This window comes from Clostridium sp. (assembly GCF_047718555.1).
Lineage (GTDB): Bacteria > Bacillota > Clostridia > Clostridiales > Clostridiaceae > Clostridium_I.
The window spans coordinates 1-56,624 of sequence record NZ_JBDNRK010000015.1 but is presented as its reverse complement, the minus strand read 5'-3'; the positions used below and the strand labels follow the sequence as shown (position 1 = coordinate 56,624).

Below are 56,624 nucleotides of genomic sequence, written 5' to 3'. Positions count from 1 at the left end.
AGTTAGTACAGGAAATGACGGTACTGTAACAGCACAGAGTGTCAATGTGAAAAAGGTCTCTGAGAAAACTATGCCGGGAATTGTTACTATAGATACTCCGCAATATGTACAAACTAATGTTGGACAACTAAATGTAGGTGGTTGGTCACTTGATTTATATGGAGTAAAACAGGTTCAAGTAGCTTTGGACAATGGAACTGTTAAAGATGCCACGATAGGACAATCAAGACCTGATGTTGCTAAGAAATTTTCAGGATACGCAAACGAGAATTCCAGTGGATTTAATTGTAATTTAGATATTTCATCTTTAGCTCCAGGAGTTCATACTATAAAAGTTACAAGTGTAGGGGTAAATGGGGCAGAGGCCACAAACACTACGCAAATATATGTATTGAAAAATGACCAAGATCCTTTGATAAGTAAAGTATGTATTGACACTCCCAAAAATAATTCTGGTATAAAAGCGCAGAATTATTTAGTTGATGTAAATGGATGGTCATTAAATGCATTTGGTGTACAAAAGGTTCAGATATATGTTGATAATCAGAACTATGGAGATGCACAATTGGGAATATCAAGACCTGATGTAAATAATATATATCCTGGATACCTGGGAGGAGCTCAAAGCGGATATAAATACACTTTGAATATATCTTCTCTATCTTATGGTGAACATATTATAACTGTGAAAGGTATAGGTAATGATAATTCTGTTACATCCCAAGATGTAGTTATCTATAAAGTACCTAATGATACAGAAGCTGCAGCTAAACTTGTATCTTTTCTATCTACGGGAAATAATGTGCAGCAGACTGAGATTAAAGCAGTAAATCTTCATGATGGAGATCAACACAATAATTGTGTTTATTTTTCAAGCACAGCGTTGAGATCAATTGGTATAAATATACCAATATGGATGGAAAATACTAAGCATTATGTTCCTTATATAACTTCATTAGGATGGACAAGAACCTCTGATGTTAATCAATTATATCCAGGTAATATTGTCTTTACCGTCCCTGATTCCACAGGATATCCAAGTCATACTTATGTATTTATGGGTTGGGTAGATCCTAACGATCATACAAAAGCATATGTTGCTGATAATCAAGATGATACTATTCATATTCGCAGTATGATTGATGCTCCAGGAATAGACGCATACAATTTTAGCTTTTTTAATTAAGAATTTAATTGTATATTAATTAAAAAAATGATTCGTAAATATCCCAGTGTAGAATACTACCACTGGGATATTTTTATAATATTAAACTTTATATTTAAATGGTAGACTTTTGTTTTTCATTGTTAGAACTTATATTATCAGACAACCTTTTTTCAATTATGTATTTAGGTCTAGCTTTAACTTCATTATAAATTTTTCCTATGTATTCACCAATAACCCCTAAACATAGCAGCTGTATTCCTCCAATCATCCAAATGGAACAGACAATACTAGTCCAACCAACAACAGTTTTCCCTAGAAATTTCATTATTAATGAGTATATGAAAAATAAGGTGCTGATAATAAAAATTATGCCACCTATAGTTGTAATTATTCTAATTGGTTTAACACTGAAGGATGTGATTCCTTCAAAAGCAAAATTCAACATTTTTTTTAATGGGTATTTTGATTCTCCTGCAAATCTTTCATTTCTTTCATATACTACAATAGAAGATTTAAATCCTATAAGAGGAATAATGCCTCTTAAAAAAAGATTAACTTCTTTAAATTGTTCCAGTGCTTCCAATGCTCGTTTGCTCATTAATCTATAGTCAGCATGATTAAAAACAATATCTACCCCTAAAGCTTTCATAAATTTGTAAAATGATTCTGCCGTAAATCGTTTAAAAAAAGTATCCTTTTCTCTCTTAGAGCGCACACCATAAACTATGTCACTTCCAGCATAGTATTCTTCTACAAAGCTGTCTATTACATTTATATCATCTTGTAGATCTGCATCTAAGGATATAACCATGTCTGCACAATTTTTGGAATCCATTAAACCTGCCAGAAGAGCATTCTGATGACCTTTATTCCTTGATAATTTTAAGCCTATAAATATAGGGTCATTTCTATTTAAATCTTCAATTATATTCCATGTACTGTCTTTTGAACCATCATTTACAAACATTATTTTACTATTTTTGGAAATATAATTTTTAAGAATCATTGTTTTCATCTTTTCGTTTAATTGTTTGGCAGTTTCTCTTAATACACTCTCTTCATTATAACAGGGAATTACTAAATACAATGTCTTATTTTCCATGTTTTTCTCCTTTCCATGTCTATATAGTAGTATAATATTGAGAATACTAAATACATAGATTATAATTTTATTATACTTTAAATATTTTATTGTGTAAAATTAGAGTTTTATAGATTGTAATCTCTAATATATAGTTTATAGGTTGAATATCCACAAATTTTCTATAAATATTCTTATTAATTAAACGACTATTTAAAATGTATTAATTAACATAAAGTTTTAAATCAATAAAGGAACTAAAATGAGAAATATATGAAAAGATAATTATTCAAAAATGGAGGAAGAAGAAATTGAAGGGGTTAAATAAAAAATTGATTTTAATTGTTACACTTACTGTATTTTTAATGTGTACACTTTTAATAGGATATAATTCAGATAAAAAGAAACAATTAAAAATTACAAAGTTAGACAAAGATACTAGAATTGTAGAGGGTAAAAAAGAGATATTATATAATATTGATTCAATAAGCCTTTCAAATGGCTTAGGTAATATAACGGGATGGGCAGTTATAAATGGTGTGAATTCTTATAATATTATGCCTACCTTAATTTTAAAGGGTGAAGATGGAGATTTATATAAAGTAAGGACAAGAATAATAAAGAGAACAGATATAACAAAATTGTTTAACGCTGAATCTACAGATGCCAATACTCATTTGACATGTGTAACTCCAAGCGGACTCGGTGTAACAAAAAATAAAAATGTTTATGATAATTCAGGAATAGATTCTGAATTTAAGATTGATGATTTAAAAAGAAATCAATCTTATAAAATTGGAATACAATTACAAGTTAATAAAATTAATTATTTCATTTGGACAAATAAAGAGCTAACTTTATAATATATAACTTGCAATTAAAATTATTCATTTATAAATAGAAGTTAGATAAAAGCTATTGGGAGGAAATAGATATTTTGTGATGAATATAATCTATTGCAACATCTATTGAAAATATTTAGCAATAATATGGGGGATTAATAATGAACTATCATATAGATAAAAAAAATGCATCGGGAAAAAATATAATATTAAATCTTTTAACATCTGAAAAATTACCTTTTTTTATACTTTTTATAACTATGCTTTATGTGCATATATTGCATAATATGCAGCCAGGTGATGATTTTTGGTTTCAGCATGCAACTAGAAGTTACTCCTTACTAGATTATTTACAGCTGAGATATATGAATTGGACTGGAAGGATGAGTGCAGAATTAGTATTATATTTTATTTTTAGAGATGGAGGAGTTGTATGGAAATTTATTAATCCATTATTTATAACTCTTATGGCATATAGTATTAGTAGAATTATTACAGTTAAAAAAAGCGATAAAAATAATTATATATTGAATTGGTACATATGTATAGGTTGGTTATTAATAAGCAAATCTGTAATTTTGGATTCAATAATGTGGATTACTGGTTCCATTGTTTATCTTTGGCCTATGTTAGCTGCTTTAGTAGCTGTTATTCCCTTTATAGATGCATTAAACAAAAATTATAATAAAAAATTCAGTATGTTATATATTTTTTGTGCAGTTTTTGCGTCTATGGGTGAAGAACAAATAGCGCTTGTACTTGTAGTTTTCATTACAATAATAAACCTTCATATTTACATTAGAGATAAAAAAAATTATAAATATCTAATAATAGAGAATATTGTAGTCATACTAGGGTCTATAATACTTCTTATTGCACCTGGAAATTTAGTTAGAAATCAGCAAGAGACTATTAATTGGCTTCCAAATTATTCTTTATATAGTAAATGGGAAATTATGTTTAATGGAGTGCGGTGGTTGTTACAAACATTATTAAATGACAGTAAAGTAATACTTTTTCTAGTGCTTTTAGTTTTGGGTATATTATTATATAAAAAAAATAGAGGATTAAAAAATAATTTATCTATAATAATACCAATAATGGGATGCATACTTATTTTTAGCGCAATTATCTTCTCATTGGATATAGTATTACCAAGTAAAATTGTACAGAAAATAACATTTCCACAGGAATATCATTATATATGGAATCATTTGAATATAGTATTTTTTAATTTTAATATACCAGATCCTTTTGCTATAAAAAAAATTTCTACAGTAAAATTTATTATATGGCCTGTAATAATAGCTACAGTCCCATATTTTATATGGCAGATTTATGATTTCGAAATTAAAGGACTTTATGTAGCTTTAATTTATGTAGCAGGTATATGTTCAGCTATTATAATGTTTATTTCAGCAACTATATACGCATCTGGAGCTAGAACATTTTTCGTTCTTGCAATAATGTTTTTTATGGTATTCATTAGTTTGCTGAAAAAATCTGAATTCTTATTGAAGAAAAGGTATCTATTTATTTTTGCTATTTTTGCAGTAACTAAGTACATATATATTTTTATATACACTGGATAATTAAATAAAAAAATGCTTAACTCTGGAATATATTAAATTCCTGTATACATATATCTCGATAAATTGACTATTACAAATCTAGATGTTAATATAAATTTATGCTAGAAGTATTGATACTAGCTAATGGAGTTTACTTAGTTAATCTTTTTAGTTACTGAGCTTAGCTAAGTTATTTAGAGTTAAGTAATTTTGATAGTATAATGTAAAACAAATTAGTGAATCGGGAGTAAACAATGATAGAATACGATTTAACCATAATTATAGTGAATTGGAATGCAAAGGAACTTTTAAAAAATTGTCTGGCTTCCATATATGAAAATACAAAGGATATAAAATTTGAGATAATAGTTGTAGATAATAATTCTTCTGATGAAAGCTGTGCTATGTTAAAGGAGGAATATAAAGATAAAAAGGATTTCAAATTAATAGAAAACAAAGATAATAAAGGCTTTGCTGGAGCAAATAATCAAGCTATAAGAATTGCAAAGGGAGAGGCTATCCTTTTATTAAATCCTGATACTATTATTAATGGGGACGTTATACATAAAACCTATGAATGTCTAATTATTGATATAAAATTAGGGGTAGCTGGATGTAAGGTGCTTAACCCTGATGGTACACTGCAGCTTGCCTGCAGAAGAATGGCTCCAAGGCCTAAAGATGCCTTTTTTAAGTTGTTTGGAATAAGCAAGTTGTTTAAAAACAATAAGAATCTCACCAGGTATAATTTAACTCATGTATCAGAGGATGAGTTTTTGGATGTGGATTCTGTGTCTGGATGCTTTCTCATGATAAAAAAAGAAGTTATTGATAAAATTGGACTTTTGGATGAGGCTTTTTTTATGTATGGAGAAGAAATGGATTGGTGCATGAGAGCAAAGAAAGCAGGTTATATAGTGAGATATTGTCCTGTGGGAACAATTATACATTTTAAAGGAGAAAGCAGTAAACAGTTAGGCACAAAGGCAACCTATGAATTTTATAGAGCTATGATTATATTTTATAATAAATACAATAAGGAAGATAATTTATTTATTTTTAATTGGATAGTATATGTTGGAATAGTGCTACTTGGAATGATTGCTATAGTTAAAAATATAGTAATCCCAAATGGAAGAGTTGGAACTAAGGGATAAGTAATCTAGTAATAAATAATTATAAAGATTACTTAAGGAATATAGGTTTATATATGAACTTTAAAAATTCTTAAATTTATCCGATGACTACCATTCGTAATACTACCAACGCACACAGTGAAAGCGATTCACACAAAATCGAAGATTTTGGTTCTCTGCTTTTCTATCAAAGTGGGAGATAACGGCTGCTACGTCCCTGGATAACGATTTACCCTAAAGGACAACGATTTCTAAGTATCGAAAATACCGATACTAAGAACTCTGTTAGTAAGTTTCAGCTGGAGAAAAAAACTCCACCTGAAACAAAGAACTCTGTTTATGATTAATGCGTAACAGTATTTGGAAAAAGTAATAATGGAAATCATATAGAGCGCTATAAGAAACAGCAGGAGGACGAAATGGTTGATGTTTCTATAATTATTGTAAATTATAATACTAGAGATTTATTAAAAGATTGCATAAAATCTATTTTAGAAAATACTATACATATAAATTATGAAATTATTGTAGTAGATAATGCATCTAAAGATGATAGTATTACTATGCTTAAAAATGAATTTAAGCAGGTAAAGCTTATTGAGAGTAAAATAAACGGGGGCTTTGCTTATGCTAATAATTTGGGTATAAAAGCAAGTGAGGGCAGATATGTTTTTTTGCTAAACAGTGACACTATTATACTTGAAGATGTAATAGAAAAAATGGTTACATATATGGATGAAAATAAGAAAATAGGACTTCTTGGACCTAAGCTTCTGAATGGAGACAGAACTCATCAAACTTCTATTTCAGCTTTTCCTACTTTTAAGCGAGAAGTATATCATATGTATAAGCTGAAAAATGTATTAAAAATACCTTTTATAAAAAGCTTTTTTGTGAAGTTTGCTGATAAAATAGGATCAAAGGATATAGAACAATATATGAAAAATTTCCAAAGTATTCAGGAGCCAGAAGAGGTACAGGTTCTAGTTGGAGCAGCTTTGCTCATAAGAAGAGAGGTAATTGATTGCATTGGGATGCTGGATGAAAGATATTTTATGTATTATGAAGAAATAGACTTTTGCTATCAGGCATATAAAGCTGGCTGGAGCAGAATATATTATCCATATGGCGAGATAGTTCACTTAATTGGAAAAAGCAGTGAAAAAATAGGGGATATAACCTTTTATGAAAGGTATAGAAGTATGATTTTGTATTTTAGAAAGAATTATGGTAGATCAAAGGAAATTCAGGTTAGAATAAATTTAGTGATTGCTTTGCTATTAAGAGTTATAGGAGTTACCTTTATGCAAATTTTTAAGTCCTCTGAAATTATAAAGGAGAACAGAAAAGTTTATATAAATACTATAAAGATGGCCTTTAATAAAAAGGCAATTGCAACTAATAGATATTAATTTTTAGAAAGTAGTGATTTGTTATGAAGAGTAAAAATAGTTTAATTTATTACATATTAATTGCTCTAATTATATTGTATCCTATTGCACCAGACAGTTTAAGTATAAAAGGATTAAATATTGGGGATATAATGGTATTTATTTTAATAATAGTTTTTTTAGTAAGTATTTTAAAATCAAGAGATTCTTTTATATATAATATAAGAGATTTTCTCAGTGATTTAATGGGAATTTCACTTATAATTTTGTTTGCAATAATGGTTGTATCTATTTCCTATGCTTCATACAAAACTATTGCAATAACTGAAAGTGCAAGGTTTTTGTCATTTGTAATGTTATATTTTATTGTTAAATATACTGTAGATAAAGAAATGATTAAAGGTTTAATAAATGCATATATGGTTATATTTACAGGTATAAACCTATATGGCATTTTTCAGAAGATAACGGGATATGGCCTTTTACAGGGATATGCTATGGGTAATGTATTGAGAACCAATGCAACCTTTGACAATCCAAATTCCTTTGCAGCATTTCTCATTATGGGGGCTTTCCCGGTGGTAATGATGACAGTAAGAAGTAAGAGTTTATATAAAAAAAGCGCATATGGTATTTTATTTATATTAACCTTATGTAATATTTATTTTAGTGGTTCTAGAAATTCATTTTTAGCACTAGTAGTTGGAGGAGTAATTGTCTCACTGTTATACAGCTGGTATTTCTTAGTTGCATTAGGAGGTATTGCAGTAATTGCCTTTGCGATACCTTTCGTAAGGACAAGAGTGCTGCAGATTGGTGTTGTTGATGAAGGAAGAATACAGATATGGAGAACGGCTCTTAAAATGATACAAAATCATCCTATATTTGGTGTTGGAAATGGTAATTTTATTAAATTATATGACAGCTATGTTGCTAAATATAAATATTTAGCCTATAAAAATTATTCAAATTATCCAACTCATAATTCTTATTTAAAAATAGAATCAGAGCTTGGAATAATTGGTGGATTATCCTTTATAAGTATAATTGTAAATGCACTTTTTAAGATTAAAAAGGTTATAGTTAATATTCATGATAAAGAAATAAGTTTATTCTATATTGGATTTTTAGCTTCTGTGGTAGCATTTTTGTTTATGAATTTATTTGAAAATCTATTCTTTGTGCCTTCAGTAATAGTATATTTTTGGATATTTTTAGCTGCTGCTGATGGGTTATTATTCTCTGAGAGATAGTAAGTATCATCAAAGAAATAACTAGCTGTTAGCATGTTTTGTATGAAATTACGGCTCTATATCATTAGAGCTTGTTTCAGTGTATGCTGCAAAATATTTGCAGTCTTTGTGTTGTTATTTATTTTCGAATACCTTAGCCAATAAAAACTACGGAGGAAGTTATGTTTTCTAAAGTACTAAATTATAATGTATTTAATAAGAGTAAAATTGAATTAATTGAGTATATAACAAGTTTTAAAAAAGTACATATTATATCCGGAAACCCGGAGGTACTCTATAGTGGCTTATATGATGATTCCATTTTTCAAGGATGCAGTGAAGAAAATTCTGTAATAATTCCAGATGGTATTGGTGTAGTTATAGCTTCTAAAATAGCTAAAAATTCAGTTGAAGAAAAAATTGCAGGCATTGAAGTAATGGATGAAATTATTAAGTTGTGTGAAAGGGAAGGAAAAGGTATATATCTTCTTGGAGCAAAACAGGAACTTCTTGATGAATGTAAAATTAAACTTAAGGATAAATATAATGGACTAAACATTGTAGGAAGTCACAATGGATATTTTAATATGGATAATTGTGAAGATATATTGCAAGATATAAAAAATTCTCAGCCCTATGCCATTTTTGTGGCAATGGGATGTCCACGTCAGGAGAAATTTATAAATAAATATATGAGCATTCTCACCGCATCTATCTATATGGGGGTGGGGGGAAGCTTTGACGTTATTGCAGGAAAGGTAAATAGAGCGCCTGGATGGATGATAAAGCTTGGCTTAGAATGGCTTTACAGAGTTTTTAAAGAACCATGGAGAATAAGGCGATTGGGAGTTATCCCAAAGCTTCTATTGAAAGTTATATATAACACATATATAATAAAACAGAAGGTTGTGTAGATCAAATTTTAATATGAATGAAAATTTAACATGGATAAGATTCATTGATTAATATAATTTGGGGAGTTGGTAATAATGAAAATATTAATAACTGGAGCAAATGGTCAACTGGGAAGAGAGCTTCAAAAGCAATATAAAGGAAAAGATGCAGAGCTTATTCCCACAGATGTAAATGATCTTGATATAACAGATGTAAAGGCTGTATATAAATTTGTAGAAGAAAATAAGCCAGATGTAATTATAAATTGTGCTGCTCACACTCAGGTAGATAAATGTGAGGAACAAGTGGATTTAGCTTATAAGATAAATGCCATAGGGCCTAAAAATTTAGCTTCAGCGGCTTTTGCTATAGGCGCTGAAATTGTTCAGGTTTCTACAGATTATGTATTCAACGGAGAGGGGAATACTGAACTTACAGAGTTTGATACACCAGATCCTCAAACAGTTTATGGAAGAACTAAATTGGATGGAGAAAATTTTGTAAAAACTTTAAATCCCAAATATTATATTGTAAGAACTGCCTGGTTATATGGTGATGGAAATAATTTTGTAAAGACTATGATAAAACTAAGTGAAAATCACAAGGAATTAAAGGTGGTAAATGACCAAGTTGGTACTCCTACCAGTTCAGCAGATTTAGCTAAAGTAATAATAAAGCTTGTAGAAGAAAAGAATTATGGATTATTCCACTGCACCTGTAAGGGAGTATGCTCCTGGTACGATTTTGCAAAGGAAATATTTAGATTAAAAAATATTGATATAAAGGTAATTCCATGTACTACTGAGGAATTTCCAAGACCGGCTAAAAGACCTAAATATTCTGTGCTTAAAAATTATATGCTGGAACTTACTACAGGTGATATAACAAATCAGTGGCAGGAATCTCTCAAGGAATATATTGAAGAATTACATATGTAATCTTAAAACTCGTACTTTAACAGTGCGAGTTTTAAAATATTCATAGTTTTCTGTATAGATGTTCAATGTGAATATGCTCTAAAAGTGAACTGTTTGTTAAATTTAAGTTGAAATTTCAGGAAGGTAATTAAATGAATAGAGTAGCTAAAAATTTTTTGTTAACAATTTCTTCAAGTTTATTATCTCAGGTAATAGTATTTTTTACTGGTTCCTATTATGCAAAAAAAATAGGAGCCTCCTATTTTGGTACTGTTAATACGGTTCAGGCCATGATATTGTATTTTACAATGGTAGTACTCTTTGGGCTGCAAACCTATGGTACCAGAGAGATTGCAAAGGAAACGAAAAATATAAAGCAGGTAGTAGGAGATATCCTTGCCTTTAGATTTGCATTATTTATTTTCAGCTTTATAGTTATAATTATTATGTGTTTATTCTTTAAGACCAATGCAAATTTTATAAAAACCTTATTTGTTATATATGGATTAACGCTATTACCTACTGCAATGAGCATAGATTGGGTATTTAATGGCATACAGAAAATGCAATATAATGCAGTTTATAATATTATTAAAAATGTAATTCCCTTTATCTTAATATATATTTTCTTAAAAGAAAAAAGTCAGGTTTACTATATACCCATATTTACTTTCATAGCGTTACTGGCCGGAAGTCTATATCAAGCATACATATATTTTTTAAAAGAAAAATTCACTTTAAAGGTAAATTTAAATAGGAAAAAAATAATTTCTTATATAAATTTAGGTCTTCCTTTTTTAATTTCTGGAATATTAGCTATGATAAATACTAATGTGGACAGAATAATAATTATGTTCAGCAGAGGAAGTGAAGAGGCAGGAATTTATGGTTCTGCCTATTATATAATTTTATTTTTAATTAATATTGAAACTATGATTTTTACTCCTGTTTTTCCACTTATTATAAATTACTTCAATAATAAGAATAATGAAGCACTTAAAAAGCTTATGGACAATACTTCAAGGATAATAACTGTCTTTATTATGCCCATGGTTGTTGGAGGAGTGCTTCTTTCAAAAGAAATAATAATACTTCTTTTTGATAATAGTTTTGAAGCTGCTTATGCACCATTTATTATATTGTTAGTATATGCATTTATACTTTTCTTTAGAGAAATATATGGATGGGGCTTAAATGCTTGTAATATGGAAAAAAAGTATCTAAAAGCTGTTACTATATCGGCTTTAGTCAATCTAGTGCTGAATCTAATATTCACACCTAAATATGGAATGAACATAGCTGCCATAATAACTGTTATTTCTGAAGTAATAAATATTATAATGATGAGATATTATGCTAAAAATGTTATAGTAGTTTCAAATCATAAAAATATAGCTAAGGCCATACTACCATGTACTGTCATGGCAATTGCCATAATTATTTTTAAATATTTTAATGTGAGTACAGTTTTAAATATAGTTTTAAGTGCTTTAATTTACATTGTATTAATACTTGCTACTAAATATATAACTTTAGGGGAAATAAAACTTATTTTAGGAGCACGAAAGCAGAGAATAAGTTGAAAATTTTAGTCCATAAAATTAACTTAAAGCTTATGAATATTCTGTATATGACTAAATTAAAGAAAAGTATTTTAATTAGAAAGATAGGTGTATTATGAAATATTGCGTATTATACCCTAAAGCTGAAAATGTTCATTTGATTAAAGATGTGGGAATGATAGCCTATAAACTTAATAGATTATATGGATATGATTCCTATGTAGTCAGTTATAATAATGACAAATATGATTATTTAAATAATGAAGTAAAGGGGCTTAAAATAGATTTTATTGAAAGAAAACATAAGAATCTTATAAATATATTTTATTATTTAAAGAAAAATTCTAAGACTATAGATGTACTGCAGATATTTCATATGACTTTCAATTCTGTAATCTATGCATGCTTATACAAGTTTTTTAATAGAAAGGGAATAGTTTTTTTAAAGCTTGATTGTACAGGATTACTTTTAGATAGAATAGAAAATATGAAAGCCATTCAAAAGGTATTTTTTAATTTTTTTTTAAATAGAGTAGACATTATAGGAGTCGAACAGAAAAGTATATTTCATAAATTAAGGTTCTTACTGGGAAAACATAAGGATAAATTAATGAATATACCAAATGGTATAGATTTCAACAGCGAATATTTTAAAGAAGATATTAGTTTTGATGACAAAGAAAACACCATTTTGAATGTAGGGAGAATAGGCAGTAGTGAAAAAGCTACGGACTTACTTATGGAAGCCTATGCCTTAATAGATAAAAATCTAAGAAAAGATTGGAAGTTAGTCTTTGTGGGGCCTATTGAGGAGTCCTTCAAAAGTACTATAAATAATTTTTTTAATAAGCATGAAAATATGAAAGACAATGTAATATTTAAAGGCGCTATTTTTGATAGAAAAAGATTATTTGAAGAATATAAAAGGGCAAAAATATTCTGTCTTACATCTCAATATGAAAGTGTGGGCATTGCCTTAATAGAAGCAATAGCCTGTGGAGATGTTATTGTTTCTACTAGAGTGGGTATAGCTGAAGAAATTGTGAATGGTGACAATGGAGCTGTGGTAGAAGTGGGCGATGTAAGAGCAATAGCTAATGCTTTGGAAGAATTAATAAATAATAATAAGCTTGGCGATTTTTCACAAAATGTACAGGAAAATTGCAGAGAAAATTACAATTGGGATAATATAGTGGAAAAATTGCACTATAAAATAAATAGTATAAGAGGAAATAATTAATATGATGATAAATCCAAAAGTTTTTATAATAATATTAAATTTTAATTCCTTTCAGGATACTAAGGAATGTTTACAGAGTTTGCAGCAAATAAATTATGATAACTACGAAATAGTAGTTGTAGACAACTCCTCTAAAGATAATTCTTATGAAAAATTAAAGGAGGAATTTAGTTACTACAATATTATAAAGTGCAATAAAAATCTTGGTTATGCAAATGGCAACAATTTAGGTATAAAATATGCACTAGAAAGAGACGCTGACTACATATGTGTACTAAATAATGATGTGGTAGTAGAAAGAGATTTTTTAACTAAAATAATTAAAGTAATGGTGGATAGAAAGGATATAGGAATAGCTGGACCTTGTATATGTAATTATGAGGATAAAAATATTATACAAGCCATGGGAGCCAATATAAATCTCTATAGCGGGCTTACTCAAGGTAAATATAAGGGCTACAAATATAATGATATTCCAAAAAGGGACATTTTAGTGGATTATCTTGGAGGAGCGTGTTTTATTTGTAGGAGAGAAGTATTTGAAAAGATAGGTTTAATACCAGAAAATTATTTTTTATTCTTTGAAGAAACTGAATTTTGCTATAAAGCAGGTAAAGAAGGCTATAAATTGCTTTGTGTATATGATAGCAGAATTTATCATAAAGGATCCTCTACCATTTCAAAATATAGAGGGTTAAGTTATTATTTTTTAAACAGGAATAGAGTTGTTTTTATAAAGAGAAATGCAAATCTTTTTCAGAAAATCATATTTTCAGTTTATATTTTCATAGAAGCTGTAGGGAGAATAATAATTAGAAAAGAGCCTATTACTTTGATTAAGAATATTATTAGTGGATTTAAAGCTGATGTAAAAAATATTGATATGGAAATAGTAAAGGCATTTGTCAAATAGTATACTTGATAATACTTTAATTTGTAATAGTAATAAATGGCGAAGTAACTATCAAACTTTTCCAATTTCAGTTCGCAATCTTCAAATATTCAGAATTAAAGATTAATAACATAATTAATCTGAATAATGTCTATTTAATTACGCATAATAAGTTAGAGAATATTAACATGCGAGGAGTGTAGTTAAATGGATTTTTATGACGTAATAAACAGTAGGAAAAGTATAAAAAAGTTTAAATCTACGGAAATTAAAGATGACAAGCTTGGTAGAATGATTAATGCAGCTATGATGGCACCTTCATGGAAAAATAAAACTTCTTATAAATTTGTTATAGTAGATGATGAGTATAAGAAAAATATAATAGCTTCTGCAGTAAAGAATAGCTCAGATGAAGCTAAAGAAGCCATAAAGGATGCACCGGTAGTTGCCTTAATTATTGGAGAACCAGAGGATTCAGGCAATATAGATGAAAAACCTTTATATTTAGTTGATAGTGCCATTGCTATGGAACATTTTATATTAGCAGCTTCCAATGAAGGATATGGAGCTTGCTGGATAGCTTCTTTTGAAGAAAAAACAATAAAAGATATATTGAATATACCAAATAATTTTAAAGTAGTGGCTTTGACACCTATTGGCGAGATAGATGAAGAAAAATATCATAATCCTATAAAGGATGTAAATGAACATGTATTTTTGAATACCTGGAATACTCCCTTCAGTAAAAAGCATGAGAAAACTTTGCTTAGATAAAAAATTTGTATCCCATGATTAAATGACTAGATGCTGTAATACTTTGACTTCTAAGCTTAAGATAGTATGGGAATATTTCTGGATATTTGTTAATTATTAATAAAGGGAAAACATTTGCAATCTGTAGTTAATATATTGTAGATGCTTTCCTTTTATATTTAAGAAGTATTATCATATAATTTGCTGAATTTATTTTTAGTTTAGAATTTTAATTGATTTTATATAGTTATCCAGCACAATTTTATTAGTTTAAAATATATACAAAATTTTATCTACAAAATTTTTAGTATATGTGATAAAATATTACTCATGTGATAAGAATCTTACAATTTGTTTATGAAAGTGGTGCTTAAAATGTATGAAAATATGACAATAGGGGAATTCTCAAAGGTACTTTCCAGTAGTTCACCAGCTCCTGGTGGCGGTGGAGCAGCAGCTTTAACAGCTGCATTAGCAGCTTCACTCACTTCTATGGTATTTAATCTTACTATAGGTAAGAAGGTCTATGAAGGTTATGATGACTCCGTTAAAGAATTATTGGGAAAGAGTTTAAATGAAGCCGAAAGAGCAAAAGAAGAATTTATTGCTTACATAGATAAAGATGGAGAAGCTTTTTTGGAGATAATTAATGCTTTTAAGATGCCTAAAGATACAGAGAGCTCAAGACAGCTTAGAAGTAAGGCGATAGCAAAAGGATATGAAGCAGCAGCCAAGGTTCCTATGGAGTTAATTGAAAAGACAAACAAAATATATGAAATAATATCTGTTGCCTGTGAATATGGAAATAAATTTGCTGTATCTGATGCAGGTTGTGCTGCTATACTTGCTCATTCAGTAGTGGAGATAGCTATATTAAATATAGACATAAATTTATCAGGAATAAAGGATGAAACTATAAAAGTTAAACTGCAGGAAGAATCACAAAAATTATTAGAGCAAAGCAAAAATAATAAGATGGCAATATTGTATGTAGTAGATAAAATGTTGGGGATGTAAATTCAGATTTAACTTAATATGCAGAAGTCTCTATATTAGGAGATGGATAGCGCAGGTTATGAACTTTTGGGATCAGGAAGCTTTCATTTCTATAAGTGGAGAGTAGTTTACTTCTTTAAACTATGAAATTTTTTTGAAACCATAATCAACTGATTAATCAATGAATCTTACTCAGTGGGAGTTTGTATTCCCACTGAGTTTAGATGAATTATCCAGGGACGTGCCGGTGTTATCTCCACCTTTAGAAAAGTAGAGAACCAAAATTTTTAATTTTGTGTGAATCACTTTCGCTGTGTGCAAGCAGAGAACCAAAATCTTAGATTTTGTGTGAATCGCTTTCGCTGTGTGCGGTGGAGTGTTACAGCGGCTAGTCATCGGATAAAAATTTTAAAATGAGGATAAAAGCTTAATTCTAGCCTCATTTTAAAATTGTAATATAAAACTCATGGCAGATCATTTAAAGTTTTAAATTCATAGCCTCTGCTCTTCCATTCTTTTATAAGTGAATCCAATATATCTGTATTAGTTTTTGAAACTGCGTGCAGCAAATATATGCCGCCGGGATGGGTTCTCTTTAAAATAAGCTTCTTGGCCTGTTCGGGATTCGGCTGATTATCTTTAAGCCAATCTTTATGGGCAAGACTCCAAAAGATTGTTTTGTAACCAAGTTTATTGGTATAATTTAATGACAGTTCACTATATCTGCCCATGGGAGGTCTGAAAAATTTACTCATATCATAACCAGTAGCTTCCTTATAAGCCTCTTCAGTGGAAGTAAGTTCCCATTTGAATTTTTCTTCATTTGTAATAGTGGCCATGGAAGGGTGTGTATTAGAATGATTACATACTAAATTGCCTTCATCTGCCATTCGTTTAACTAGTTCTTTATTTGATTTTATATAGGGTACTGTTACAAAAAAGGCAGCTTTTACATTATTAGCCTTTAATATGTCTAAAATTTTTGCCGTATAGCCATTTTCATATCCTTCATCAAAGGTTAAGAAAATATATTTATTATTAGTGTCACCTATATAATAGCCGTTGTATTTTTTTAGCCAATCTACATCTATGTCAACTCTTGGAATTTTTTCCTCGGATGCAGGTACAATATACCAGCTGTTTTCTTTAGTACTTAAATTATCAGCAGTCCTTGCATTTAAATAAGTTTTATTTATACTGTCATTTTTAAATAAAACAATAGCTGCTGCATTATTACAAAGAGTTGTAGTTAGAGTAATTACAAGGCTTAAAATAATAAATAGTTTTTTATTGTTATTTTTCAAATATAATCCCTTTCCTTCTGTAGGTGTATTTTATTATATTTTTGATAACTAAAGCAAATTTCCTTGCTCTATGCTATAATTTAATATTGTAGAAATTAATTACTTTTAGTCGATAATATTTTGTACATACTGGAGAGAAATATACAATGGAGTTATTTGAAATATTGGACATTTTTTTAAATGAAATTAATGAATTATATAATATAATTTTACAGCCCATAGATAATGTTTATAAAATTATTTCAATTAAAAATTATAAGCGAAAAATGAATATAGAGGAAAATCAGTATTTTTCAGCAGTTTATTATGAGTTTATGAGAAAAAATAAAGAAAAAGGAGTTGTGTATACACCTTTAGAAATAGGAAATTACATGATTTTAAATACTATAAAGGCTGAGGATATAATAGAAAATCCCTTTATAAAAATATTGGATCCAGCCTGTGGTTGTGGGAATATTTTAATTTCATGTTATAAATATTTATTTAATTTATATAGAGAAAATTTGGAGAGTATAAACAAAAATAGTAATATTAAATTAAAGGAAGAAAGTATAAGTATTCATATAATAAAAAATAATTTATTTGGATTTGATATAGATAAAAATGCATTAAAAATATTATTAATAGATTTATTTAGTGAAAGCAATTGTATATATAGTGATAATTTTGTGGAAAGAGATTTTTTAACAGAGGACATAAAAAACAAGTTTAATGTAATTATAAGTAATCCGCCTTATGTTGGTCAAAAAGCTGTAGATAGAGAATATAGTTTAAAATTAAAGAAATTATATTCCGAAATATATAAGGACAAAGGTGATATTTCCTATTGTTTTTTTCAAAAAGCCATTTTAAATTTAAAAAAATCTGGAAAAATATCTTTTATTACCTCTAGATATTTTTTAGAATCGCCCAGTGGAGAAGAACTTAGAAAGATTTTTAAAGAGTTATGTTCTATAGAGAAAATAGTGGATTTTTATGGAATAAGGCCTTTTAAACAAGTGGGAATAGATCCTGTTATAATTTTTTTGGTGAATTCACAGGACATAAAAAAAGATATAGAAATTATAAAACCTGATGGTAATATAAAGAAGAATAAGATATTATTTTATAATTCTCTTTTTTTAAATGAAGGTGAATATTATAAGAAATTTTATATTAAAAAAAATATTCTTAATAATAAAGGGTGGATATTAAGAGATGAAACAGAAAGAAAGATTATAAATAAAATAGAAAAAAATAGTTTTACTAATTTGGCTAATATATGTGAAAGTTATCAGGGTATAATTACAGGTTGTGATAAAGCTTTTGTAGTGGATGAAGAGATTATAAAAAATGAAGGTATAGAAAAAAATATATTAGAGCCCTGGATAAAAAGCAGCTTTATAAAAAAAGGCAGTATAGATAGTACATGCAAATACATAATATATGCAGATAACATTGATAGAGAAGAGAGCTATCCCAATGCTGTAAAGTACATGGAAAGTTATAAGGATAAACTTTTAAACAGGAGAGAATGTAGAAATGGTATCAGAAAATGGTATCATTTGCAATGGGGGAGAAATAGAAGTATTTTTGATGGTGAAAAAATTGTATTTCCATATAAATCTGAAAATAATAGATTTGCATTGGATAGAGGAAGTTTTTTTAGTGCAGATGTATATGCTCTTAAACTTAAGGAAAATGTACCATTTACCTATGAATATCTTTTATTTGTTCTCAATAGCAAAATATATGAATTCTATTTTAAAACCTTTGGTAAAAAGTTGGGAGAAAATATGTATGAATACTATCCCAATAATCTTATGAAGCTTTGTATTCCAACTATGACAAATAATTTTGATGATAATTATTTATATGATGTGTTTCAGCTTACAGAAGAAGAAATTAATATAATAAAAAAACAGATTTTATAAAGTGAAAATCTGTTTTTTATTGTAAAATAAATATTCATTTATTTTCATATGCCTAAGTATTATTTTATTAAGTCCTCTACGTATTTTGGGAGCACGAAAGCTGCTTTATGAATTTTTTTAGTATAATATTTTGTATCTAAATCTTCATAGTTGTTAAGATCTACATTCTCAGGATCATATTTTTTAGAACCTATAGTAAAACTCCAATACCCTCCCGGATAAGTTGGTATAGCAGCCATAAATAGCTTTGTAATTTTGAAAATAGCTTTCGAATCATTAAACACCCTTTTTACAACTTCAGGCAGATAAAAAGGTGTCTCTGTTTGAGCTATAAATATACCATCCTCTGTAAGACATTCTTTAATTTTTTCATAAAAACTTCCGCCAAAAAGACCTTCAGCAGCACCAAAAGGATCTGTTGAATCAACTATTATAACATCAAATTCATTTTTGTGTTCATTTACATATTTTATTCCATCACCTATAAAAACTTCACATTTAGGATTGTCTAATGCACAGCTTATTTCAGGTAAATATTTTTTACATTCCTCAACTACATCACCGTCAATTTCACATAAAACTGCTTTTTCTACAGATGGATGTTTTAAAACTTCTCTTATAACTCCTCCATCTCCTCCACCTACTACTAATACTTTCTTGGGATTAGGATGTGTAAAAAGAGGAATATGGGCTATCATTTCATGATATACAAATTCATCCTTAATAGTAGTTTGTATTATTCCATCCAATACCAGCATTCTTCCAAAGAAATAAGTATCTAATATTGCTAAATCTTGATATTTAGTTCTTTTTGTCACTAAAGTTTCTTTAACTTTATAAGTCATTGCAGCATCTTCAATTTGAGCTTCTTTTATCCACATTTCCATATGTAAAATACCTGATTTTTAAAATACTAAACAATTTTATCTGTCAATATTTTTGCTAAATCAGGATATTCACCTACCCTTCATATTTTCATTTATTGTATTGGTTAGTTATTCGGTTTACATTTTAAAATAGTACTAATATTATAACAATAAGTTGAAAATTCAGCAATATTCAATTATAATATTTACGCCCCAGGGGTGTAAATATTGCCAATTTTACCTTGACATCTTCTTATATTACTAATAAACAACCATATTAATTAGTATTTCCAATAACTATTTTAATATTATTTACACAACAGTGTATAAAAAAAATATTATTGGTAAGAATATAAGATGTAAAATAATTTATGGAAAAAGAAGGAAAATAAAGAAAAGTATAGAATTACTTTATATGATTTGTATTTATAAAATAAATTACAATAAAACCTTGGGGGGAAGATTTAATGTATATTGAGTTTTACAAGAATGAAGATAAGTTAATTGTTAAATTAACAGGGGAACTTGATCATCATAGTGCAGAAGAAGTGAGAAATAAAATTGATGATAGAATTGCGAGAAATGGCTCCAATAAGGTTATATTAGACTTTTCAAATGTAAACTTTATGGACAGCTCTGGTATTGGTGTGGTTATAGGGCGATATAAAAAGCTTTCTATGAAAAAGGGAGAAATATGCATAGCAAATGTGCAGGAATCTGTAAAGAGGGTATTTGAGCTTTCTGGAATGTTTAAAATAATAAAGTTATATAAAAGTGTACAAGAGGCCATTGAAGTAATATAGAACTTGAAGTATTCTAACATAGATAGTAAATAAATATAAAATGTAATTATTTTATACGGGGGGATTTTAATGTACGATAATATGATGAGGGTAGAATTTTTGAGTAAATCTCAGAATGAGAGCTTTGCAAGAGTAGCAGTAGCAGCTTTTGCATCACAGCTGGATCCTACAATCGAAGAAATTACAGATGTTAAAACGGCTGTTTCGGAGGCTGTTACCAATGCAATAATACATGGATATAAGGATGATAAATCGGGAGTAGTTGAAATTAGGGCTGAATTAAATAAAAATGAAATTACTGTAATTATTATTGATCATGGATGTGGTATTGAAAATATAGAACAAGCTAGAGAACCACTTTATACTTCAAGACCAGATCTTGAGAGGTCAGGTATGGGGTTTACTGTAATGGAAACCTTTATGGATAGTGTAGAAATAGAATCTAATGATTCTGGAACTAAAATACGTATGAAGAAAAAATTTAAATCTGTTGACATAGATTAGAAAAATTTCAGTTTTTATCCGATGACTACCCTCTCTAATACTCCTATCTTTTTCAAAGTAGGAGTAAAGAGTGGCTACGTCCCTGGATAACGATTTCTAAGCATCAGATGGAACAAAAACTCCATCTGATGCAAGAACTCTGTTTATAACGAGAGGAGGGGAAAAGCGAGTTTTAGCTTATGAAATATGGTGAGAGATGTAATGAAAAGAGAAGGTTATGATTATAATGAGAATGTAAAACTTATTGCTGATGCCCAACAAGGTGATAAAAGTGCATTAAATAAGCTTATAGAAAATAATTTGCCATTGGTGTCAGCTATAAGCAAAAAGTTTTTAAATAGAGGTTACGAATATGACGATATTTTTCAAATAGGATGCTTAGGACTTGTAAAGGCAGTGAATAATTTTGATTCAAAATTTAATGTTAAATTTTCTACCTACGCAGTGCCTATGATAATGGGAGAAATTAAACGTTTTTTAAGAGATGATGGTATAATTAAAGTAAGCAGAAGTATAAAAAATGCTGCAAGAAAAATTCATTATGACAAGGAAATTCTTACTAAGAAATTAAATAGAGATCCTACTATTGAAGAGCTTTCAAGTTTTTCGGGGATGAATGTGGAAGAAATATTATTTGCCACAGAATCTGCAAATAATATGCAATATCTCTATGATGTAATTCATCAGGATGATGGTTCTCCAGTTATGCTTATAGATAAAATTAGCGAAAATTCCGGTGAAGATGCTAAAGTATTGGATAGGATAGCGTTAAAGGACGCTTTAAATAATTTAGATAAAAAATCAAGGCAGGTCATAATGCTCAGATACTTTAAAGATAAAACCCAGGTACAGGTTGCAAAAATGCTTGGGATAAGTCAGGTTCAAGTATCAAGAATAGAAAAAAAAGTATTAAAAGTAATGAAAGAAAAACTTAGTGGATAGTGTGAAAGTAATCACACTATCCTTTTTAGTTTAAAAATTTATACAAATTATATTTGCATGTTTAAAAATGTATTAAATGCAGATAATATTTTTAGAGAGAGTTAGGCATATGAAAATAAATAGTAAGTTGTTGTTTATTTAAATGTCACTTAAAGGGAAGGAGTGGAATATATGACAAGTAAAGAAGATAAAGTAAAAGAAAAATTTCACAGGGTGACAAGAGAGAATTCACCAAAATCTAAAATATACAAAAATTGTATTTGTGCCTTTTTAGTGGGAGGCTTTATCTGTGATGTAGGTGAATTTTTTTATAATTTACTTGTTAGTATGGGCATACCAGTAGATGATACTCTTATATGGGTAACTATTATTATGATATTTATAGGAGCACTCTTAACAGGTATTGGTATTTATGATAAAATAGCAAGTTTTGCTGGTGCAGGAACAGTGGTTCCAATTACAGGATTTGCAAATTCTATAGTTTCCCCAGCCATTGAATTTAAAAGAGAAGGATATGTACTTGGAGTAGGAGCAAAAATGTTTGCAATAGCTGGACCGGTTTTAGTATATGGAATAACTTCCTCGGTAATAGTTGGTATAATATATTATTTCATAAGCAGGTGAATTGATTTGGGAAAGAGAATGGGAAAGCAGACAATAAAAATTGAAAGTAAGCCTAGAATAATTGCTACATATTCCATAGTAGGACCAAAGGAAGGGGAAGGGCCTTTAAAGGACTACTTTGATTTCATATTAAAAGATGATTTAAATGGTAAGGATAGCTATGAAAAAGCAGAAAGCAGCATTCTATATACTGCCATTATTGAATGTATAAAGAAAGCTAATCTTACAGAACAGGATATAAATTATTTATTTGCAGGAGATTTATTAAATCAAATCAGTTCTTCAAATTTTGCTGCAAGAGATCTAGATATACCTTTTATAGGCTTATATGGAGCTTGTTCTACCATGACAGAATCTTTAAGTATAGCATCCATTTTTATGGATGGAGGTTATGCTAATAATGTAGTAGCCGCTACATCTTCACATTTTTCATCGGCTGAAAGACAGTTTAGATTTCCACTAGAATATGGAAGCCAAAGGCATCCAACTGCTCATTGGACTGTTACGGGAGCTGGTGCAATGCTGATAAGTAAGGAGGGAAATTTTCCCTATGTAAAATATATAACTACAGGTAAAGTTAAAGATTATGGTATTACTGATGCTAACAATATGGGAGCTGCTATGGCGCCAGCAGCCATAGATACTATTAAACAACATTTTGAGGATACGGGGACAACTCCAAAGGATTATGATTTAATTGCCACCGGTGACCTTGGAAGGTATGGTAAGACTATAACAGAAAAATTACTTAAAGTTTATGGGTATGATATAAAATCTATATATATGGACTGCGGTGATAAAATTTATGGTGATGACGAAACTGCAAATGCTGGAGGAAGTGGCTGCGGCTGCTCCGCTGTGGTAGATTGTGGATATATATATAAAAATATGTTAAATGGAAAACTAAAAAGAGTATTGATATTATCTACAGGTGCACTTATGAGTACCACATCCAGCTTGCAGGGTGAAACTATTCCAGGAATAGCTCATGCTGTATCAATAGAATTTGGAGTGTGATGTTAATGGATTATATATGGGCTTTTATTATTGGGGGCATAATATGTGTCATAGGTCAGATACTCATGGATAAAACTTCCTTTACCCCTGCAAAAATACTTGTAAGTTTTGTAACTGTGGGTGTAATTCTTGGAGCTTTGAATATTTATGATGTACTTGTGGATATAGGAGGAGAGGGCGCAAGGGTTCCGCTGCCGGGATTTGGATATGTTTTAGCCAAAGCAACTATAAAGGAAGTAGACTCCCAAGGGCTTATAGGAGCTTTTATTGGAGGTATAAGGGGCTCTGCTGGTGGAGTTGCAGCATCAATAGTATTTGGCTACATAATGGCTCTCATATTTAACCCTAAAACAAAAAAATGAAAGATTTAAAAAGAAAGGTAATTATAGTTACTGACGGTGATAGAATAGCAAGAGAGGCAGTGGAAACAGCTGCTAGAAATATTCATGGAAGATGTATCTCAATGTCTGCAGGTAACCCAACAAGTCTCAGTGGCAGTGATATTATACGGCTTATAAAAATAGCAAAGAATGATCCTGTAATTGTAATGGTAGATGATAGAGGTAATATAGGTAAGGGAAAAGGAGAAAAGGCTATGGAATACATTATTAAAAGTAATGAAGTTGAAGTAATGGGTATAATTGCTGTAGCCTCCAATACATCAGGTGGAAGAGGAGTAGAAGTAAATTTATCTATCGACAAATTTGGTAACTTAGCCAATTGTGCTGTAGATAAATATGGAAATAAGCTAAATAATAAAATATTAAGAGGAGATACAGTTAATACAATAAATAATTATTCTAAACTATTTGCTGTGGGAATAGGAGATCCAGGTAAAATGGATGATTTAGATAGTATTGAAATTGGTGCACCAGTAGTTACAAGAGCCATGGAGAAAATAATAGAAGAATATAATAAAGTGTAGACTTAAAAATTTATTCTAAGTCTACACTTTATTTTATTTTTTTACATTATTAGAATCATTTGCATCACCATTATTTGATACATTGGATTGACTTTTATTTGCTGTATTCTGTTCAGTACCAGTAGTGTTAGTCTGACTACCAGTATTTTTATTATTAGATGTTGTTGTAGTACCTTGTTGAGTATTTTGTTGAGTGCCCTGCGGGGTGTTTATTGTAGTATTTGCACCAGTATTACCAGTGGTATTTGCTGTGTTAGTATTTCCGGTGACATTTGTTGTATTAGCATTTCCCGTGGTATTTGTAGTTGTATTTTGATTATTTGGTACTGGAGTATTAATGTCAGTGTTTGGAACTTGTGTAGTATTATTATTTAAAGTATCAGTAGGTTCTGTACCATCTATATATAACTGATTATTTATAGTGGTTATACCTGATGGCATTTGCAAATCTGTTACTGGAAGATTTTTAGTAGCCTCCTTCATAATTAAACCCCATACTTTTGCAGAAGTATTACTATAATAGTTATTGTTCATTGGTGTTTGTAAATCATTACCAATCCATACAGCAGCTGAATAATAGGGAGTAAGGCCACAGAACCATAGATTTTTCTTATTACTACTAGTACCAGTTTTACCTGCAACAGGCATATCTCCAAATTTTGCGGCAGGACCTGTTCCTCCGGGCCCTATAATAGGACCTTTTAATAAGTTATACATTATATAAGCAGTTTGAGGTGAAATTACCTTCCTTGGACTAGCAGAGCTTTCCAATATATTATTTCCAGTTTTATCTACTACCTTTGTATACAATCTAGGAGGTATATAAAGTCCGCTGTTACCAAAGGTACCATATGCAGCAGCCATAGTAGTAGGTGTATTACCAGTGGTTAATTGGCCTAGAGCCATAGCGGCTATAGAAGTAGAAGTTTTATCTGCAGGGCTTAAAGTTAAGCCAAACTTCTCAGCATAGGCGGCACCGGTAGTTACCCCAAGCTCATCCTCCACCTTTACAGCAATTACATTAACTGAGCGTGTAATTGCATCGCTTATGGTAGTTGAACCGCCATATTGAAAGTCGTCATTATTAGGCTGATAAGGACCTCCATCATCACTTTTATACTTATTAGCTATATTTGCAGGAAGAGGATTATCATCTACGATTGTTCCAGAAGTTATAATTTTGTTTTCTATAGCAGGAGCATATACAGTTAGAGGTTTAATACTGGAACCTACAGCCTCAGCATTTTTAAAGCTTGATCCGTAAGCTCTATTAAAGGATCCCATAGGCTGTGTACCTCTTCCCCCTATTAGAGCTTTAACTTCACCAGTACGATAATCTACTATAGTAGCAGCCGCCTGTGGTTCCAGTACTCCTTGTGAATTTTTAACAGATTCCATACCACCGTAAGATGAATCACTGTCAATAATTTTTTTGGTAGAATCTTCAAGATTCCTATCCATAGTAGTATATATCTTTAAACCGCCATCACTTAGTAAATTGTTAATTTGCTCATCGGTATAATTGTATTGAGCTTTTAAGTCGGATCTAACTTGATCTACAACAGAAGATGAAAACCATTGATAGTTGTACTTGCTATTGGTCTTACCTGGATTAAATCCCAATTTGCCATTGTCTAAATCACTAAGAGCTTGAGAATAATCACTATCACTTATGTAGTTATTGTCATGCATTTTCTGAAGTACTGTCTTTGTTCTGTTTATATAAACTGATGGATTCTTTTGCGCATAGGTAGAAAATGGATAATAAGCAGAGGGACTTTGTGGAAGGCCAGCTATAAAAGCACACTGAATAAGATTTAAATCTTTTACATCTTTGCTAAAATATTGGTCTGCAGCTGCCTGAACTCCGTTTGCCTGACCACCAAGATAGATGGTATTCATATAGGCTTGTAATATTTGATCTTTAGTTAGAACTTTTTCAAGCTCAGTAGCAAGATAGGCCTCTTGAATTTTTCTTTTCCATGAGATTCTGTTTTCAAGGGAGTCTGTTAGGAACATTCTCTGTTTTATAAGCTCCTGAGTTATAGTGGAAGCTCCTTGTATTCCTCCATTTTCTCTTAAAATTTTATTTTTTACATTAATAAACATAGCTCCAATAATTCTCTTTATATCAATTCCATTATGTGAATAGAATCTTTCATCCTCTATGCTTATAAATGCATGGGATAAATTTGATGGTACAGAATCCAAATTTACCACAGTTCTTCTTTGTGTAGTTATAACTGTATCCATAACTTGATTTTTATCATCATAAAGTACAGATGGCTGATCTAGATTTAGTATGGTTCCATTTACATCTAAGGCCGGAGCTGTTTTTATCATAGCTAAAACAATACCTACACCTGCCACAGAACCTATAATAATTGCACATAGTAAAGTTATAAAAAATATCTTAAATGCCCTTATAACTGGATTCTTTTTCTTCTTTATTTTTGTATTTTTCTTATTTTTAGTAGTAGTATTGTTACTACTACGTGTATTACTTGCCATAAAGTATCCTCCTTAAATTATAGCTAATAGCTAATGTTCTAACATTATAGCATAATATTGTACATTATTAAAATCACTCTATCTTTTGTTTTTAATTGTTTTAGTTATATTTAATAATTTATTAATAAATAAAGGTTAAAGCTTTATTTATTATATACCAAATACTGTAATTATTCCACTTAAATTTCATACATATCTATATTAGGAGATATTAAATTTATTCAGTTAGTAGTTTAAGAAAGTTGCAAAATAACTTGAATGTTTCTGCTCATTAATCAGTGAAAGCTTTTTAGGTAGGTGATTAAATATTAATATTAAAACAAAAATAAAGATACTTGTTATATTATTAGGAATATTAATTTTATTCAATGTGTTTTTATATGAACTCAATAAGGCAATAACTCCAGCTATATCAAATATTGCAGATGAGGAAATAAAAAGAAGAACAGTGGACATACTAAATAAAACAATACTAAAAGAATATAGTGATAAATTTAACTATGATGAAGTTATAAAGGTTGATAAAGATTCCGAGGGTAATATTATAATGCTTAGAGCGGATACTTTAAAGATGAATCAGATTGCCTGTGAAGTAGCTATAAGAGCTCAGGAAGAATTAAAGGAATCTGGAAGTATAAATATAAAAATCCCTGTAGGGTATATTTTTAGGAATAATATTATATCCAATATGGGGCCTAAAGTCACTGTAAAGGCTCAGCCAATTGGAAGTATTGATACTGAATATTCATCAAAATTTCAAAGTGAAGGTGTAAATCAGACTAAACATAGTATATACATAAATGTAAAGACAAATGTAAGAGTGATTTTCCCAATGAATGTGAGCAAATTAGAGATAAAAACTCAAGTACCTCTAGCTGAAACTATTATAGTTGGCAAGGTTCCAAACACAGCATTACAGTTTGATTTAAAAAGTGCAGGCTTTGACTTACCAGAGGGAAAGTAGTGAACTATTCACTCTATTTACAATAAAGATCTTATAGTATAAAATTAATAGAAGGAATTCTCAGTGATAGCAGATGATACAAGGTGTCAGGAAATGGATTGGCATACCAAAGGATTATTTATTTTGAAGATGCTTAAGTAGAAGATGAGGTGATAATGTGATTTCAGGTAATATAGATGGAATAAAAAATTCATTATTAGAAAAATTAGAAGAAATATATGAAATGAAAATTCCAAAATATAATGTGATAACAGAAGAATTGGCTGATATTATATGCCATGTAACAGGCATTATAAACAGAGAAATAAGTGTAGCTATAGATAGAAGAGGAAAAGTTATAAGTGTATCAGTGGGTGATAGCTCCACAGTTGAGCTGCCTTTAATTGATATAAAGGAAGGAAAACTTGCAGGGGTGAGGATAGTTCATACTCATCCAGGTGGAAACTCAAGACTGTCCATGATAGATATATCAGCACTTATAAAATTGAAACTTGATTGCATGGCAGCTGTAGGAGTAAATGAAGGCAATATTACAGATATTACAATAGGTTTTTGCGGTGTATATAATAATGTACTTAAGCCGGAACTGTTTGGACCTATGGATTTACATAAGGCTATGGATTTAGATTTAATGGATAAACTTAAATATATACAGGATGCAATAAAAAGCGAAAATATAAAAGAAGATAATAGTGAAAGGGCAATTTTGGTAGGAATAGATAGTGAGGAAAGTCTTGAAGAACTGGCTGAACTTGCTAGAGCCTGCGATGTACAATGTGTATATTCTGTACTTCAAAAAAAGGATAAAATGGATACCGCCTTATATATAGGCAGTGGAAAAGTAGAAGAAATTAGTCTTATAAGGCAAAGTTTATCTGCCAATGTAATAATTTTTGATGACGAACTGGCAGGTTCTCAAGTTAGAAATTTGGAAGAAGCTTTAGGAGTAAAGGTAATTGATAGAACTACTCTTATATTAGAGATATTTGCCAAGAGAGCAAGAAGTAGAGAAGCTAAAATTCAGGTGGAATTAGCTCAACTGAAATATAGAGCTGCTAGACTCCTGGGACTTGGAAGTGTGCTTTCAAGAACTGGAGGAGGAATAGGAACTAGGGGCCCTGGAGAAAAAAAATTAGAGGTTGATAGAAGGCATATAAGAGAAAGAGTATATGATTTGACAAAAGAACTGGAAAAAGTAAGAAAAAATAGAGAGATTCAAAGGGAAAAGAGAACTAACGAAAATATACCTAAGATTTCACTAGTTGGTTACACTAATGCAGGAAAGTCAACTCTTAGAAATAAGCTTTGTGAAATGGCGGCTCCAAATGATTCTGTAAAAAAAGAAAATGTGTTTGAAGCAGATATGCTATTTGCAACACTGGATGTAACTACAAGGGCTATAGTTTTACCGGATAATAGAATTGCCACCCTTACAGATACAGTGGGCTTTGTAAGAAAACTTCCCCATGATTTAGTTGAGGCTTTCAAATCTACTCTGGAGGAAGTTATCTATTCAGATTTACTTTTACATGTAATAGATACTTCTAATGAAAATGTAATTAAACAGATTGAAGCAGTTGAAAGAGTGCTGTGGGAACTAGGTGCTGGTAAAAAGCCTGTTATATTGATATTAAATAAAATAGATAAAGCTGAAATAAGTCAAATTCAGTATATAGCGAATAAATATAAAACTTTACATGTAGTTGAAATTTCTGCAAAAGAGAATAGAAATTTGGATGTACTGTTGGATGAAATATGTAAAGATTTGCCTAATGATTTGAAAAAGGCAGAGTATCTTATACCATACACAAATCAAAGTGAAGTAGCTTATTTGCATAGAAATTCAAAAATTCATGAAGAAGAATTTTTAGAAGAGGGAACAAAAATAATTGCAGAAGTGGATGATAGGATTTATAACAGATATTTAAAGTATAAGGTGACAAAATGTTAAAAACTATTGTAAAATATCAAAAAGCATTTAGTAGGTCAATTGAAAAGCTTAAAACAAATGAGGATTTTAAAAATGACAGAGGAAAATGTATATTACATATAGTTTTGGAAGTGATTTGATATTGAAGATATATGCAGTAAACTTTAATGAAGAAATGCCTAAGTATATGCAGATTACAAGGCATATAAAGAAATTAATAGATTCAGGTAAAATACGAGATGGAGAAAAATTACCGCCTATAAGGAAATTGGCCTTGTTTCTCTCTGTCAATAATGATACCATAGTAAATTCTTATAAAAAACTTCAAAGTGAAGGCTATGCTGTTCAAAAAATAGGCAGTGGAACTTATGCTAAAAAGAAAGATGAAAATAGAAAATTAAAAAGAGACTATGCTGAAACCTTTAAAAGGATAAGAGGAGAAGCTCTGAATAATTATATAGATTTTGCAGGAGAAACTTCTTGCAATGTATTTTTCTCGATAAATAATTTTAAAGAGGTAATTAATGAAGTTATAGATAGAGACGGTGTCAATGCATTGATTTATCAGGAGGCATTAGGATTTGATGGACTTAGAAAAAATATAAATAAGTATTTTTGGAATAATAAATTGGCAATAGAAGATATTTTAATAGTTTCAGGGGCACAACAGGGAATAGATATTGTATCAAAGGCAATAATTAATGTTAATGATAATGTAATAGTTGAAAAACCAACCTATAATGGAGCACTTTTTGTTTTTAAATGGAGAGGTGCTAACGTTTTAGAAGCAGATATGATGGAAGATGGTATAGATTTAGAGAATTTTAAAGATATATTAAAAAAGAATAGAATAAAGTGTTTTTATACTATGAGCTATTTTCAAAATCCAACGGGAATGACTTACAGCCTGGAAAAGAAAAAGGAAATATTAAAATTAGCTGAAAAACATGACTTTTATATAGTGGAAGATGATTATCTCTCAGAGCTTATTTATGATCCCAATATTAAATATGAAAGCTTTAAAAGTCTTGATGTAAATGATAGAGTTATCTACATAAAAAGCTTTTCAAAAATATTTTTGCCTGGTATAAGATTAGGATATCTTATTTCACCGAAAGAAATTAAAGAGCAGGTGGAAAATTCAAAGGTGAACACAGATATATCTACTTCCAGTCTTATGCAGAGAGCTTTGGATTTATATATAAAAAAGGGATACTGGAAGGAGTATATAAATAAGCTTAAATATATGTATTTGAAAAGATATACCTATATGGAAGAATGCATTAAAGATATTTTAGGGAATAAAGTAAGCTTCAATAGCCCTGGAGGAGGTTTTAATTTTTATATTAAAATTAATTCAGATATTTCTGTAACCTCAGATAAATTATTTTATAAATGCAAGAGAGAAAAAGTGCTTATTTCACCAGGAGTATTATTTTACCGGGATAGAGATGATGGATTAAAGTACTTTAGGTTAGGTTATTCACAGACAGAAGAGTCTAGAATAAAAAGGGGAATAGAAATTATAGATAAAATACTTAGTGCAGCTGAGATAAAATAATTAATTTTCAGATGTTTATAGAGAGTGATAGAATGGATAGTGGATTAATAAATTTTAAATGGGATAATATTGACAACTATACTGATGAGCAAATATCTTATTTTTTATTTTTAGAAGGTAAATCTATTGATGTTATAAGTAAAATAAGAAATATTAATAGGGAAATTGTGCAAAAGCACATTATTGAAGGAAAAATAAAATATAGATTCCTTGCAAAAAGCAGAAACCCAAAGGAGCTGTTGGAAAGTATTGCAAGAGCTGGTAAATACGATAAAATCTCTTTTATATCCAGTATAGATGAAGAAAATAAACGAGTATTGTTAGTATATATAAGAGAAAAATATGTAGAAATGCAGGGAAAAGATAAGGAAACCGCAATATGGATTATAGGGGAACTTAAAGATAGGAACTGCAAAGATATTCTTATAAAAGCTTCTGTACATAAATATGTAAATGTGAGAAGAATGGCTATTTCGGCTATGGGGAAGATAAATGATGCTTCCTTTGAAAGTGCCCTTTTAAGGGCCTTGGATGATGATAATCCTCAGGTGATTTCCTATGCAATAAGAGCCTTTATAAAAATTAAAAGCAAAATTGCTGTAGATAAGATAAGAGAAATAAAAAGTATTACTGATAAGGAGTATTTAAAAAGAATATGTGATGAGTACATTAATAGCCAATAATTTTTTCATTTGTTAAATATACTTTTTGACAGATAATCATTAATATTTAAGTTGTAATTTAAATTATATATCTAAGCTTAGTGGGAGTACAAATTTTCATTAAGTAAGATTCATTGATATTTTAGGAGAGGTCTGTATGAGTTATTATACTATAAAAGATGAGACAAGCTTTCAGTTTGAAGAAAAGAAATCAATTTTTATAAGTAATATCAAAAGAGTTTATAGTGAAGAAGAGGCAAAAGAATTTATACAAAATATAAAAACACAATATAAAGATGCAAGACATAATGTTTATGCATATGTTATTGGAGAAAAAACTGAGGTGCAAAGATACAGCGATGATGGAGAACCACAGGGGACAGCAGGTATTCCTATGCTGGAGGTTATAAAGAAAAGTGGAATAACAGATGTAGTGATTGTAGTAACAAGATATTTTGGAGGGATACTTCTTGGCACAGGTGGTCTTGCAAGAGCTTATTCAAAAGGCGCTTCCTCGGCAATTAAGGAAGGAAAAATTGTATTAAAAGTTAAGGGAAAGGCTCTTAATATTACTGTAAATTATGATCTTTTAGGAAAACTTCAGTATCTATGTGAAAAGAAAATGTGGCATATAGAGAGCTTAGAGTATACTGATAAAGTAAAATTAATGATTTATTTTGAAATAGATACTTTAGAAGAGGCTAAAAAAACTTTTATTGAAACAACTTCTGGCAATTGCCAATTTCTTGAGGGGGAAGATACATATTATTTTAAGATAGAAAACAGGCTATTTTTAGAATAAAGTATTTTAATAATTTAACATAAAATATTTTTTATGATATAATATTTAAGGTTTAATAAGCATGATATACTTCAGTTTGAAGTTAATGAAACATTGATTTGGTAAAATACATATAGTGTTATGTTAGGAGGTTTTTTTATGTCAGGACATTCAAAGTGGCATAATATTCAAGCGAAAAAAGGTAAAGCAGATGCTCAAAGAGGTAAGGTGTTTACAAAAATAGGAAAAGAAATAGCTGTGGCAGCTAAAGCTGGTTCTAATCCGGATACCAATGCAAAATTAAGAGATGTTATAGCAAAAGCGAAGGCTAGCAATATGCCTTTAGATACAATCACGAGGGCAATAAAGAAAGGTGCAGGAGAACTTGAAGGAGTAAACTATGAAGAAATAGTTTATGAAGGCTATGGTCCTGCTGGAGTTGCAGTTATAGTTGATGTTTTAACAGATAATAAAAACAGAAGTGCAAGTAATGTAAGATATATTTTTGATAGAAATGGTGGAAATCTAGGAGCAAATGGCTGTGTGTCTTTCATGTTCCAAAGAAAGGGCCAAATAGTCATTGAAAGAAAAAATGGATTAGATGAAGATGAAATTATGATGGCCGCATTGGATGCAGGTGCAGAGGACTTTAATGCAGAAGAAGAAGCATTTGAAATAACTACAGCTATGGAAGATTTTTCTCAGGTTAGAGAGGCACTTGAAACTGCAGGTTATGAATTTGCTTCAGCTGAACTTACTATGATTCCAGACACCTATACTGAACTTAATTTAGAGGATGCTGAAAAAGTTCAGGGACTTATAGACAAACTTGAGGATGACGATGATGTTCAGGATGTCTATTCAAATGCACAGTTCCCTGATGAATTTGAAGGATAAGGAGTTAATGGCATTTTAAGGTATCTATAAGTTGCTGGACCTTAATGGATTGCGATAAACATTCGTAAAATTGCCTTAAAAAGTTAAGATAAACGTTAACCCTCATTATTTATAAAAAATTATCATGGTTTTTTATGAATAATGGGGATTTTTTATTATGCAAATAAAGGATGCTATACGAAAATTTTTTTACAAATTATGCAGGAAAACTTAAATTATTGTAGAATATATAAAAAATACAGTTAATATGCTACATAAATTTTATTGGGAGGATATTAAGAATGAAAAATATTAAAAAATTATTAACATGGAAATCAATGAAAGTCGTGGGTTCTGTAGCTTTATTTCTAGGAACATTAGTTATAGTGCCAACATCAACTTTAACTACGTATCAACCAAAATGTCCTGATGAATTTCTAAAATAAAAAATTATTTTCACAAAGAGACTGCCTCAAAAGAAATAAATATTTATTAAATTTGAGAACAGTCTCTTTACTATTAATCAGGTTTTACTAATTATTCTTAATAGTAGAATAGCTGAAAAGCTGTCTCACAATGCATATATATGTATTGTAAGATAGACCCTTTGTGAAAACTTAGAAATAAAGGAGACATTATATGGATTCGATAAGAGAAATAGTGCTAGATAGTATTGAGGCTTTGCTTCTTTTAGGAGTTTTTGAAGCATTATATAATAAAAAAAGATTTATAATAAAGAATAAATTGAAGTCAGTTTTATTTTGTATATTATTTGTATTTGTAACTTATTTAAGTACATTTTATATAGTTAACGCTTATCATTTAATTTTTATAGTAGTATTTGATATTTTGCTATTATCCTATATTACGAAAATAAAATTATTTACTTCAACAGTTATATTTTTTGTGTTTTTTATAATACTTTCTATAACTGAATCTTCTACTGAAACCATTGAGATGCTTATATTTAATGTAGATCTAAATCAAATTTTTTTAAATCCTAAATATTTATTTATTCTTATAATAGGTGCCAAGATATTGCAAATAATTATTGTGGTATTTCTTTTTAAATTTAGGACATATTTTGCTAAACTTAAATTATTTCAAAGAGAAGGTATACTTTTTTCTAATTTAATAATTCAAATGGGGATTTTCGCCATTTTTATATTTAGCATTAATGTTGGTATTTTTAATATAAAAAATGTTAAGATATACAATTGTATTATATTTGTTGTATATTTTATATTTTTAATAGTACAGTTAAAAGAATTAAAAGAATATAGACGAGTTGTAGATATAGAAGCCAGCTATAAAATTCAAGAACATCAGATTAAAGATATGGAAGAAATAATTAGTATAATTAGACAAGAAAAACACGATTTTGCCAACCATATTAATGTTATATGGGGATTGTGCTCATTGAATAAACCAAATGCTGTTGAGCAAATAAAAACTTATGTAATGGGAATTTCAGATACACTTCATTCATCATTTAAATACATAGATACTGGTAACGACTATTTAAATGGATTACTATCTCTAAAAAATAATTATGCAATGAAAAACAACATAAATTTTAATATAATGATTGATGAACTATTTAGCTCAATAGAAATTAAAGAAAATGAATTAATAAGTATTATTAGTAATCTTGTAGATAATGCATTTGAGGCATTTCAACTTAAATCTAATATTGAAAATAAAGAAATATCAATTAATACTTTTATTAGAGACAAAAAATTTTATATTGAAATATCTAATAATGGAGATATGATTCCAGAAGATATTCAGGAGAAAATTTTTAATAGAGGATTTTCTACAAAAACTAAAAAATCATATGATCATGGATTTGGATTATATATTATTAAACAATTGATCAAACAAAATAATGGAAGTATATCTTTAGAAAGTACTCCTGAAAGAACTAAATTTTTAATTGAATTTGAAGCAAGGAGTTAAATAAATGAATAATCTTATAACTTGTTTAGTAAATAAAATTTCTGAATCGAACCCTGAATTTTCAGATTTAGATTTGAAAAAAATGGAATATGGATTAATCTGCGTTTTTGATGAGATTACGAAGTTTATTCCATATTTTATTATATTCTGGTTATTTTCTCTCCAAAAATACTACATAGTTACTCTTATATTTTTTTGTCCTATCAGATTATTTTCAGGTGGATATCATGCAAAAACTTACTGGGGTTGTTTTTTTATTAGTTTTGTTGTATTTTCCATAATAATTATTTCTGGCAAATGTTTAGCAATTAATAGTGCCATTATACTATCATTATTAATAATTTCCTTTATATTTATTTGCATTTTTTCTCCTGTAGATAATATTAATAAAAGGATAAAAAGTAGAGAACGAAAGATAAAACTTAAACATTTTTCTATATTAACTACTCTGTTTTTAATTATAGCATGTTATTTCGTTCCAAATAAATTTTTAAATACTGCTGTAATATCAATCGTTATCGCAGTAATATTGATGATGGCTGGAAAAATAAATAATATAAATAGAATAATGGAGTGAAAAATATGATAAGTGAAATAAAAAAGTGGTTTCCAGGTTATAAGTTAAAGCTTTTTCCTCCCGCAACAGATGAAGAAATTAAATGTATCCATACACTTTTAAAATATTAAGATTCAAACTATAATTAGTAATGTAATAATATAGTAATTAAAAAGCAAAGATTTTATATAAAGATTTGGGCCTGAATCTGTGCAAGTGTCTTTGTCGATAATTGGGAGGATTTTAATATGAGTAAATATGAAATAAATAAAAATTTAGCTCAAATGCTAAAGGGTGGAGTAATAATGGATGTTGTAAATCCAGAACAGGCAGTAATAGCAGAAAAAGCTGGTGCTTGTGCAGTTATGGCATTGGAAAGAGTACCTTCTGATATCAGAAAAGAAGGTGGAGTAGCTAGAATGTCTGACCCAAAGATGATAAAGGGAATACAGGAAGCTGTATCTATTCCTGTAATGGCAAAGGTAAGAATAGGACATTTTGTGGAAGCTCAAATATTACAGCATCTAGCAATAGATTTTATTGATGAAAGTGAAGTTCTTACTCCTGCAGATGAAGCTTATCATATTAATAAATGGGATTTTAAAGTACCTTATGTTTGTGGTGCAAGAAATTTAGGAGAAGCCCTTAGAAGAATTGGTGAAGGCGCTGCTATGATAAGGACAAAGGGAGAAGCTGGTACAGGAAATGTAGTTGAGGCAGTAACTCACATGAGAACTATGATGGATGACATTAGAAAAGTAAAGAATGCACCAAAAGAAGAACTTATGTCTATTGCCAAGGATTTTGCAGCACCTTATGATTTGGTAGAATATGTGTGGGAAAATGGAAAACTTCCAGTGGTTAATTTTGCAGCAGGTGGGATTGCTACACCAGCGGATGCAGCACTTATGATGCAGTTAGGTGCAGAAGGTGTATTTGTTGGTTCAGGAATATTCAAGTCTGAAAATCCACAGGAAAGAGCAAAAGCCATTGTTTTAGCAACTACTTATTATAATGATCCTAAAATTCTTTCGGAAGTATCAGAGGGACTTGGAGAAGCTATGCATGGTCTTGAATTAAATGAAATTAAAGATAGGTATGCAGAAAGAGGCTGGTAATATGAAGATTGGAATATTATCACTTCAAGGTGGAGTTGCAGAGCATATGCACCACATAAAATCTCTTAATCAGCAGCCGGTGGAAGTAAAAAAAGAAGAAGATTTAGAAGTATTAGCTGGCATAATACTTCCAGGTGGAGAAAGTACAACAATTGGCAAACTTTTAAGAGATACTAAATTACTAGAGCCATTAAGAGAAAAAATATTAAAGGGATTACCAGTTTGGGGAACCTGTGCTGGCATGATACTTTTAGCTAAAAGTATAGAAAACTGGAAGGACACTTATCTTCAAGTTATGAATATAAGCGTTAAAAGAAATGCCTACGGAAGGCAGAGCGATAGTTTTGAGGCAGAGGAATTAGTGGAAAAAGTCTCTACTAATAAGATACCTTTGGTTTTTATTAGAGCTCCATTTATAACAAAACTAGGTGAAGGCGTAGAAAGCATATATGAATTGAAGGGCAATATAGTTGCAGCGAGAGAAAACAATATGCTTGTAACCTCCTTTCATCCTGAATTAACGGATAATTTGGATTTTCATAGATATTTTTTATCTATGTGCAGTGAATATAAATAAAGTCTTTAGAAAAACATTATAATTAAGTACAAAAGCTGCTGTCTCACAATGCATTCATATGCATTGTGAGACAGCAGCTTTTAATAGTATAGTTTATTTAAATGTGTGTTTGGAATTAAAAGGATTTTGAAAATAGACTATTATTTTTAATAAAAAAATGTTGTAATATTATTATTAATATGCTATTATGAAAACGTAAACAAAAACAACAATTAATATATTTACAAATTATAATTAAATAAAATATCATTGCGTGTTACTGATTCGATCAGGCATGAGCAACGGTGAAAATATAATTTGGTATTTATTTGCAATAGGATTTTATTTTTGATTCTATTTAGAAATTATTATATATTTTTAAACTTATATGCGGAAAATATAAATTTAAAATTTTATGATATTGCAAATAGATATAACTTATGTTATAGCCTTGCTCATGCCTTTTATGTTTTGGTAACAAAGAAAAAGAGGAGGAAAAGATTATGTTTAAAAAAGCCTTTGGTGTACTACAGCAAATTGGTAAAGCTTTAATGCTGCCAGTTGCAATTTTGCCGGCAGCAGGATTATTACTTGCTTTTGGTACTATGTTTCAGGAAGAACAGTTTTTAAATGCTGTACCAGCATTAAAAGTAGCTTGGTTTCAAGGCTTAGCTGCTGTAATGAGTCAAGCAGGAGGAATAGTTTTTGATAACCTTGCAATATTATTTGCAGTAGGTGTTGCAGTGGGACTTGCTGATGGCGAAGGTGTTGCAGGACTTGCTGCCATAGTTGGTTTCTTAATAATGAACAAAACTGTTGGAATAGTAGTTGGAATTACACCAAGTATGGTTGATGCTGCTCATCCTCAATATGCATCAGCTTTGGGTGTTCCAACCTTACAAATGGGTGTATTTGGTGGTATTATAATGGGGATTATTGCTGCACAAGTATATAAGAAATTCTTTAAGATAGAATTACCTTCATACTTAGGTTTCTTTGCTGGAAAAAGATTTGTTCCAATAGTTACGGCAGTGGTTGCAATTGTTGCCGGTCTTGCTCTTACTATAATTTGGCCTCCAATAGGAAGAGGGCTAAATGCATTTTCACACAACATGATTGATGCCAATCCTACTTTAGCAGCACTTATATTCGGTATTATTGAAAGGGCCTTAATCCCATTTGGACTGCATCACATATGGTATAACCCATTCTGGTATCAGTTCGGTGAATATGTAAACAAATCAGGCCAATTAGTTAATGGAGACCAAAAAATATTCTTTGCACAGTTAAAAGATGGTGTACCATTTACAGCAGGTACTTTTACAACTGGTAAATTCCCATTTATGATGTTTGGATTGCCAGCAGCAGCATTGGCTATATATCATGAAGCAAAGCCAGAAAAGAAGGCAATAGTTGGTGGTATTATGGCTTCAGCAGCATTGACATCCTTTTTAACTGGTATTACAGAGCCACTTGAATTTTCTTTCCTATTTGTTGCACCAGCTTTATTTGGTATCCACTGTATATTCGCCGGATTATCTTTTATGACAATGCAGCTTTTAAATATTAAAATTGGTATGACTTTCTCTGGCGGTGTTATCGACTTTTTACTATTCGGAGTAATACCTAATAGAACTGCTTGGTGGTTAGTAATACCTGTAGGGTTGGTATTTGCCGTAATTTACTATTTTGGATTCAGATTTGCAATAAGAACCTGGAATCTTAAGACCCCAGGTCGTGAAGATGATACAGAAGATTCAGCAGGAGGTAATGTTGTTGAAGGAGCTGAGCTTGCCTATGGAGTATTACAGGCACTTGGTGGAAAAGAAAATCTTGATAGTTTAGATGCTTGTATAACTCGTTTACGTGTAATTGTCAAAGACGTTAAGAATGTTGATAAGGATAAGCTTAAAAAGTTAGGAGCAGCTGGTGTTATGGAAATTGGTAACAATATTCAAGCAATATTTGGACCTAAATCTGATCATCTTAAAGGACAGATAAAAGATATTATCAGTGGAAAGACTCCAGTTCCTACTGCAAAACAGGAAACTCCAAAAGAAATTGCGGTGGACTTAAGTGATGTTTCTCAAATAGTTTCTCCTTTAGATGGGAAAATAATCAGCATCACAGAAGTTCCCGATGATGTATTCTCACAGAAAATGATGGGTGATGGTTTTGCTATCGAACCATCAAATGGAGAAGTAGTTTCACCTGTTAATGGAACTATAACAACTTTATTTCCAACTAAACATGCTGTAGGCATAACTGCAGAAGATGGACTAGAACTTTTAGTACATTTTGGTATGGATACTGTTAATCTTAAAGGTGAAGGTTTTACAGCTCTTGTTAAGCAAGATGACAAAGTAAAGGCAGGCCAGACAATTTTAAAAATTGACATTGATCAGGTTAAAGACAAGGTTCCATCAATAATTACACCTGTAGTATTTACGAATTTACCAGAGGGTAAAAGTGTAGTAATTAACCAAGGAACAGAAGTTAAGCGTGGACAAAAAAGTATAGTAACAATTCAGTAAAAATTTTTAGTCATAGAGAGGTTGTCTTAAAATGCAATGTTATGCATGAGAGACACCTCTTTTCTCTTTCTAATATTTTTAGAGGTACATGTTCTAAAACTATTGCATATATCAATATTAGTTAAATATTTAGTTCGTAATAGTAAGAAAGGGCGAAGTAATAAATGGTAATATTTTCACCCCAGGGGTGTAAATTTTTCCAATTTTAATTTGCTATCTTCTCAAATTACGAATTTGATTATGAATATATGTGATTGTTTAAGGAGTGATTCCTATGTTAGAAATAATAGTTCAATATATATTATTAGTTGCTATAGTGCTTGGAATTTCATATTTTGTATACTTATTGAGAGAAAAGGATGCTAAAATTAAAGAAGATTATTATGGTATAACTGCAAACATTTTAAAGCTTGAAACTGATGAAACTACAGAAGAAACTATAAAAAACATATTGAGGTCTATAGGTGAAGCGGTAATTTTTGTTGAAGAAAATTTTAAAACAGACTATAATGATGTAAAGGAAGAGAAAGCGTTGTTAATTTCTAAAGAATTAATTGAAAATTTGAATTTGAGAAGTACTATTAGTGATAAAGCTATTAAACATATTATAAAATTAATTTGCGCTACATTGCCTGCTACTAATTTAATTGAATAATTATCTAAAGCTTAATGTTTAAACATCATTTGATTTTATTGACTTCAATCATTTTATTAAATTAAAAATATTTTATAAAAAATTTTCTTGATGAATTATGAATAATCAATTAGAATTTAATGTAAAAATATAAAAAACCGAAATGTTTCGGTTTTTTATATTTCATAAATATTTTGCTTTTATAGTCAATTAAAATAATAAAGTAAAGATAAGATTGATAATTTGTAAATGTAAGGGCAATATATGAATTAAGGCATAGAAGATGGAAATAAAAGTAGATGATAATACGTAAAATAAGTGTTATATTTTACCTAGTTTCTTAAATGTGCTTATATGGAGGAATTGAATAACATGAATTTAGAAAATGAAAGAGAACAGGATTATGATGTACTATCCCTTACATCTCTTGAAAAACTAGAACCAGTTAGAATAAGACCCGGCATGTATATCGGATCCACTGGAATAAAGGGATTACATCATTGTATATGGGAAGTATTAGATAATGCTATAGATGAGATATCCAATGGCTTCGGTGATAAAGCTACAGTCATATTAAATCAGGATAAAAGTGTCACTATTTCAGATAATGGAAGAGGTATACCAACGGGAATCCACCCAATTAAGAAAAAATCAGGAGTGGAAATGGTATATACAGAGCTTCACACTGGAGGAAAATTTGACAATAAGAACTACAAAACCTCTGGTGGACTTCATGGCGTTGGTGCAGCAGTAGTTAATGCACTTTCTGAATGGCTGGAAGTTAAAGTCAGTCAAAATGGTCACATATACAAACAGAGATTTGAATATGCTTTTGATAAAACTCTTGATAAATATATGCCGGGTACACCAGTAACAAAATTAAATAAAGCTGGCAATACAAAGGAAACGGGAACTACTGTAACCTTTAAACCGGATAAAAGGGTTTTTAGTTCTACGGATTTTAAATTTGAAGTAATAGATGAAAGACTTCAGGAATTAGCCTTTCAAAATAAAGGCATAACGCTGGAATTAATAGATAATAGGAAAGAAGAACCTTTTAGTAAGATATATCATTCTGAAAGAGGTCTTTTAGATTTTATAGATTATTTAAATGAAAGTAAAACCCCACTTCACAAGGATCCTATTATATTTGAAGGGGAAAGAGAAATAAGTAAAATATATATGCAGGCAGAAGTTTGCATGCAGTTTACGGATTCAACTACAGAATACATAGCTAGTTATGTAAATAATATACCTACCACAGAAGCAGGAACCCATGAAACTGGCTTTAAGACTGGAATGACCAGAGCTTTTAAAGAATGGGCAAAAAAATTAAATCTCTTAAAGGAAAAGGATAAAGAGTTTGATGGGGATGATTTAAGAGAGGGAATGACAGCCATAATAAAAATAAAATTATCAAATCCCATTTTTGAAGGACAAACTAAGACAAAGCTTGGAAACAGTGAAGCGGCTACTATGATGAATGATCTTTCCTATACAAAACTCTGTGAATGGATTGAAGACAATAAGGATCTGGCTGCATCTATTATAAATAATGCAATACAAGCCTTTACAAGAAGGGAAAAGATAAAGAAGATAAATGAGGCTGAAAAAAAGAAAATAGGAAAGGGTGCAGCTCCTTTAGCTGGTAAGGTAGCAGTTTGCACTCTAAAGGATTCCTCTGTAGCTGAATTTATAATTGTAGAAGGGGACTCTGCTGGAGGCAGTGCAAAGCAGGCAAGAGATAGAAGATTTCAAACTATTATGCCCTCTAAAGGTAAAATTATGAATACTGAGAAGCAGAAACTAGAAAATGTCCTTGCCAGCGAGGAACTTAAAATTTTTACTGCAGCAGTGGGTACTGGTGTATTGGATAATTATAGAGAAAATAATTTAAAATACGATAAAATTATAATAATGAGTGATGCAGATGTAGATGGATATCATATAAGAACTCTCTGGATGACTTATCTATATAGATATATGAGACCCCTTATTGCCAATGGACATTTGTATATTGCTCTTCCTCCTCTTTATAAGGTATATAAAGAAGTTAAAAATAAAGAGATAATAAAATATGCTTACTCTGATGATGAACTAGCTGAGGCAAAAAAACAGGTAGGCAAGGGAGCACTAATACAAAGATATAAGGGGCTTGGGGAAATGAATCCCGATCAGCTTTGGGATACTACTTTAAATCCAACTACAAGAACATTGCAAAGAGTAACCATTGAAGATGCTGCAAAGGCAGAAAAAATGGTATCTCTTTTAATGGGAGATATAGTGGAGCCTAGAAAAAATTATATGTACAAATACGCAGAATTTTAAAATTCAGGCATGCGAAAATAAATAGTTAATAGTTATTTATTTGAATATGCATCAATGGAGGAAATTACGTGGCTAAGAAGATAGATATACCAAAAGATAATAATATAATTAATGTTCCCTTAGAGGAGGCTATGCCAGATAATTATTTGCCCTATGCTGTGGAGGTAGCAAAAGACAGAGCACTGCCAGATGTCCGCGATGGACTAAAGCCCGTTCATAGAAGAATTTTATATGGTGCTTATATGATGAAGGCATTTCCTGATAAACCCTACTATAAATCTGCAAGAATAGTAGGAGATATTCTTGGAAAATACCATCCTCATGGAGATACCTCTGTTTATGATGCTATGGTAATACTTGCCCAAAGCTTTACCACCAGGTATCCACTTATAGATGGACATGGAAACTGGGGAAGTCAGGATGGTGATAATGCTGCTGCTATGCGTTATACAGAAGCAAGACTTACACCTAATGCCATGGAAATGCTTAAGGATATGGACAAAGATGTAGTGAATATGGTAGACAATTATTCAGCATCAGAGCTTGAACCAGAGGTTCTTCCAGCTAAATATCCTAATCTTTTAGTAAATGGAGCCTTTGGTATTGCAGTAGGCCTTGCAACAAATATACCTCCTCATAATTTGAGAGAGGTTATAGATGCAGCACTTTTGTACATAGATAATAATGAAGTTACCACAAGGGAACTTATGCAGTACATAAAAGGACCGGATCTACCTACTGGAGGTATACTGATTGGAGCAGAATCACTTTTATCTGCTTATGAAACTGGAGAGGGAAAAGTTACTTTAAGATCAAAGACCAGTATAGAAGAATTGGAAAATGGCAGATATGGAATTGTTATAACGGAATTTCCCTATAGGAGAAATAAAGCTAAAATATTGCAGACTATTTCTGAAATGACAGGAGATAAAAGACACCAGAAGGTATTAGAAGGCATAATGGATATTAGAGATGAATCTGATAGATCTGGAATAAGAGCTGTTATAGAATTTAAAAAGACTATATCTAAAGAAGAGGTTGAAAAGGTACAAAAGTATCTTTTTAAAAAGACAGAGCTTCAATGTAATATAAGCTTCAATATGGTAGCTTTAGCTAATGGTAAACCTCTTACTATGGGACTTAAGACTATTTTAAAATACTATGTAGAACACCAAAAAGATGTAATTAAAAGAAGAACGGAAAAAGAACTGGAAATAGCTGAAAAAAGATTTCACATAGTACAGGGCTTTATTAAGGCTATAGATATATTGGATGATATAATTGCTACTATAAGGGCTTCAAAATCTAAGAAAGACTCTATTGATAATCTAGTGAAAGAGTATGAATTTACAGAAATTCAGGCCCAGGCAATAGTGGAGCTTATGTTGTACAGACTTACAGGTCTGGAGATAAAAACCTTTGAAAAAGAATACAGAGAATTGGAAAAGACAATTAAAAAGCTGAAAAATATTCTTGAGAAGGAAAAAGAATTACTTAAGGTTATAAAAAATGAGTTGAAAGAAGTAAGGGAAAAATATGGCGACGACAGGCGAACGGAGATAATTGAAAATGAAGAGGAAGCAAAAATAGACTTAGAGGAGCTAATTGTAGTAGAGGATACTGTAGTCACTATATCAAAGGAAGGATATATAAAGAGAATATCTCAAAAGACTTACAGCAGATCTAATACCAATGTAGAGGATATAGAGTACAGGGAAGGGGATTATAATAAATTTCTACTTAATTCCAATACAAAGCATACAATTATGTTTTTTACAGATAGAGGAAATATGTATCAGGTAAAGGGAAATGCTATACCTGAATACAAGTGGAAAGAAAAGGGAGAGCGTTTGGATACCCTTATAAGAGCTTTAGACCTAGAGAAAGAGCATATAGTAAATGTATTTTCCATAGAAAATATTCTTTCTCAAGAGGATTTCATTTTTATAACTGATAGAGGATTTATAAAGAAAATATCCCTAGATAAGTTTAGCTCAAATTACTCTAAAATTATGGCATTGAAAACGAGGGATAATGAAAAACTTATTTTTGTACAATTAGTACAAAAAAATAGGGAAGAAAAATTTTTAACTGTTGAAACTAAATTAAAATTTAAATTTGATATAGAAGAACCAGTTCTTGAGGAATCAGAAAGAAACAGTTTTGGTACAAAACTCTTTAATCTTTCAAATAAGGATAGCATTATAAATGTAGAGTTTAGTAATGAATATAGTTATAAAAATTTTAAAGTCAGCGTAAATAATACTGGAAACATAAAAATAGATGATAAAATTAAAAATAATTCTAATGTAAAGGAATGCAGCACAGATTCCTCAAGCACCATTTTGTTTTTTACCGATACAGGAAAGTTATTATATGTATCAGCTTTCTTTTTGCAAAACCTGGATAGTGAAGGCATAAATATAGGAGAAATTAACGAAGATTTTGATGAAAAGTCAGAAAAAATATTGAATATAATTTCTGTGAAGGACTTTAAGGAACCCATAGATGTATATTTCTTTACAAAAAATGGATTAATCAAGAAAACAGCTTTAGAAGAGTTTAAAATGGAGAATACCAGTACTATAGCATATAAATTTAGAGGCAAGGACACATTGATAAATGTTGAATTTTTAGATAAAGAAAAAGATAATGATATTATAATTATTACGCTAAAGGGAATGAGTATAAGGTTTTTATCTAAAAACATAAGTTACATGGGTAAAATTGCTTCAGGAGTAACAGGCATAAGTTTGGATGAAGAAGATGAAGCTTTATATGGTTTTTTATGCCATGAGGAGTATAAAGCTGTTACTGTAAAATCCAAGAATAAGGAAAGTAAAATTATACCTCTTGAGGAATTCAAACTTCAAAACAGGGCAGGAAGAGGGAAAAATATAATGCTTGTACTTATGGGAGATCGCATAAAGGAAATAAAAATTAGAAGAAGATAAAGGTTAAAAGTTTCAAAGGAAACAATATAGTCGGCTTTAGATCTACGTTAAAACATAAAAGTTAAAAGGAGAGGTTAAATATGATTAATGTTTTATTATTTATTGCAGAGGGATTTGAGGAGATAGAAGCACTTACTGTAGTGGATATACTGAGAAGGGCAAATGTTAAATGTGATACCTGTTCCATAGCTGGCAGTTTTGTAAAAGGCTCTCATGGCATTGAAGTAAAGGCAGATAAATTGATAGAAGAAATTGATGAGAATGAATATGGTGCAGTGGTGCTTCCAGGTGGTATGCCTGGAGCAAAAAATCTTAAAGAAAATAAGAAAGTTATAGAAATAGTAAAGGATTTTTATAGGGATAATAAAATTGTTGCAGCAATTTGTGCTGCTCCTATTGTGTTGAAGGAAGCAGATATTTATAGGAAACATAAAATAACTTCTTACCCAGATTTTAAAGAAGAGCTAAAGGCTGCCGATTATATAGAAGACATAGTGGTGGAAGATAAAAATATTATTACCAGCAGAGGACCTGCTACTGCCATATATTTTGGATTAAAATTAGCAGAAAAAATAGCAGGTAAAGATAAGGCAGATAACTTAAAAGAAGGAATGCTATTAAATTTTGTAGAAGAAACTGCAAAATAATGAAAAAAAGAGTTAAGTATATTTAATTCTATGATATATAAAAATAAACAGTGTATATGAGCTATTTAGAGAAAATTTACACTGATAAATAGTTTTAATAAATGCTATTTGTAAGATATAATCAACTAGTGTTACTTTATTTAAGATATCTGCAAAAATAATTACTCAGTATGGGGCACACTTTGCTATAATTTTTTTAGATGTCTGGATATTTGTAAAATGCACAAAGAAGATGAAAAGTTTTTACTAGAGGTGGAAGATGTTTAAAAAAATAAAAGGGTTTTTAATAGGTAAATCTCTAAAAACAGAGGAATTAAAAGCTGAAAAATTCAATGTGTTTTGGGGATTGCCAATTCTTTCGAGCGATGCTATTTCTTCAGTAGCCTATGCTGGAGAAGAAATACTTTGGATACTGGTTCCTGCTATTGGAATCATGGCATTTCAAAAGATGCTCTATGTAGCTCTTTTAATAGTTTTGCTTTTGTTTATACTTATGTTTTCTTATAGACAAACTATAGACAGTTATCCAAAGGGTGGGGGATCGTATATAGTTGCTAAAGATAATTTAGGTACAGTTCCAAGCCTTGTTGCTAGTGCTTCGCTTTGTATAGACTATGTCTTAACAGTAGCAGTAAGTGTCTCTTCTGGAGCCAGCGCTATTACTTCAGCAATACCGGAACTTTTACATTATAAGCTTACTATATGCCTTATAATTGTAATTATAATGACTATTGGTAATCTTAGAGGACTCAAAGATTCGGCAAGACTTTTTGGAATACCAACCTATTTGTTTATTATAAGTATGATAATTATGATAGTAGTGGGTATTGTAAGGGTAAAAGTCTTTGGATATGTTCCTAAACCCTTAGAAAAATTGCCAGATTTTACTGGACAACTTACTTTCTTTGTATTCTTAAAGGCCTTTGCAGGTGGATGCACGGCTGTAACTGGTGTGGAGGCTGTAAGTGATGGTATTCCTAACTTTAAAGAACCTTGCCAGAAAAATGCAAAAAAAGTGCTTTTAATATTAGGATGCATTGCCTTTGTATTATTTACAGGTATATCCTATCTAGCTACAATGTATCAGGCGGTGCCAAGCCTTGACAGAACAGTTATATCACAAATTGCTACAGAAGTATTTGGAAATGGATTCATGTTTTATGTGATTCAGGGAACTACTGCCTTAATACTTATTATGGCTGCCAATACTGCTTATGCGGATTTCCCTTTTTTATTATCCATAATTTCAAGGGATGGATATGCACCAAGGCAGCTGTCTAAAAGAGGAACTAGATTGAGCTTTTCCAATGGTATTGTAGTTTTAGCCATAGCAGCCAGTATATTACTTATAAATTTTAAAGGTGAAAACCATTATTTACTGCCATTATATGCTGTTGGAGTTTTTATATCCTTTACCCTTTCACAATCGGGAATGCTTATGAGATGGCTTAGAAAAAAGGAAGGGAATTGGAGGCATAAAGCTTTTATAAATGGTTTCGGAGCTCTAATTACCTGTATTACGGCTATTGTAATAGGAATTACTAAATTTGTACATGGTGCCTGGATTGTATGTCTGTTAATACCTTTATTAGTATTTATAATGATGAGAATTAAAAATCATTATAACAAGGTGGCAGATTCTCTTAGACTTCCACTTGATATAAAACCTAAGGAAATGCATTACGGGGCTAACAGAAATTATGTTATTGTTCCTATAGATACTTTAAATAAATCATTCTTAAAAGCTCTTAATTACGCCAGAGCCATATCAGAGGATATTATTGTATTTCATGTATCTGTAGATGTGGAATCTACAGAAAAATTAAAAAAGAGATGGCAGGAATACAATGTAGGTATTCCACTTACTGTAAAGAGTTCCCCCTATAGAAGTCTGGTAGGTCCTTTAGTTAAATTTATAGAGTCAGAGGAGTTTGTATTAGGACCTAAGGATACAATAACAGTTGTAATGCCTCAGTTTGTAGTTAGAAAGTGGTGGCATCATGCTCTTCATAATCAAACTTCACTTTTTGTAAAAAGTGTGCTTTTAAACAGAAGAAACATTGCATTGACTACTATACCGTATATAATAGATGAATAAGAAAAATCTCGAGATTGATTTCTCGAGATTTTTATTGCAAAGATTAAAATAAGTATTATTATGGTGGTGATATTATGAAAACTTGTAAGTTTCCAAATGGCATAAATCTTGCTTATGAGCATCGGGAGGGTAAGATAACCTCCTTCTGTATAGGCTTTAATGCAGGGGCGTTGATGGAAGAGGAAAATGAAATGGGGATTGCTCATGTAGTAGAACATATGCTCTTTAAAGGTACCTCTAAAAGAGATGAAATTGAAATAAATAGACTATGTGATGAAATATTTGGCTTTAATAATGCCATGACTAATTTTCCCTATGCCATTTATTATGGTACAACTTTATCCGAGGATTTTTCTAAAGGCTTTGATTTATATTCTGATATAGTTAAAGAGCCAGCTTTCCCAGAAGAAGGCTTTAAAGAAGAGTTAGATGTAATTTGTGAAGAGTTAAAGGAATGGAAAGATGATAATTTTCAGTTCTGTGAAGATGAGCTGTTAAATAATGCTTTTAGAAATAGAAGAATTAAAACCTGCATAATTGGAAGTGAAAATAGTATAAAAAGTTTCTCTTTAAAAGATATAAGAGATTTTTATAATAGATATTATAATCCAGATAATTGTGTTATAAGTGTAGTATCTTCTCTGGCATATGAAGAGGTTTTAAATGTAGTTGAAAAATATATTGCACAGTGGAAGGGGCAGAAAACTCATAGTAAGCATATAATTTATGAAAAAAATTCTAAAGGCATTTTCATAAAAAATAAAGCTGGAATTGAAGGATCCAAAATACAGTATTGTTTTACTATAGATGAACTGACAGAAGGTGAGATGTGGGCTCTTAATATATTTAACTATAAATTTGGAAGTGGAACCAGCAGTATTCTATATGATAATATAAGAACTAAAAATGGCCTGGCTTATGACGTATCCAGCAGCATAAAAAATGAAAAGGGTATTAAACTTTTTACTATATCCATGGGAACTTCTGTAGCAAATGTGGACAGGGCTATAGAAATAATAAATGGACATTTATCAAATATAGATAAATTTAGTCATCTTTTCTGTAAGAATAATATAGAACCTATGATAAAGAGCATTAAATTAAAGAGAGAATTACAACTTGAAAAGTCTATAGAACTTTCTAAGGCTCTAGCTGTAAGTAAAATTATGTATGATAACTTTGATGTATTTAATTTAATTGATTATACAAATGATAGTATAGAAGAAAAGGAAATTATGTGTGCAGCCAAAAAAATATTAAAAGATCCAACAATTCAAATATTGACTTCCTAAGTTTTATTATTTAACATATAATTAATTATTAACTATACCTTTGTAATGTAATATATTTTACAAATGGCATTATTTGCACTCTGGGAGTGTAATATATTTGAAAATGGTATTTACTGGTTCTTGAAGTGCGTAATACATTTCAGAGATGATATTTTCTGAGTGGGGAGGAAATATGGATAATATTTTGGAATTGATAAAAAAAGCTGAATATACAAATGATCTGACAAAAGCTGAGATAATAGAGATTCTTAAAGATTCACAATACAATCAGGAATTATTTGATTCAGCAGATAGAATAAGAAAAAAATATATGGGTGATGAGGTGCATTTAAGAGGTCTCATAGAATTTTCAAATATATGTAAGAGAAATTGTATGTACTGTGGTTTAAGGGCAGGAAATAAAAATATAAAAAGGTACAGGTTGATGCCGGATGAAATAATTGAATTGGCAAGAAAAGGTGCTGAGTATGGTTACAGAACCTTTGTACTTCAATCTGGAGAAGATGAATTTTACACTGTAGATAAAATGAAATACATTATAAGTAATATTAAAAAGATGAATGTAGCAGTAACCATAAGCATAGGAGAAAAAACTTATGAAGAGTATAAGGCATATAGAGAAGCAGGAGCAGACAGATATCTCATAAGAATTGAAACTACTGATAAAAAATTATATGAGGACATGGACCCTTTTATGAGTCATGAAAACAGAAAAAGATGTTTAGCAGATTTAAAAGATTTAGGCTATGAAGTTGGTAGTGGCTGCCTTGTGGGGCTGCCCAATCAGACTATTGATTCTTTAGCAGATGACATACTTTTTTTTAAAGAAATTGGTGCCGATATGATTGGGATTGGACCTTTTATCCCCAATGCAGATACACCTTTAAAAGATGAAATGGGAGGAGAATTTTATTTGAGTCTTAAGGTTATGGCTCTAACTAGACTTCTTTTAAAAGATATAAATATACCTGCCACTACGGCAATGGAAACCTTAAATAAAAATGGCAGGATAATTGCACTTCAAAGTGGAGCGAATGTGGTGATGCCAAATGTAACAGAAGGAGAATACAGAGAGTTGTACGCACTGTATCCAGGTAAGATTTGTATAAATGATACACCAGCTCACTGCAGATCCTGTATTACAGGTAAAATTACAGCTATAGGAAGAACTATAGGTAAGAATAAAGGATTTAGAAACAAAGAGCGTGAAAAAGTATCATGTAATAATGAGGTGTGATAGCTTAATGACAAAATGGATGCTTAAAAGGACTAATGCAGACGTTGACTATATAGCAAGAAGAGCAAATATAACTACTACTACAGCTAAGATATTGGCAAATAGAGGAATAAAAAATATAGTTGATATAAATAGATTTTTAAATGCTGAGGAAAAGGACTTATATAGTCCTTTTCTTATGAAGGATATGGATAAGGGAACGGATATAATAAAGGATAGTATTTTACATAGAGAAAAAATAGTTATTTATGGAGATTATGATGCAGATGGAGTGACAAGCACTGTTATAATGTATAGAGCATTAAAAAAGTGTGGAGCTGAAGTAAGTTATCATATACCTGACAGGGAAATGGAAGGATATGGGCTTAGCAAGGAAAGATTGGGAATACTCAAAGAACAGGGCTTCCATGCAGTTTTAACTTGTGATAATGGAATTTCTGCCCTTGAAGAAATTAAATTTGCAAAAGAATTAGGCTTTAAGGTAGTAGTAACAGATCATCATGAATTGCCATTTATGGAGGATGAAGAGAAAAATAAAAAGTATATTATTCCAAAAGCAGATGCAATAATAAATCCAAAACAGCAGGATTGTACTTATCCTTTTAAATTATTATGTGGTGCTGGTATAGCCTTTAAATTTGCTCAGGCTCTATTTTCCAAGATGGAAATAGACGAGAAGGAAGCCTATGACTATATTGAGATTGCCTGTATTGGAACTATATGTGATGTAGTTGATTTAGTGGATGAAAATAGAATTATTGCAAAGCTTGGATTAAACACTTTGAGTAATAGTAAAAATCTCGGTATAAATACTCTTTTAGAAACTTTAGAGATGAAAAATAAGAAAATTACTTCTCACACCGTTGGGTTTTTAATAGGACCTTGTATAAATGCTACGGGAAGACTGGAAACTGCGGAGTTATCCGTTAATCTGTTATTAACGGAGGATAAAAACGAAGCAATTTCACTTTCAAGGGAGCTGGTGGCGCTAAATAAAAAGAGACAAGAGATGACGGTGAAATGTGTAGATGAAATAATAAACAATATAGAAAATTCAGATATGAAATATGATAGAGTCTTAGTAGTATATAATGAAAATGTCCACGAGAGCATAGCTGGAATTGTGGCAGGAAAGATTAGAGAAAAATTTAATTTGCCAACTATAGTTATTACTAAGGGGAAGGAAATGCCTAAGGGTTCAGGCAGATCTATTGAAGAATATAATTTATTTGAAGAGTTAATAAAATGCAAAGATTTGTTTCACAAATTTGGGGGTCATCCCATGGCAGCAGGGCTATCAATAAAAGAAGAAAATATTGCGTTGCTTAGAAAAAAGCTTAATGAAAACTGTAATTTGACAGAAGAAGATATAATACCTAAACTTAGATTAGAAAAGCAAGTTCATCTGGAAGAAATAAATGAAAAATTAGTTGATGAGATAAATAGATTAGAGCCCTTTGGTAAAGGAAATACCTCTCCTCTATTAGGAGAAAGGGACGTACTTATAAACAATATACAGCTTTTAGGCAGAGAAATTAAAAGTACATTGAAATTTCAAGTATCCTCGAAAAATCATAAGAAAGTTATAACCGGCATATGTTTTGGAAAGGTAGAGGAATTTCAGCAAATGCTTAGGGATTTCTATAATATTTCCTTAGAACAGGCTTTATCAGATAACAATAATATAAAATTGGATTTAGTTTACGTACCCTTTATAAATGTCTTTAGAGATAAAAAATATTTACAAATGAGAGTTGTAGATTTTAGAGCTTCAAGAGCTTAATAAATATTATTTCAGTAAATTTGTACTATTGTTAAATTTGGAAGGATTCTTAATGAGTCTATAGTTTTGTCTTAATAAGGGACAGCGAGCAATTGTCTATATGGGAAGTTTAAAATAAAAATTTTGTTGGGGGTGCTTTCTTTGAAGGAGCATAAAATAATTATGACAGGTGGAGGTTCGGCAGGACATGTTACTCCTAATCTGGCATTAATACCTAAGCTCACAGCTTTAGGCTATGAAGTACAATATATAGGTACTAAAAATGGTATAGAAAAAAATATAATACAAGGAGAAAATATTGAATATCATATTATATCCAGTGGAAAGCTTAGAAGATACTTTGATATAAAAAATTTTTCTGATCCCTTTAAGGTTCTAAGAGGTATAATTCAATCAATAGGTATTATGAAAAGAGAAAAACCAGATATAGTATTTTCAAAAGGAGGATTTGTAACAGTTCCAGTAGTAATAGCAGCACATCTATGTAAAATTCCAGTAGTAGCACATGAATCTGATATTACTCCAGGTCTTGCAAATAGACTGGCGGCACCTTATTGTACTAAAGTTTGCGTTACATTTCCAGAGTCCATAAAAAATATAAAGGGAAATAAAGGGGTACTTACAGGAACACCTATAAGGAAAGAACTGCTTGAAGGCAGTAGAATGAATGGTCTAAGATTATGTAAATTTTCTGATTTAAATAAACCTGTTGTCTTTGTCATAGGTGGAAGTCTTGGTTCCAAGATAATAAATGATACTATAAGAAAAAATATTGATAGTATTTTATCAAAGTATAATGTAATTCATATTTGTGGTAAGGGAAATTTAGAAGGTGCTCTAGAAGGGAAAAAAGGATATAAGCAGTTTGAATATGTAAAGGATGAATTGCCGGATCTAATGAATGCAGCAGATTTAGTAATTTCAAGAGCAGGTGCTAATGTGATTTTTGAACTTCTAGCACTTAGGAAGCCTAACATATTAATTCCTCTTTCAAAAAAATCCAGTAGAGGTGATCAGATTTTAAATGCAGCCTCCTTTGAAAAACACGGATATAGTATGGTTATAGAAGAGGAAAGCTTAAACAGTGAACTGCTTATAAATAAATTAAATGAACTCAGTAGAGATAAAGATAAATATATAAAAGCTATGAATGAAAGTCCTGTAAAAAATGGAGTTAATAATATTATAAACATAATAGATAAATATTCTAAAAAAGCTTAGCTTGTGAATAATAATCAAAAATACTTTATTAGCAGCTTATGAATTTGTAATTTATGTAAATAAGGATGATTTAGATTAATTGACAATATCAAAGATTATGAAATTTAAATATATTTTCATGATTTTTGATTATTTTTTTATAATATTTTATTTATTTTTATCTAATATGTAAAAGTAAACATTTTGATTTGAAATATTAAAATTATTGCGAAAAATGAAAGATACACTGTATAATGAAATTATAGAAAGGGGATGTGGAATATGAATTTAGAATTTTACGGTGCTGCTGAATGTGTCACAGGTTCCTGCCATATTTTAAGAGTAAGTAATAAAACAATATTATTAGATTGTGGATTATACCAAGGTAAGGATGAAAAAGAAAGGGGAAATGATGGGTTTAATTTTGATCCAAAAGAAATAGATTATGTAATATTATCACATGCCCATATCGATCACAGTGGAAGAATACCTCTACTCTATAAAAAAGGTTTTAAAGGGCAGATTTTTTGTACTAATGCTACAAAGGACCTCTGCGAAGCTATGCTTGCAGATAGTGGTTACATTCAGGAAATGGAAGTAGAATGGAAGAACAAAAGGAGAAGAAGACAGGGACTGGATTTAATTGAACCACTTTATACGGCGGCTATTGCCAGGTTATCCATGTATCTATTTACAGGTATACCCTACAATACCACCATGGAGATTTTTGATGGATTTAAAATACGATTTAGGGATTCAGGTCATCTTTTGGGATCCGCTTTTGTAGAAATATTTGTAAAAGAAGAGGAAAAAGATGAGGTAAAAATAGTATATACCGGAGATGTAGGCAATGTGAACATTCCAATTATGAGAGATCCTACAATACTGGATTATGCAGATTATCTGATAATGGAAACCACCTATGGCAATCGATTACACGATAATTTAAATAGCCAATTGCATAGGCTGACAAATATAATAAAAGAAACATTTAACCGGGGGGGAAATGTTGTCATACCTTCCTTTGCGGTGGGAAGGGTACAGGAGATTTTATATGAACTCAGTAAACTTAGAAAAAATGGAGAGCTAGGTAATCTGATGGTATTTGTAGATAGTCCTCTTGCGGCAGAATCTACAAAAATATTTGAGAAATATAGCAGCTGCTTTGATGAGGAAACTAAAAGAGAATTTGATGATGGAAGTAATCCGCTTAGGTTTGATGGATTAATTTTTACTAACAGCCAGGAAGATTCAGCTAAAATAAATAAGATTCAATCTGGTGCAGTGATTATTTCTGCTAGTGGTATGTGCGAGGCGGGAAGGATTAAACATCATCTAAAGCATAATTTGTGGAGAAAAGAGTGCTCTATAGTTTTTGTAGGATATCAAGCTCAGGGAACACTGGGGTACAATATTGTAAATGGAGCAAAAAAAGTAAAAATTTTTGGGGAAGAATTTGCAGTAAATGCTTCAATATATAATATTGAAGCATTATCAGGCCATGCGGACAGAAATGGTCTGATTCAATGGCTGGATAGTTTTAGTAAAAAGCCGGAGGAAATATTTCTAGTACATGGAGAAAAAGAAGCAGAGGAAAGTTTTCTGAATTTTACAAGGGAAAAAGGATATAATACAAGAATAGTGAGATCTGGTGATATTGTTCATATAAATGAAAGAATGATATCAAAAAAAGTTAATAGTAACTCTAATCTAAAAAATCAGTTAATAAAACTTTTGGATTCTATAGATAATATTGATGAAATGAACAAAGAACTTCTTGTAGGTAAAATAAAGGACACTATAAAGAAATTCAGATAAGGCATATTCAAAAAATAAATAGGCCAGTATGCTAGTATATTTTAAATTCTAC

The 56,624-nt window shown here is 30.3% G+C and carries 47 protein-coding genes; 43 read left to right on the top strand and 4 right to left on the bottom strand.

What is annotated here, in order from left to right; all coding sequences use genetic code 11:
• Positions 1 to 1,186, top strand: a 1,186-nt coding sequence (locus ABF633_RS08240) for an Ig-like domain-containing protein (protein ID WP_415523193.1), incomplete at its 5' end; no start/stop codon positions are given.
• 94 nt (positions 1,187 to 1,280) lie between these two features.
• Here ABF633_RS08240 and ABF633_RS08235 read toward each other — a convergent pair.
• A complete protein-coding gene (locus tag ABF633_RS08235) occupies positions 1,281 to 2,270 on the bottom strand; it encodes a glycosyltransferase family 2 protein (RefSeq protein ID WP_415523192.1) in 990 nt (329 codons plus the stop codon).
• A 290-nt stretch (positions 2,271 to 2,560) separates the two neighbouring features.
• Between ABF633_RS08235 and ABF633_RS08230 the strand changes: the two genes are divergently transcribed.
• From ABF633_RS08230 to ABF633_RS08175, 12 genes are all read left to right on the top strand, one after another.
• A complete protein-coding gene (locus ABF633_RS08230) occupies positions 2,561 to 3,112 on the top strand; it encodes a hypothetical protein (protein ID WP_415523191.1) in 552 nt (183 codons plus the stop codon).
• A gap of 140 nt (positions 3,113 to 3,252) precedes the next feature.
• Positions 3,253 to 4,683 carry a DUF6056 family protein gene (locus ABF633_RS08225; RefSeq protein WP_415523190.1) on the top strand — a complete coding sequence of 477 codons (1,431 nt, stop codon included), beginning with the start codon at positions 3,253 to 3,255 and terminating at the stop codon, positions 4,681 to 4,683.
• A gap of 233 nt (positions 4,684 to 4,916) precedes the next feature.
• Positions 4,917 to 5,819, top strand: a complete 903-nt coding sequence (locus tag ABF633_RS08220) for a glycosyltransferase family 2 protein (protein WP_415523189.1) — start codon at positions 4,917 to 4,919, stop codon at positions 5,817 to 5,819.
• Positions 5,820 to 6,217: 398 nt separating this feature from the next.
• On the top strand, positions 6,218 to 7,210 hold the full coding sequence (locus ABF633_RS08215) for a glycosyltransferase family 2 protein (protein WP_415523188.1): 993 nt from the start codon (positions 6,218 to 6,220) through the stop codon (positions 7,208 to 7,210).
• A 23-nt stretch (positions 7,211 to 7,233) separates the two neighbouring features.
• The gene (locus tag ABF633_RS08210; protein ID WP_415523187.1) at positions 7,234 to 8,442 is read left to right on the top strand and encodes an O-antigen ligase family protein; all 1,209 of its coding nucleotides are present in this window, start codon (positions 7,234 to 7,236) and stop codon (positions 8,440 to 8,442) included.
• Positions 8,443 to 8,603: 161 nt separating this feature from the next.
• Entirely contained in the window at positions 8,604 to 9,335 is a 732-nt protein-coding gene (locus ABF633_RS08205) for a WecB/TagA/CpsF family glycosyltransferase (RefSeq protein ID WP_415523186.1), read from the top strand.
• A 75-nt stretch (positions 9,336 to 9,410) separates the two neighbouring features.
• Positions 9,411 to 10,253 carry a dTDP-4-dehydrorhamnose reductase gene (gene rfbD, locus ABF633_RS08200; protein WP_415523185.1) on the top strand — a complete coding sequence of 281 codons (843 nt, stop codon included), beginning with the start codon at positions 9,411 to 9,413 and terminating at the stop codon, positions 10,251 to 10,253.
• Between the two features lie 131 nt (positions 10,254 to 10,384).
• Positions 10,385 to 11,815, top strand: a complete 1,431-nt coding sequence (locus ABF633_RS08195) for a flippase (protein ID WP_415523183.1) — start codon at positions 10,385 to 10,387, stop codon at positions 11,813 to 11,815.
• Between the two features lie 94 nt (positions 11,816 to 11,909).
• Complete coding sequence (locus ABF633_RS08190; RefSeq protein ID WP_415523182.1) at positions 11,910 to 13,034, top strand: glycosyltransferase family 4 protein; 1,125 nt, start codon at positions 11,910 to 11,912, stop codon at positions 13,032 to 13,034.
• A 1-nt stretch (position 13,035) separates the two neighbouring features.
• A complete protein-coding gene (locus ABF633_RS08185; RefSeq protein ID WP_415523181.1) occupies positions 13,036 to 13,947 on the top strand; it encodes a glycosyltransferase family 2 protein in 912 nt (303 codons plus the stop codon).
• Positions 13,948 to 14,133: 186 nt separating this feature from the next.
• Entirely contained in the window at positions 14,134 to 14,700 is a 567-nt protein-coding gene (locus ABF633_RS08180; protein ID WP_415523180.1) for a nitroreductase family protein, read from the top strand.
• Between the two features lie 354 nt (positions 14,701 to 15,054).
• Entirely contained in the window at positions 15,055 to 15,696 is a 642-nt protein-coding gene (locus ABF633_RS08175; protein WP_415523179.1) for a cyclodeaminase/cyclohydrolase family protein, read from the top strand.
• Positions 15,697 to 16,139: 443 nt separating this feature from the next.
• Here ABF633_RS08175 and pdaA read toward each other — a convergent pair whose 3' ends face one another.
• Positions 16,140 to 16,979, bottom strand: coding sequence for a delta-lactam-biosynthetic de-N-acetylase (pdaA, locus tag ABF633_RS08170; protein ID WP_415523178.1), 840 nt, complete (start codon positions 16,977 to 16,979; stop codon positions 16,140 to 16,142).
• Between the two features lie 146 nt (positions 16,980 to 17,125).
• Between pdaA and ABF633_RS08165 the strand changes: the two genes are divergently transcribed.
• A complete protein-coding gene (locus ABF633_RS08165; RefSeq protein ID WP_415523177.1) occupies positions 17,126 to 18,892 on the top strand; it encodes an Eco57I restriction-modification methylase domain-containing protein in 1,767 nt (588 codons plus the stop codon).
• Positions 18,893 to 18,951: 59 nt separating this feature from the next.
• Here ABF633_RS08165 and speE read toward each other — a convergent pair whose 3' ends face one another.
• Complete coding sequence (gene speE, locus ABF633_RS08160; protein WP_415523176.1) at positions 18,952 to 19,779, bottom strand: polyamine aminopropyltransferase; 828 nt, start codon at positions 19,777 to 19,779, stop codon at positions 18,952 to 18,954.
• Positions 19,780 to 20,225: 446 nt separating this feature from the next.
• Between speE and spoIIAA the strand changes: the two genes are divergently transcribed.
• The 7 genes from spoIIAA to ABF633_RS08125 all read left to right on the top strand — a co-directional run bounded on the left by spoIIAA (position 20,226) and on the right by ABF633_RS08125 (position 24,573).
• Positions 20,226 to 20,561, top strand: a complete 336-nt coding sequence (spoIIAA, locus tag ABF633_RS08155; protein WP_015616139.1) for an anti-sigma F factor antagonist — start codon at positions 20,226 to 20,228, stop codon at positions 20,559 to 20,561.
• A gap of 69 nt (positions 20,562 to 20,630) precedes the next feature.
• Positions 20,631 to 21,065 (top strand): anti-sigma F factor, encoded by a 435-nt coding sequence (gene spoIIAB, locus ABF633_RS08150; protein WP_415523175.1) that lies wholly within the window; start codon positions 20,631 to 20,633, stop codon positions 21,063 to 21,065.
• A gap of 201 nt (positions 21,066 to 21,266) precedes the next feature.
• Positions 21,267 to 22,007: an RNA polymerase sporulation sigma factor SigF gene (sigF, locus tag ABF633_RS08145; protein ID WP_415523218.1), complete on the top strand. Its 741-nt coding sequence runs from the start codon at positions 21,267 to 21,269 to the stop codon at positions 22,005 to 22,007.
• A gap of 171 nt (positions 22,008 to 22,178) precedes the next feature.
• Complete coding sequence (gene spoVAC / locus ABF633_RS08140; protein ID WP_415523174.1) at positions 22,179 to 22,631, top strand: stage V sporulation protein AC; 453 nt, start codon at positions 22,179 to 22,181, stop codon at positions 22,629 to 22,631.
• Between the two features lie 6 nt (positions 22,632 to 22,637).
• Positions 22,638 to 23,648: a stage V sporulation protein AD gene (gene spoVAD / locus ABF633_RS08135; protein ID WP_415523173.1), complete on the top strand. Its 1,011-nt coding sequence runs from the start codon at positions 22,638 to 22,640 to the stop codon at positions 23,646 to 23,648.
• Positions 23,649 to 23,653: 5 nt separating this feature from the next.
• Entirely contained in the window at positions 23,654 to 24,010 is a 357-nt protein-coding gene (gene spoVAE / locus ABF633_RS08130) for a stage V sporulation protein AE (RefSeq protein WP_415523172.1), read from the top strand.
• On the top strand, positions 24,007 to 24,573 hold the full coding sequence (locus ABF633_RS08125) for a stage V sporulation protein AE (RefSeq protein WP_415523171.1): 567 nt from the start codon (positions 24,007 to 24,009) through the stop codon (positions 24,571 to 24,573). The genes spoVAE and ABF633_RS08125 overlap by 4 nt, the downstream gene beginning before the upstream one ends.
• 33 nt (positions 24,574 to 24,606) lie before the next feature.
• On the opposite strand, the gene ABF633_RS08120 is transcribed toward ABF633_RS08125, so the two are convergent.
• Entirely contained in the window at positions 24,607 to 27,084 is a 2,478-nt protein-coding gene (locus ABF633_RS08120) for a transglycosylase domain-containing protein (protein ID WP_415523170.1), read from the bottom strand.
• 307 nt (positions 27,085 to 27,391) lie between these two features.
• On the opposite strand from ABF633_RS08120, the gene yunB reads away from it, so the two are divergent.
• The 22 genes from yunB to ABF633_RS08010 all read left to right on the top strand — a co-directional run bounded on the left by yunB (position 27,392) and on the right by ABF633_RS08010 (position 56,572).
• The gene (yunB, locus tag ABF633_RS08115) at positions 27,392 to 28,048 is read left to right on the top strand and encodes a sporulation protein YunB (RefSeq protein ID WP_415523216.1); all 657 of its coding nucleotides are present in this window, start codon (positions 27,392 to 27,394) and stop codon (positions 28,046 to 28,048) included.
• 157 nt (positions 28,049 to 28,205) lie between these two features.
• Complete coding sequence (gene hflX, locus ABF633_RS08110) at positions 28,206 to 29,999, top strand: GTPase HflX (protein ID WP_415523169.1); 1,794 nt, start codon at positions 28,206 to 28,208, stop codon at positions 29,997 to 29,999.
• Positions 30,000 to 30,084: 85 nt separating this feature from the next.
• Positions 30,085 to 31,539, top strand: coding sequence for a PLP-dependent aminotransferase family protein (locus tag ABF633_RS08105; RefSeq protein ID WP_415523168.1), 1,455 nt, complete (start codon positions 30,085 to 30,087; stop codon positions 31,537 to 31,539).
• 11 nt (positions 31,540 to 31,550) lie between these two features.
• Positions 31,551 to 32,222 (top strand): HEAT repeat domain-containing protein, encoded by a 672-nt coding sequence (locus ABF633_RS08100; RefSeq protein ID WP_415523166.1) that lies wholly within the window; start codon positions 31,551 to 31,553, stop codon positions 32,220 to 32,222.
• Between the two features lie 136 nt (positions 32,223 to 32,358).
• The gene (locus ABF633_RS08095; protein ID WP_415523165.1) at positions 32,359 to 33,003 is read left to right on the top strand and encodes a YigZ family protein; all 645 of its coding nucleotides are present in this window, start codon (positions 32,359 to 32,361) and stop codon (positions 33,001 to 33,003) included.
• 138 nt (positions 33,004 to 33,141) lie between these two features.
• Complete coding sequence (locus ABF633_RS08090; protein ID WP_415523163.1) at positions 33,142 to 33,879, top strand: YebC/PmpR family DNA-binding transcriptional regulator; 738 nt, start codon at positions 33,142 to 33,144, stop codon at positions 33,877 to 33,879.
• 281 nt (positions 33,880 to 34,160) lie between these two features.
• Entirely contained in the window at positions 34,161 to 34,304 is a 144-nt protein-coding gene (locus ABF633_RS08085) for a cyclic lactone autoinducer peptide (protein WP_415523162.1), read from the top strand.
• Between the two features lie 193 nt (positions 34,305 to 34,497).
• Positions 34,498 to 35,817: a sensor histidine kinase gene (locus ABF633_RS08080; RefSeq protein WP_415523160.1), complete on the top strand. Its 1,320-nt coding sequence runs from the start codon at positions 34,498 to 34,500 to the stop codon at positions 35,815 to 35,817.
• A gap of 4 nt (positions 35,818 to 35,821) precedes the next feature.
• Positions 35,822 to 36,394: an accessory gene regulator B family protein gene (locus tag ABF633_RS08075; RefSeq protein ID WP_415523159.1), complete on the top strand. Its 573-nt coding sequence runs from the start codon at positions 35,822 to 35,824 to the stop codon at positions 36,392 to 36,394.
• Between the two features lie 227 nt (positions 36,395 to 36,621).
• The gene (gene pdxS, locus ABF633_RS08070; RefSeq protein WP_415523158.1) at positions 36,622 to 37,491 is read left to right on the top strand and encodes a pyridoxal 5'-phosphate synthase lyase subunit PdxS; all 870 of its coding nucleotides are present in this window, start codon (positions 36,622 to 36,624) and stop codon (positions 37,489 to 37,491) included.
• Position 37,492: 1 nt separating this feature from the next.
• Positions 37,493 to 38,068, top strand: a complete 576-nt coding sequence (gene pdxT / locus ABF633_RS08065; RefSeq protein ID WP_415523214.1) for a pyridoxal 5'-phosphate synthase glutaminase subunit PdxT — start codon at positions 37,493 to 37,495, stop codon at positions 38,066 to 38,068.
• Between the two features lie 482 nt (positions 38,069 to 38,550).
• Positions 38,551 to 40,581, top strand: a complete 2,031-nt coding sequence (gene ptsG / locus ABF633_RS08060) for a glucose-specific PTS transporter subunit IIBC (protein WP_415523157.1) — start codon at positions 38,551 to 38,553, stop codon at positions 40,579 to 40,581.
• 274 nt (positions 40,582 to 40,855) lie between these two features.
• Positions 40,856 to 41,236 carry a hypothetical protein gene (locus ABF633_RS08055; RefSeq protein ID WP_415523156.1) on the top strand — a complete coding sequence of 127 codons (381 nt, stop codon included), beginning with the start codon at positions 40,856 to 40,858 and terminating at the stop codon, positions 41,234 to 41,236.
• A gap of 351 nt (positions 41,237 to 41,587) precedes the next feature.
• A complete protein-coding gene (locus ABF633_RS08050; protein ID WP_415523155.1) occupies positions 41,588 to 43,543 on the top strand; it encodes a DNA gyrase/topoisomerase IV subunit B in 1,956 nt (651 codons plus the stop codon).
• A 68-nt stretch (positions 43,544 to 43,611) separates the two neighbouring features.
• Positions 43,612 to 46,497: a DNA topoisomerase IV subunit A gene (locus tag ABF633_RS08045; RefSeq protein WP_415523154.1), complete on the top strand. Its 2,886-nt coding sequence runs from the start codon at positions 43,612 to 43,614 to the stop codon at positions 46,495 to 46,497.
• 80 nt (positions 46,498 to 46,577) lie between these two features.
• Positions 46,578 to 47,144: a DJ-1 family glyoxalase III gene (locus ABF633_RS08040; RefSeq protein ID WP_415523153.1), complete on the top strand. Its 567-nt coding sequence runs from the start codon at positions 46,578 to 46,580 to the stop codon at positions 47,142 to 47,144.
• A 259-nt stretch (positions 47,145 to 47,403) separates the two neighbouring features.
• Positions 47,404 to 49,242 carry an APC family permease gene (locus ABF633_RS08035; protein WP_415523152.1) on the top strand — a complete coding sequence of 613 codons (1,839 nt, stop codon included), beginning with the start codon at positions 47,404 to 47,406 and terminating at the stop codon, positions 49,240 to 49,242.
• A 74-nt stretch (positions 49,243 to 49,316) separates the two neighbouring features.
• On the top strand, positions 49,317 to 50,534 hold the full coding sequence (locus tag ABF633_RS08030; RefSeq protein ID WP_415523151.1) for a M16 family metallopeptidase: 1,218 nt from the start codon (positions 49,317 to 49,319) through the stop codon (positions 50,532 to 50,534).
• Positions 50,535 to 50,706: 172 nt separating this feature from the next.
• Complete coding sequence (hydE, locus tag ABF633_RS08025; protein WP_415523150.1) at positions 50,707 to 51,771, top strand: [FeFe] hydrogenase H-cluster radical SAM maturase HydE; 1,065 nt, start codon at positions 50,707 to 50,709, stop codon at positions 51,769 to 51,771.
• Between the two features lie 7 nt (positions 51,772 to 51,778).
• Positions 51,779 to 53,554: a single-stranded-DNA-specific exonuclease RecJ gene (gene recJ / locus ABF633_RS08020; protein WP_415523148.1), complete on the top strand. Its 1,776-nt coding sequence runs from the start codon at positions 51,779 to 51,781 to the stop codon at positions 53,552 to 53,554.
• Positions 53,555 to 53,695: 141 nt separating this feature from the next.
• Positions 53,696 to 54,775, top strand: a complete 1,080-nt coding sequence (locus ABF633_RS08015) for an undecaprenyldiphospho-muramoylpentapeptide beta-N-acetylglucosaminyltransferase (RefSeq protein WP_415523147.1) — start codon at positions 53,696 to 53,698, stop codon at positions 54,773 to 54,775.
• 261 nt (positions 54,776 to 55,036) lie between these two features.
• Positions 55,037 to 56,572, top strand: coding sequence for an MBL fold metallo-hydrolase RNA specificity domain-containing protein (locus ABF633_RS08010; protein WP_415523146.1), 1,536 nt, complete (start codon positions 55,037 to 55,039; stop codon positions 56,570 to 56,572).
• The last annotated feature ends 52 nt before the right edge of the window (positions 56,573 to 56,624 follow it).

Bases quoted from the DNA above. Each gene is read 5' to 3' on its own strand.
- spoVAE (WP_415523172.1), top strand. From the start codon at position 23,654: ATGGATTATATATGGGCTTTTATTATTGGGGGCATAATATGTGTCATA.
- ABF633_RS08175 (WP_415523179.1), top strand. From the start codon at position 15,055: ATGTATGAAAATATGACAATAGGGGAATTCTCAAAGGTACTTTCCAGT.
- ABF633_RS08095 (WP_415523165.1), top strand. From the start codon at position 32,359: ATGAGTTATTATACTATAAAAGATGAGACAAGCTTTCAGTTTGAAGAA.
- ABF633_RS08180 (WP_415523180.1), top strand. From the start codon at position 14,134: ATGGATTTTTATGACGTAATAAACAGTAGGAAAAGTATAAAAAAGTTT.
- pdxS (WP_415523158.1), top strand. From the start codon at position 36,622: ATGAGTAAATATGAAATAAATAAAAATTTAGCTCAAATGCTAAAGGGT.
- ABF633_RS08080 (WP_415523160.1), top strand. From the start codon at position 34,498: ATGGATTCGATAAGAGAAATAGTGCTAGATAGTATTGAGGCTTTGCTT.
- ABF633_RS08075 (WP_415523159.1), top strand. From the start codon at position 35,822: ATGAATAATCTTATAACTTGTTTAGTAAATAAAATTTCTGAATCGAAC.
- rfbD (WP_415523185.1), top strand. From the start codon at position 9,411: ATGAAAATATTAATAACTGGAGCAAATGGTCAACTGGGAAGAGAGCTT.
- ABF633_RS08165 (WP_415523177.1), top strand. From the start codon at position 17,126: ATGGAGTTATTTGAAATATTGGACATTTTTTTAAATGAAATTAATGAA.
- ABF633_RS08195 (WP_415523183.1), top strand. From the start codon at position 10,385: ATGAATAGAGTAGCTAAAAATTTTTTGTTAACAATTTCTTCAAGTTTA.
- ptsG (WP_415523157.1), top strand. From the start codon at position 38,551: ATGTTTAAAAAAGCCTTTGGTGTACTACAGCAAATTGGTAAAGCTTTA.
- ABF633_RS08010 (WP_415523146.1), top strand. From the start codon at position 55,037: ATGAATTTAGAATTTTACGGTGCTGCTGAATGTGTCACAGGTTCCTGC.
- ABF633_RS08050 (WP_415523155.1), top strand. From the start codon at position 41,588: ATGAATTTAGAAAATGAAAGAGAACAGGATTATGATGTACTATCCCTT.
- ABF633_RS08090 (WP_415523163.1), top strand. From the start codon at position 33,142: ATGTCAGGACATTCAAAGTGGCATAATATTCAAGCGAAAAAAGGTAAA.
- ABF633_RS08190 (WP_415523182.1), top strand. From the start codon at position 11,910: ATGAAATATTGCGTATTATACCCTAAAGCTGAAAATGTTCATTTGATT.
- recJ (WP_415523148.1), top strand. From the start codon at position 51,779: ATGACAAAATGGATGCTTAAAAGGACTAATGCAGACGTTGACTATATA.
- ABF633_RS08235 (WP_415523192.1), bottom strand. From the start codon at position 2,270: ATGGAAAATAAGACATTGTATTTAGTAATTCCCTGTTATAATGAAGAG.
- ABF633_RS08215 (WP_415523188.1), top strand. From the start codon at position 6,218: ATGGTTGATGTTTCTATAATTATTGTAAATTATAATACTAGAGATTTA.
- ABF633_RS08105 (WP_415523168.1), top strand. From the start codon at position 30,085: ATGTATATTACATATAGTTTTGGAAGTGATTTGATATTGAAGATATAT.
- ABF633_RS08085 (WP_415523162.1), top strand. From the start codon at position 34,161: ATGAAAAATATTAAAAAATTATTAACATGGAAATCAATGAAAGTCGTG.
- pdxT (WP_415523214.1), top strand. From the start codon at position 37,493: ATGAAGATTGGAATATTATCACTTCAAGGTGGAGTTGCAGAGCATATG.
- ABF633_RS08225 (WP_415523190.1), top strand. From the start codon at position 3,253: ATGAACTATCATATAGATAAAAAAAATGCATCGGGAAAAAATATAATA.
- ABF633_RS08035 (WP_415523152.1), top strand. From the start codon at position 47,404: ATGTTTAAAAAAATAAAAGGGTTTTTAATAGGTAAATCTCTAAAAACA.
- ABF633_RS08055 (WP_415523156.1), top strand. From the start codon at position 40,856: ATGTTAGAAATAATAGTTCAATATATATTATTAGTTGCTATAGTGCTT.
- ABF633_RS08030 (WP_415523151.1), top strand. From the start codon at position 49,317: ATGAAAACTTGTAAGTTTCCAAATGGCATAAATCTTGCTTATGAGCAT.
- speE (WP_415523176.1), bottom strand. From the start codon at position 19,779: ATGGAAATGTGGATAAAAGAAGCTCAAATTGAAGATGCTGCAATGACT.
- ABF633_RS08120 (WP_415523170.1), bottom strand. From the start codon at position 27,084: ATGGCAAGTAATACACGTAGTAGTAACAATACTACTACTAAAAATAAG.
- ABF633_RS08040 (WP_415523153.1), top strand. From the start codon at position 46,578: ATGATTAATGTTTTATTATTTATTGCAGAGGGATTTGAGGAGATAGAA.
- ABF633_RS08185 (WP_415523181.1), top strand. From the start codon at position 13,036: ATGATGATAAATCCAAAAGTTTTTATAATAATATTAAATTTTAATTCC.
- ABF633_RS08205 (WP_415523186.1), top strand. From the start codon at position 8,604: ATGTTTTCTAAAGTACTAAATTATAATGTATTTAATAAGAGTAAAATT.
- ABF633_RS08220 (WP_415523189.1), top strand. From the start codon at position 4,917: ATGATAGAATACGATTTAACCATAATTATAGTGAATTGGAATGCAAAG.
- spoVAC (WP_415523174.1), top strand. From the start codon at position 22,179: ATGACAAGTAAAGAAGATAAAGTAAAAGAAAAATTTCACAGGGTGACA.
- ABF633_RS08100 (WP_415523166.1), top strand. From the start codon at position 31,551: ATGTTTATAGAGAGTGATAGAATGGATAGTGGATTAATAAATTTTAAA.
- ABF633_RS08125 (WP_415523171.1), top strand. From the start codon at position 24,007: ATGAAAGATTTAAAAAGAAAGGTAATTATAGTTACTGACGGTGATAGA.
- hydE (WP_415523150.1), top strand. From the start codon at position 50,707: ATGGATAATATTTTGGAATTGATAAAAAAAGCTGAATATACAAATGAT.
- sigF (WP_415523218.1), top strand. From the start codon at position 21,267: ATGAAAAGAGAAGGTTATGATTATAATGAGAATGTAAAACTTATTGCT.
- spoIIAA (WP_015616139.1), top strand. From the start codon at position 20,226: ATGTATATTGAGTTTTACAAGAATGAAGATAAGTTAATTGTTAAATTA.
- ABF633_RS08210 (WP_415523187.1), top strand. From the start codon at position 7,234: ATGAAGAGTAAAAATAGTTTAATTTATTACATATTAATTGCTCTAATT.
- spoIIAB (WP_415523175.1), top strand. From the start codon at position 20,631: ATGTACGATAATATGATGAGGGTAGAATTTTTGAGTAAATCTCAGAAT.